The 52,472-nt window shown below is 55.8% G+C and carries 74 protein-coding genes (2 of these 74 running past the window's edge); 55 read left to right on the top strand and 19 right to left on the bottom strand.

All coding sequences use genetic code 11. From position 1 onward, the window contains the following. A protein-coding gene (locus Q0835_RS03575) for a M81 family metallopeptidase (RefSeq protein ID WP_298958467.1) crosses the window boundary here: on the top strand, positions 1-83 show its 3' portion. Its footprint begins 1,456 nt before the window's first position; 83 of the gene's 1,539 nt are visible here — the last part of the coding sequence; its start codon lies beyond the left edge, outside the window; it ends in the stop codon at positions 81-83. On the opposite strand, the gene Q0835_RS03570 is transcribed toward Q0835_RS03575, so the two are convergent. Continuing rightward, positions 80-991 carry a LysR family transcriptional regulator gene (locus Q0835_RS03570; RefSeq protein WP_298958465.1) on the bottom strand — a complete coding sequence of 304 codons (912 nt, stop codon included), beginning with the start codon at positions 989-991 and terminating at the stop codon, positions 80-82. The genes Q0835_RS03575 and Q0835_RS03570 overlap by 4 nt on opposite strands. 171 nt (positions 992-1,162) lie before the next feature. Here Q0835_RS03570 and Q0835_RS03565 point away from each other — a divergent pair, with 171 nt between their 5' ends. From Q0835_RS03565 to Q0835_RS03535, 7 genes are all read left to right on the top strand, one after another. After that, a complete protein-coding gene (locus Q0835_RS03565; protein ID WP_298815813.1) occupies positions 1,163-2,746 on the top strand; it encodes an ABC transporter substrate-binding protein in 1,584 nt (527 codons plus the stop codon). A gap of 60 nt (positions 2,747-2,806) precedes the next feature. Then, complete coding sequence (locus tag Q0835_RS03560) at positions 2,807-3,784, top strand: ABC transporter permease (RefSeq protein WP_298815815.1); 978 nt, start codon at positions 2,807-2,809, stop codon at positions 3,782-3,784. Next, positions 3,781-4,698, top strand: coding sequence for an ABC transporter permease (locus Q0835_RS03555; protein ID WP_298815817.1), 918 nt, complete (start codon positions 3,781-3,783; stop codon positions 4,696-4,698). The genes Q0835_RS03560 and Q0835_RS03555 overlap by 4 nt, the downstream gene beginning before the upstream one ends. Further along, positions 4,695-5,669 (top strand): ABC transporter ATP-binding protein, encoded by a 975-nt coding sequence (locus tag Q0835_RS03550; RefSeq protein WP_298958463.1) that lies wholly within the window; start codon positions 4,695-4,697, stop codon positions 5,667-5,669. Before Q0835_RS03555 ends, Q0835_RS03550 begins: the two co-directional genes overlap by 4 nt. After that, positions 5,666-6,664, top strand: coding sequence for an oligopeptide/dipeptide ABC transporter ATP-binding protein (locus Q0835_RS03545; protein WP_298815821.1), 999 nt, complete (start codon positions 5,666-5,668; stop codon positions 6,662-6,664). The genes Q0835_RS03550 and Q0835_RS03545 overlap by 4 nt, the downstream gene beginning before the upstream one ends. A gap of 170 nt (positions 6,665-6,834) precedes the next feature. Next, positions 6,835-8,259, top strand: coding sequence for a M20 family metallopeptidase (locus Q0835_RS03540; RefSeq protein ID WP_298958461.1), 1,425 nt, complete (start codon positions 6,835-6,837; stop codon positions 8,257-8,259). A 213-nt stretch (positions 8,260-8,472) separates the two neighbouring features. Continuing rightward, positions 8,473-8,862 carry a VOC family protein gene (locus Q0835_RS03535; protein WP_298958459.1) on the top strand — a complete coding sequence of 130 codons (390 nt, stop codon included), beginning with the start codon at positions 8,473-8,475 and terminating at the stop codon, positions 8,860-8,862. Positions 8,863-8,963: 101 nt separating this feature from the next. Here Q0835_RS03535 and Q0835_RS03530 read toward each other — a convergent pair whose 3' ends face one another. Beyond that, the gene (locus Q0835_RS03530; protein ID WP_298958457.1) at positions 8,964-9,335 is read right to left on the bottom strand and encodes a VOC family protein; all 372 of its coding nucleotides are present in this window, start codon (positions 9,333-9,335) and stop codon (positions 8,964-8,966) included. 487 nt (positions 9,336-9,822) lie between these two features. Here Q0835_RS03530 and Q0835_RS03525 point away from each other — a divergent pair, with 487 nt between their 5' ends. Continuing rightward, a complete protein-coding gene (locus Q0835_RS03525; protein WP_298815829.1) occupies positions 9,823-10,221 on the top strand; it encodes a hypothetical protein in 399 nt (132 codons plus the stop codon). Beyond that, positions 10,221-10,415: a helix-turn-helix transcriptional regulator gene (locus Q0835_RS03520; RefSeq protein ID WP_298815831.1), complete on the top strand. Its 195-nt coding sequence runs from the start codon at positions 10,221-10,223 to the stop codon at positions 10,413-10,415. The genes Q0835_RS03525 and Q0835_RS03520 overlap by 1 nt, the downstream gene beginning before the upstream one ends. 30 nt (positions 10,416-10,445) lie before the next feature. On the opposite strand, the gene Q0835_RS03515 is transcribed toward Q0835_RS03520, so the two are convergent. Together Q0835_RS03515 and Q0835_RS03510 are read right to left on the bottom strand one after the other, a co-directional pair. After that, entirely contained in the window at positions 10,446-11,423 is a 978-nt protein-coding gene (locus tag Q0835_RS03515; RefSeq protein ID WP_298958455.1) for a DMT family transporter, read from the bottom strand. Between the two features lie 58 nt (positions 11,424-11,481). Beyond that, the gene (locus Q0835_RS03510) at positions 11,482-12,642 is read right to left on the bottom strand and encodes an aminotransferase class I/II-fold pyridoxal phosphate-dependent enzyme (RefSeq protein WP_298958453.1); all 1,161 of its coding nucleotides are present in this window, start codon (positions 12,640-12,642) and stop codon (positions 11,482-11,484) included. A 107-nt stretch (positions 12,643-12,749) separates the two neighbouring features. Here Q0835_RS03510 and Q0835_RS03505 point away from each other — a divergent pair, with 107 nt between their 5' ends. Continuing rightward, positions 12,750-13,637 (top strand): LysR substrate-binding domain-containing protein, encoded by an 888-nt coding sequence (locus Q0835_RS03505; RefSeq protein WP_298958451.1) that lies wholly within the window; start codon positions 12,750-12,752, stop codon positions 13,635-13,637. A gap of 72 nt (positions 13,638-13,709) precedes the next feature. On the opposite strand, the gene Q0835_RS03500 is transcribed toward Q0835_RS03505, so the two are convergent. The 5 genes from Q0835_RS03500 to Q0835_RS03480 all read right to left on the bottom strand — a co-directional run bounded on the left by Q0835_RS03500 (position 13,710) and on the right by Q0835_RS03480 (position 16,891). Then, positions 13,710-14,159 carry a hypothetical protein gene (locus Q0835_RS03500; protein ID WP_298958449.1) on the bottom strand — a complete coding sequence of 150 codons (450 nt, stop codon included), beginning with the start codon at positions 14,157-14,159 and terminating at the stop codon, positions 13,710-13,712. A gap of 274 nt (positions 14,160-14,433) precedes the next feature. Next, a complete protein-coding gene (locus Q0835_RS03495; protein ID WP_298958446.1) occupies positions 14,434-15,186 on the bottom strand; it encodes a site-specific integrase in 753 nt (250 codons plus the stop codon). Between the two features lie 215 nt (positions 15,187-15,401). After that, the gene (locus tag Q0835_RS03490; RefSeq protein WP_298958445.1) at positions 15,402-15,788 is read right to left on the bottom strand and encodes a helix-turn-helix domain-containing protein; all 387 of its coding nucleotides are present in this window, start codon (positions 15,786-15,788) and stop codon (positions 15,402-15,404) included. A gap of 1 nt (position 15,789) precedes the next feature. Further along, a complete protein-coding gene (locus Q0835_RS03485) occupies positions 15,790-16,425 on the bottom strand; it encodes a hypothetical protein (RefSeq protein ID WP_298958444.1) in 636 nt (211 codons plus the stop codon). Beyond that, on the bottom strand, positions 16,409-16,891 hold the full coding sequence (locus Q0835_RS03480; RefSeq protein WP_298958443.1) for a hypothetical protein: 483 nt from the start codon (positions 16,889-16,891) through the stop codon (positions 16,409-16,411). Before Q0835_RS03480 ends, Q0835_RS03485 begins: the two co-directional genes overlap by 17 nt. Positions 16,892-17,128: 237 nt before the next feature. On the opposite strand from Q0835_RS03480, the gene Q0835_RS03475 reads away from it, so the two are divergent. After that, on the top strand, positions 17,129-17,419 hold the full coding sequence (locus Q0835_RS03475; RefSeq protein WP_298958442.1) for a hypothetical protein: 291 nt from the start codon (positions 17,129-17,131) through the stop codon (positions 17,417-17,419). A gap of 7 nt (positions 17,420-17,426) precedes the next feature. Here the strand turns inward: Q0835_RS03475 and Q0835_RS03470 are convergent, their stop codons facing one another. From Q0835_RS03470 to Q0835_RS03455, 4 genes are all read right to left on the bottom strand, one after another. Further along, positions 17,427-17,876, bottom strand: a complete 450-nt coding sequence (locus Q0835_RS03470) for a hypothetical protein (RefSeq protein ID WP_298958440.1) — start codon at positions 17,874-17,876, stop codon at positions 17,427-17,429. A 773-nt stretch (positions 17,877-18,649) separates the two neighbouring features. Next, on the bottom strand, positions 18,650-19,222 hold the full coding sequence (locus Q0835_RS03465; RefSeq protein ID WP_298958438.1) for a hypothetical protein: 573 nt from the start codon (positions 19,220-19,222) through the stop codon (positions 18,650-18,652). Continuing rightward, positions 19,219-19,491 (bottom strand): hypothetical protein, encoded by a 273-nt coding sequence (locus Q0835_RS03460; RefSeq protein WP_298958436.1) that lies wholly within the window; start codon positions 19,489-19,491, stop codon positions 19,219-19,221. The genes Q0835_RS03465 and Q0835_RS03460 overlap by 4 nt, the downstream gene beginning before the upstream one ends. A 170-nt stretch (positions 19,492-19,661) precedes the next feature. Further along, the gene (locus Q0835_RS03455; RefSeq protein WP_298958434.1) at positions 19,662-20,537 is read right to left on the bottom strand and encodes a hypothetical protein; all 876 of its coding nucleotides are present in this window, start codon (positions 20,535-20,537) and stop codon (positions 19,662-19,664) included. Between the two features lie 128 nt (positions 20,538-20,665). Here Q0835_RS03455 and Q0835_RS03450 point away from each other — a divergent pair, with 128 nt between their 5' ends. Then, positions 20,666-21,043, top strand: coding sequence for a hypothetical protein (locus Q0835_RS03450; protein WP_298958432.1), 378 nt, complete (start codon positions 20,666-20,668; stop codon positions 21,041-21,043). A gap of 2 nt (positions 21,044-21,045) precedes the next feature. Here Q0835_RS03450 and Q0835_RS03445 read toward each other — a convergent pair whose 3' ends face one another. Next, complete coding sequence (locus Q0835_RS03445; protein ID WP_298958430.1) at positions 21,046-21,663, bottom strand: type VI secretion system-associated protein TagO; 618 nt, start codon at positions 21,661-21,663, stop codon at positions 21,046-21,048. Between the two features lie 71 nt (positions 21,664-21,734). Between Q0835_RS03445 and Q0835_RS03440 the strand changes: the two genes are divergently transcribed. From Q0835_RS03440 to Q0835_RS03395, 10 genes are read left to right on the top strand one after another with little or no spacing between them, the layout of a single operon-like run. After that, a complete protein-coding gene (locus Q0835_RS03440; protein ID WP_298958428.1) occupies positions 21,735-21,983 on the top strand; it encodes a hypothetical protein in 249 nt (82 codons plus the stop codon). Continuing rightward, complete coding sequence (locus tag Q0835_RS03435; RefSeq protein WP_298958426.1) at positions 21,980-22,549, top strand: hypothetical protein; 570 nt, start codon at positions 21,980-21,982, stop codon at positions 22,547-22,549. The genes Q0835_RS03440 and Q0835_RS03435 overlap by 4 nt, the downstream gene beginning before the upstream one ends. Beyond that, a complete protein-coding gene (locus tag Q0835_RS03430; protein ID WP_298958424.1) occupies positions 22,533-22,748 on the top strand; it encodes a hypothetical protein in 216 nt (71 codons plus the stop codon). The genes Q0835_RS03435 and Q0835_RS03430 overlap by 17 nt, the downstream gene beginning before the upstream one ends. Next, a complete protein-coding gene (locus tag Q0835_RS03425; RefSeq protein ID WP_298958422.1) occupies positions 22,745-23,110 on the top strand; it encodes a hypothetical protein in 366 nt (121 codons plus the stop codon). Before Q0835_RS03430 ends, Q0835_RS03425 begins: the two co-directional genes overlap by 4 nt. Further along, positions 23,107-23,496, top strand: coding sequence for a hypothetical protein (locus Q0835_RS03420; protein WP_298958419.1), 390 nt, complete (start codon positions 23,107-23,109; stop codon positions 23,494-23,496). Before Q0835_RS03425 ends, Q0835_RS03420 begins: the two co-directional genes overlap by 4 nt. Continuing rightward, complete coding sequence (locus tag Q0835_RS03415) at positions 23,489-24,031, top strand: hypothetical protein (protein WP_298958416.1); 543 nt, start codon at positions 23,489-23,491, stop codon at positions 24,029-24,031. The genes Q0835_RS03420 and Q0835_RS03415 overlap by 8 nt, the downstream gene beginning before the upstream one ends. After that, a complete protein-coding gene (locus Q0835_RS03410; protein ID WP_298958415.1) occupies positions 24,028-24,240 on the top strand; it encodes a hypothetical protein in 213 nt (70 codons plus the stop codon). The genes Q0835_RS03415 and Q0835_RS03410 overlap by 4 nt, the downstream gene beginning before the upstream one ends. Then, positions 24,237-24,500 carry a GapR family DNA-binding domain-containing protein gene (locus Q0835_RS03405; protein ID WP_298958414.1) on the top strand — a complete coding sequence of 88 codons (264 nt, stop codon included), beginning with the start codon at positions 24,237-24,239 and terminating at the stop codon, positions 24,498-24,500. The genes Q0835_RS03410 and Q0835_RS03405 overlap by 4 nt, the downstream gene beginning before the upstream one ends. Next, on the top strand, positions 24,500-25,528 hold the full coding sequence (locus Q0835_RS03400) for a phage Gp37/Gp68 family protein (protein WP_298958413.1): 1,029 nt from the start codon (positions 24,500-24,502) through the stop codon (positions 25,526-25,528). Before Q0835_RS03405 ends, Q0835_RS03400 begins: the two co-directional genes overlap by 1 nt. Further along, positions 25,525-25,848 (top strand): DUF4326 domain-containing protein, encoded by a 324-nt coding sequence (locus Q0835_RS03395; protein ID WP_298958411.1) that lies wholly within the window; start codon positions 25,525-25,527, stop codon positions 25,846-25,848. The genes Q0835_RS03400 and Q0835_RS03395 overlap by 4 nt, the downstream gene beginning before the upstream one ends. A 2-nt stretch (positions 25,849-25,850) precedes the next feature. Here the strand turns inward: Q0835_RS03395 and Q0835_RS03390 are convergent, their stop codons facing one another. Beyond that, on the bottom strand, positions 25,851-26,534 hold the full coding sequence (locus tag Q0835_RS03390) for a hypothetical protein (protein ID WP_298958409.1): 684 nt from the start codon (positions 26,532-26,534) through the stop codon (positions 25,851-25,853). 312 nt (positions 26,535-26,846) lie between these two features. Between Q0835_RS03390 and Q0835_RS03385 the strand changes: the two genes are divergently transcribed. Continuing rightward, a complete protein-coding gene (locus tag Q0835_RS03385) occupies positions 26,847-27,146 on the top strand; it encodes a hypothetical protein (RefSeq protein WP_298958407.1) in 300 nt (99 codons plus the stop codon). 2 nt (positions 27,147-27,148) lie between these two features. Here the strand turns inward: Q0835_RS03385 and Q0835_RS03380 are convergent, their stop codons facing one another. Beyond that, on the bottom strand, positions 27,149-27,991 hold the full coding sequence (locus tag Q0835_RS03380; RefSeq protein ID WP_298958405.1) for a pentapeptide repeat-containing protein: 843 nt from the start codon (positions 27,989-27,991) through the stop codon (positions 27,149-27,151). A gap of 308 nt (positions 27,992-28,299) precedes the next feature. Between Q0835_RS03380 and Q0835_RS03375 the strand changes: the two genes are divergently transcribed. The 29 genes from Q0835_RS03375 to Q0835_RS03240 all read left to right on the top strand — a co-directional run bounded on the left by Q0835_RS03375 (position 28,300) and on the right by Q0835_RS03240 (position 51,022). Further along, complete coding sequence (locus Q0835_RS03375) at positions 28,300-28,569, top strand: hypothetical protein (protein ID WP_298958404.1); 270 nt, start codon at positions 28,300-28,302, stop codon at positions 28,567-28,569. Next, positions 28,566-29,513, top strand: a complete 948-nt coding sequence (locus Q0835_RS03370) for a helix-turn-helix domain-containing protein (RefSeq protein WP_298958403.1) — start codon at positions 28,566-28,568, stop codon at positions 29,511-29,513. Before Q0835_RS03375 ends, Q0835_RS03370 begins: the two co-directional genes overlap by 4 nt. Continuing rightward, positions 29,510-30,112: a hypothetical protein gene (locus Q0835_RS03365; protein WP_298958401.1), complete on the top strand. Its 603-nt coding sequence runs from the start codon at positions 29,510-29,512 to the stop codon at positions 30,110-30,112. The genes Q0835_RS03370 and Q0835_RS03365 overlap by 4 nt, the downstream gene beginning before the upstream one ends. Before the next feature lie 37 nt (positions 30,113-30,149). Beyond that, the gene (locus tag Q0835_RS03360) at positions 30,150-30,725 is read left to right on the top strand and encodes a transcription termination/antitermination NusG family protein (RefSeq protein WP_298958399.1); all 576 of its coding nucleotides are present in this window, start codon (positions 30,150-30,152) and stop codon (positions 30,723-30,725) included. A 317-nt stretch (positions 30,726-31,042) separates the two neighbouring features. Further along, positions 31,043-31,549 carry a hypothetical protein gene (locus Q0835_RS03355; protein ID WP_298958397.1) on the top strand — a complete coding sequence of 169 codons (507 nt, stop codon included), beginning with the start codon at positions 31,043-31,045 and terminating at the stop codon, positions 31,547-31,549. A 77-nt stretch (positions 31,550-31,626) separates the two neighbouring features. Next, positions 31,627-32,097 carry a hypothetical protein gene (locus tag Q0835_RS03350; protein ID WP_298958395.1) on the top strand — a complete coding sequence of 157 codons (471 nt, stop codon included), beginning with the start codon at positions 31,627-31,629 and terminating at the stop codon, positions 32,095-32,097. Positions 32,098-32,203: 106 nt separating this feature from the next. Further along, positions 32,204-32,533 carry an HNH endonuclease signature motif containing protein gene (locus Q0835_RS30330; protein WP_366142319.1) on the top strand — a complete coding sequence of 110 codons (330 nt, stop codon included), beginning with the start codon at positions 32,204-32,206 and terminating at the stop codon, positions 32,531-32,533. 49 nt (positions 32,534-32,582) lie between these two features. Next, positions 32,583-33,050 (top strand): helix-turn-helix domain-containing protein, encoded by a 468-nt coding sequence (locus Q0835_RS03340; protein WP_298958392.1) that lies wholly within the window; start codon positions 32,583-32,585, stop codon positions 33,048-33,050. Continuing rightward, positions 33,047-34,768, top strand: a complete 1,722-nt coding sequence (locus tag Q0835_RS03335; protein WP_298958390.1) for a terminase large subunit — start codon at positions 33,047-33,049, stop codon at positions 34,766-34,768. Before Q0835_RS03340 ends, Q0835_RS03335 begins: the two co-directional genes overlap by 4 nt. A gap of 77 nt (positions 34,769-34,845) precedes the next feature. Further along, positions 34,846-36,054, top strand: a complete 1,209-nt coding sequence (locus Q0835_RS03330; RefSeq protein WP_298958387.1) for a phage portal protein — start codon at positions 34,846-34,848, stop codon at positions 36,052-36,054. Further along, positions 36,041-36,895, top strand: coding sequence for a head maturation protease, ClpP-related (locus Q0835_RS03325; protein ID WP_298958385.1), 855 nt, complete (start codon positions 36,041-36,043; stop codon positions 36,893-36,895). Before Q0835_RS03330 ends, Q0835_RS03325 begins: the two co-directional genes overlap by 14 nt. Positions 36,896-36,908: 13 nt before the next feature. Further along, positions 36,909-38,147 (top strand): phage major capsid protein, encoded by a 1,239-nt coding sequence (locus tag Q0835_RS03320; protein WP_298958383.1) that lies wholly within the window; start codon positions 36,909-36,911, stop codon positions 38,145-38,147. Between the two features lie 59 nt (positions 38,148-38,206). After that, a complete protein-coding gene (locus Q0835_RS03315) occupies positions 38,207-38,359 on the top strand; it encodes a hypothetical protein (RefSeq protein WP_298958381.1) in 153 nt (50 codons plus the stop codon). Between the two features lie 9 nt (positions 38,360-38,368). Continuing rightward, complete coding sequence (locus tag Q0835_RS03310) at positions 38,369-38,959, top strand: head-tail connector protein (protein WP_298958379.1); 591 nt, start codon at positions 38,369-38,371, stop codon at positions 38,957-38,959. Continuing rightward, positions 38,959-39,291, top strand: coding sequence for a phage head closure protein (locus Q0835_RS03305; protein ID WP_298958377.1), 333 nt, complete (start codon positions 38,959-38,961; stop codon positions 39,289-39,291). The genes Q0835_RS03310 and Q0835_RS03305 overlap by 1 nt, the downstream gene beginning before the upstream one ends. After that, positions 39,291-39,770: an HK97-gp10 family putative phage morphogenesis protein gene (locus Q0835_RS30325; RefSeq protein WP_366142318.1), complete on the top strand. Its 480-nt coding sequence runs from the start codon at positions 39,291-39,293 to the stop codon at positions 39,768-39,770. The genes Q0835_RS03305 and Q0835_RS30325 overlap by 1 nt, the downstream gene beginning before the upstream one ends. Further along, positions 39,767-40,174, top strand: a complete 408-nt coding sequence (locus Q0835_RS03300) for a DUF3168 domain-containing protein (protein WP_298958375.1) — start codon at positions 39,767-39,769, stop codon at positions 40,172-40,174. The genes Q0835_RS30325 and Q0835_RS03300 overlap by 4 nt, the downstream gene beginning before the upstream one ends. A 3-nt stretch (positions 40,175-40,177) precedes the next feature. After that, positions 40,178-40,603, top strand: a complete 426-nt coding sequence (locus Q0835_RS03295; protein ID WP_298958373.1) for a phage tail tube protein — start codon at positions 40,178-40,180, stop codon at positions 40,601-40,603. Next, positions 40,600-40,926, top strand: coding sequence for a hypothetical protein (locus Q0835_RS03290; protein ID WP_298958371.1), 327 nt, complete (start codon positions 40,600-40,602; stop codon positions 40,924-40,926). The genes Q0835_RS03295 and Q0835_RS03290 overlap by 4 nt, the downstream gene beginning before the upstream one ends. A 59-nt stretch (positions 40,927-40,985) precedes the next feature. Next, on the top strand, positions 40,986-41,123 hold the full coding sequence (locus Q0835_RS03285) for a hypothetical protein (protein WP_298958369.1): 138 nt from the start codon (positions 40,986-40,988) through the stop codon (positions 41,121-41,123). Then, on the top strand, positions 41,116-42,747 hold the full coding sequence (locus Q0835_RS03280) for a hypothetical protein (RefSeq protein ID WP_298958367.1): 1,632 nt from the start codon (positions 41,116-41,118) through the stop codon (positions 42,745-42,747). The genes Q0835_RS03285 and Q0835_RS03280 overlap by 8 nt, the downstream gene beginning before the upstream one ends. Continuing rightward, positions 42,747-43,439, top strand: coding sequence for a hypothetical protein (locus Q0835_RS03275; RefSeq protein WP_298958365.1), 693 nt, complete (start codon positions 42,747-42,749; stop codon positions 43,437-43,439). Before Q0835_RS03280 ends, Q0835_RS03275 begins: the two co-directional genes overlap by 1 nt. An 11-nt stretch (positions 43,440-43,450) precedes the next feature. Next, on the top strand, positions 43,451-44,041 hold the full coding sequence (locus Q0835_RS03270; RefSeq protein WP_298958363.1) for a hypothetical protein: 591 nt from the start codon (positions 43,451-43,453) through the stop codon (positions 44,039-44,041). Next, entirely contained in the window at positions 44,041-44,421 is a 381-nt protein-coding gene (locus tag Q0835_RS03265) for a hypothetical protein (protein ID WP_298958361.1), read from the top strand. The genes Q0835_RS03270 and Q0835_RS03265 overlap by 1 nt, the downstream gene beginning before the upstream one ends. A gap of 1 nt (position 44,422) precedes the next feature. Beyond that, a complete protein-coding gene (locus Q0835_RS03260; protein ID WP_298958359.1) occupies positions 44,423-46,312 on the top strand; it encodes a hypothetical protein in 1,890 nt (629 codons plus the stop codon). 57 nt (positions 46,313-46,369) lie between these two features. Then, the gene (locus Q0835_RS03255) at positions 46,370-49,213 is read left to right on the top strand and encodes a hypothetical protein (RefSeq protein ID WP_298958357.1); all 2,844 of its coding nucleotides are present in this window, start codon (positions 46,370-46,372) and stop codon (positions 49,211-49,213) included. Between the two features lie 253 nt (positions 49,214-49,466). Beyond that, positions 49,467-50,294, top strand: a complete 828-nt coding sequence (locus Q0835_RS03250) for a lysozyme (RefSeq protein WP_298958355.1) — start codon at positions 49,467-49,469, stop codon at positions 50,292-50,294. Beyond that, positions 50,294-50,536, top strand: a complete 243-nt coding sequence (locus Q0835_RS03245) for a hypothetical protein (RefSeq protein ID WP_298958353.1) — start codon at positions 50,294-50,296, stop codon at positions 50,534-50,536. The genes Q0835_RS03250 and Q0835_RS03245 overlap by 1 nt, the downstream gene beginning before the upstream one ends. A gap of 126 nt (positions 50,537-50,662) precedes the next feature. Then, the gene (locus Q0835_RS03240; RefSeq protein WP_152501465.1) at positions 50,663-51,022 is read left to right on the top strand and encodes a hypothetical protein; all 360 of its coding nucleotides are present in this window, start codon (positions 50,663-50,665) and stop codon (positions 51,020-51,022) included. An 18-nt stretch (positions 51,023-51,040) separates the two neighbouring features. On the opposite strand, the gene Q0835_RS03235 is transcribed toward Q0835_RS03240, so the two are convergent. The 3 genes from Q0835_RS03235 to Q0835_RS03225 are packed head-to-tail and all read right to left on the bottom strand — an operon-like array spanning position 51,041 to position 51,794. Continuing rightward, positions 51,041-51,289 carry a hypothetical protein gene (locus tag Q0835_RS03235; protein ID WP_298958349.1) on the bottom strand — a complete coding sequence of 83 codons (249 nt, stop codon included), beginning with the start codon at positions 51,287-51,289 and terminating at the stop codon, positions 51,041-51,043. A gap of 15 nt (positions 51,290-51,304) precedes the next feature. Continuing rightward, entirely contained in the window at positions 51,305-51,502 is a 198-nt protein-coding gene (locus Q0835_RS03230) for a hypothetical protein (protein WP_298958347.1), read from the bottom strand. A 13-nt stretch (positions 51,503-51,515) separates the two neighbouring features. Then, positions 51,516-51,794 (bottom strand): hypothetical protein, encoded by a 279-nt coding sequence (locus Q0835_RS03225; RefSeq protein WP_298958345.1) that lies wholly within the window; start codon positions 51,792-51,794, stop codon positions 51,516-51,518. A 175-nt stretch (positions 51,795-51,969) separates the two neighbouring features. Here Q0835_RS03225 and Q0835_RS03220 point away from each other — a divergent pair, with 175 nt between their 5' ends. Together Q0835_RS03220 and Q0835_RS03215 are read left to right on the top strand one after the other, a co-directional pair. Further along, positions 51,970-52,107 (top strand): hypothetical protein, encoded by a 138-nt coding sequence (locus Q0835_RS03220; protein ID WP_298958344.1) that lies wholly within the window; start codon positions 51,970-51,972, stop codon positions 52,105-52,107. A gap of 64 nt (positions 52,108-52,171) precedes the next feature. Next, positions 52,172-52,472 carry the beginning of a recombinase family protein gene (locus tag Q0835_RS03215; protein ID WP_298958342.1) on the top strand. The gene runs 341 nt beyond the window's last position, so 301 of the gene's 642 nt are visible here — the first part of the coding sequence; it begins with the start codon at positions 52,172-52,174; its stop codon lies off the right edge, out of view.

Below are 52,472 nucleotides of genomic sequence, written 5' to 3'. Positions count from 1 at the left end.
AGCGCTGGCCCTTTGAGTTTCTTCCACGTCCGAGTTTCCCATTGGACCCTGACACAAATTGGGAGAATGCCGGCCAAAACTAAACGATCTCCGAGTATTCGTCCGCCGGAGTGGTGACCTTGACGTACTCCATGAATTGCTGCGCGAGTTCGGAAGGCTGCCGACCGGTCGGCAAGACGAAGCTGGTGTTGTAGGTGATCGGCGCGTCGAACGGCCTGACCGTGATATCCGCCATTCCCCCGGACAATACCGGAAAGGGATTGAGCAGCGTGACGCCAAGACCTTCCCGAACCAGCTCAAGCGCTGCCATGTTTGTTGCGGTTTCAGCAACGGTGCGCGGGCGAACGCCTGCCCGGGCGAAGACCTGTTCGGTGATTGCCCGTGTTCCAAGCCGCCGTAAGAACTCGATGAGTTCAACATCTTCAAGGTCGGACGGTGTGATGATCTCTTTCTGCTCTAGTGGATGGCCGGTCGGCATGGCGCACACCACCTGCGACCGCCGCCAGGGCACCAGCGTGACGCCGGAACGCTGGATCATGGCGCTGGTCAGGCCAAGGTCATAACGTAGGTCCAGGATGCCGGAGACAAGCACATCTGTCGCCTGAATATCCAGTTGAAGGCTCTTGCCCGGGTTCTGCTTTAAAAAGGCCGCAACCTGCTTGATGACAAAATTATGCGCCAGGGTGGGCGGCACGATAAGGCGCAAGGGCTCTTCGTCTGCCGCCGCCCATTCTGCTCCTTCGATCTGGGCGAGTGTTTCAAAGAGTGGATCGAGCTGTTCATTCAGCCTGAGTGCAGCAGCCGTCGGTTCGATCTTGCCGGAGCTGCGCAAAAAGAGATTGCGTCCAACGCGCTGTTCCAGCTGCCCCAGTGCCCGGCTTATGGAAGACTGCGACACACCAAGTCGTCGTGCGGCTCCGATGGTTGTCCCAGTCGTCACCAGTGCTCTGAGCGCTTCCATTTCTCGCAGTCTGTGGCGGTGTTCTGCCATGTAAGTGGTGCTTCCAGCGTGAAGAGGGCGGTTGGTTATGTTGAATTGGCCTATGCAAAAATGCATTAACTTTACTGTTGGCAATGAATTTTCTGCAAGCTAACATCCTTTTCATCGTGCGGCAAAAAGTCCGGAAAAGGACACCGCACCTTCCGAGGGAGTTACACAGTCATGATAAAACTTACAGCCGCAGCAGCGGCTACAGTAAGCGCTCTGGCGTTGTTTACCGGAGCGGCTTTTGCAGAGAAGCTCACTATTGGCCTGGCGTCCGAACCAACGTCGATGGATCCTCATTTTCATAATCTGGGACCGAACAACGCAATGTCGGTTCACCTGTTCGATCGCCTGATCGCACAGGACGAGAAGCAACGCCTTTCTCCGGGCCTCGCCGTCTCCTGGAAACCGATTGACGATCTGACCTGGGAATTCAAACTGCGCGAAGGCGTCAAGTTCCACGACGGCAGCGACTTCAACGCTGACGATGTCATTTGCACCATGGAACGAGCACCGGATGTGCCGAACTCGCCATCCGGTTATGGGACCTACTTGAAAGGCAAGACCTTCAAGAAGATTGACGATTACACGGTGCATGCCGTCACTGAAGCGCCTTACCCGCTGATGGCAAACGATATTTCGACCATTCCGGTCATTTCCGACAGCGCCGGATGCGGGGCCGCAACGGAAGATTTCAACGCTGGTACCGCAGCGGTCGGAACGGGTCCTTTCAAGTTCTCGAACTATAAGCCCGGTGAGAGCATCACGCTCGTTCGCAATGACGACTATTGGGGCGATGCTCCTGTGTGGAGCGAAGTGGAATTCCGTCCGATCAAGTCCGGGCCGAGCCGTGTCGCGGCGTTGTTGGCCGGGGACGTGGACATGATCGCGGGCGTTCCGACAACGGACATCAAAACGCTTGAGTCAAAAGACGACATTCAGCTGAGCCAGGGCGTTTCAAACCGCGTTATCTACCTGCATATGGATCAGTTCCGCGAAGATTCTCCCTTTGTGAAGAGCAATGATGGCGGCGCTATCAAGAACCCGCTCATGGATCAGCGCGTTCGGCTGGCAATCTCGAAGGCCATCAACCGTGACGCTATCGTGGAACGCGTGATGGAAGGTGTGGCGCTGCCTGCTGGACAGCTGCTGCCGGAAGGCTTTTTCGGTGTCTCTGACAAACTGCAACCTGTTGCCTATGACCCGGAAGGGGCAAAGGCTTTGCTGGCAGAAGCCGGTTATGGCGACGGTTTTCAGATGACCATTCATGGCCCGAATGATCGCTACATCAACGATGCCAAGATCGCCGAGGCAATTGGCCAGATGCTGACAAGAATCGGCATCAAGACAGCAGTCGAGACAATGCCGCGTTCCGTGTACTTCGGGCGTGCTTCTCGTGGCAGCCCGGACGGACTGCCTGAGTTCAGCTTCATTCTCGTCGGATGGGGTGCAGGATCGGGCGAAGCGTCTTCACCTCTGAAGTCACTCATCCACACCTACGACAAGGACAAGGGTTTCGGTTCTTCAAATCGCGGACGGCATTCCAATGCGGAGATCGATGCGCTGATCGAGGAAGCTCTGAGCACCGTGGACGACGAGAAGCGTCAGGACCTGTTGGCCAAATCCACCGAAATGGCCATTGAGGATGTCGCTATCATCCCGACGCACTTCCAGGTCAATACCTGGGCAGCCAAGAAGGGCTTGAAGTACATTCCGCGGACCGACGAATACACCCTCGCAACGGGTGTCGTGAAGGAATAGTCAATCCTTCCGGGCCGCCGCCAATGGCGGCCCGGGCCTTCCTAAAGTCGGGAATCCCCCATGACTGTTTTCGTCATCCGTCGGTTGATGCAGGCGTTCTTTGTCGTCTTTCTCATGTCCGTCATCGTTTTTTTCGGCGTGAATATCGTCGGCGACCCGGTCTATATGTTCGTCAGTCCCGATGCAGATCAGGCAGACATTGAAGCGGCAATTCGCCGATTGGGGCTCGACCGCCCTATTTGGGAGCAATACTTCCTATTTCTGAAAGGCGCAGCTCAGGGCAATCTCGGAGACTCATTCGTCTTCGGTGAGCCAGCCCTGAAACTGATCCTTCATCACATGCCGGCAACGTTGGAACTGGCATTCAGTGCGCTGTTTCTATCCATCGTAATCGGCATTCCGTTGGGACTTTTCTCCGGGCTCTATCCGGACAACCCGGTGTCAAAAGGCGTCATGGCCGGGTCCATTCTCGGCTTTTCCCTACCGACCTTCTGGGTTGGTCTGATGCTCATACTCTTGTTTGCGGTCGAACTTGGATGGCTGCCATCAACGGGCCGCGGTGACACGGCATCAATCTTCGGAATTCAGACGAGCCTGGCCACATGGGACGGGATCCGGCACATCTTCCTGCCGGCTCTCAATCTGTCGCTCCTGAAGATTTCCCTGGCAATTCGGCTGACGCGCGCCGGGGTCCGCGAGGCGATGGGCCAGGACTACGTCAAATATGCCCGCGCCAAGGGCGTTTCGACCAGTCGCATTATTTTTGTGCATGTCATGAAAAACATCATGATCCCGGTGGTGACCGTGATGGGGCTGGAATTCGGCAGTCTGATCGGGTTCTCGGTTGTGACGGAGACGATTTTCGCCTGGCCAGGCATGGGCAAGTTGCTGATTGACGCAATCCTGCAGCTCGATCGCCCTGTGGTCGTGGCCTATTTGATGATCATGGTTCTGTTCTTTGTCTTGATCAATCTGGTCGTCGACATTCTCTATTCCATTCTGGACCCGAGGGTCCGCCTACAGGATCAGGGTGCATGACCGATACAACGATCCAGACTTCAGGACAGGTTGCGGCCAAAGTCGAAACGCCGTTTCAGCGGTTCAGGGCCGAGTTCTTCGAAAGCCGCATTGCGGCTACGGCGTTCGTAGTCCTGATGGTCATTATTCTGCTTGCGGTGCTGGCGCCCTGGATAACACCTCAAAACCCCTATGACCTGGGGCAGGTCGATGTCATGGACGGCCGATTGCCGCCAGGGTCTGAAGCCTTTGCCGGTTATACCATGTGGCTTGGGTCGGATGGCGCGGGAAGAGATCTCTATTCGGCGATCCTTTACGGCTTGCGGATCTCGATCTCGGTTGGTTTGGCTTCAGGCGTTATCGCTCTTTTCATTGGCATGGTCGTTGGACTGATTGCGGCCTATTCAGGTGGCCGGACGGAAGCGGTCATCATGAGGGTGGTGGATTTGCAACTGTCCTTCCCCGCGTCCCTTGTTGCCCTGATGCTGGTTGCCGCGCTCGGCAAAGGCGTCGACAAGATCATCCTCGCGCTCGTGGTTGCACAATGGGCCTATTATGCCCGGACCGTCCGTGCGACAGCACTGGTGGAACGCGGCAAGGAATATGTGGAAGCGGCGCAATGCCTTGGCCTTTCCAGGGTGCGCGTTGTTTTCAGGCACATATTGCCCAATTGCCTTGCTCCGCTGATCGTGGTTGGCACGGTGCAGACCGCGCATGCCGTATCTCTTGAAGCCACCCTGTCTTTCCTTGGCGTTGGACTGCCGCAAACCGAGCCATCGCTTGGCGTTCTGATCGCCAATGGCTTTGAGTACATGCTGTCGGGTCGGTATTGGATTTCAGTCTTTCCCGGCATCGCACTGCTTTTAACCGTTGCATCGATCAACCTTGTCGGCGACCAGTTGCGCGACGTTCTCAATCCGAGGATGAAGAAATGACTGCTGTCCTGGAAGTGAGCGGTCTAAAGACGCATTTCTTCACCCATGCCGGTGTCGTCAAGGCCGTCGATGGGGTCGATTTTTCGGTGAACAAAGGCGAGGTCATGGGGCTCGTTGGCGAATCGGGCTCTGGCAAATCGATTACAGGTTTTTCCATCATCGGCCTGATTGACCAGCCTGGCCGGATCGTCGAAGGCGCCATCAGGTTCAATGGCGACGACATTGCCGGGGCTCCCGAGGAAACACTCAAATCCATACGCGGGAATCGGATTTCGATGATCTTTCAGGATCCGATGATGACGCTCAACCCGGTACTGCGCATCGATACGCAAATGATGGAAGCGATCCTGGCGCATGAAGCTATGCCGAAAAGGCAAGCCTGGGAACGTTGCCGCGACGCGCTGGGACTGGTCGGTATTCCCTCGCCGGAGGAGCGTCTCCGGGCCTATCCGCATCAACTGTCAGGCGGCATGCGCCAACGTGTGTCTATCGCCATTGCCTTCTTGAACAAGCCGGATCTGATCATCGCCGATGAACCGACCACAGCACTCGACGTGACCATTCAGGCACAGATTATCTATGAGGCCCAGAAACTGACGAAACAAACCGGGACGGCAATGATCTGGATTACGCACGACCTTGCGGTTGTGGCCGGTCTCGCCGACAGGATTTCGGTCATGTATGCCGGCAAGATTGTCGAGCAGGGAGAGACTGACGACGTTATCGACCGGCCGCTTCACCCCTATACGGTTGGCTTGCTTGGATCGGTCCCAACTGCGAACAACCGGGGGGAACGCTTGTTCCAGATCGAGGGTATGACCCCGAATATGCTGGCGCTTCCAAAAGGATGCGCCTTTTCACCCCGTTGCGGGTTCGCCAGCGAAGCCTGTCAGGTGCCGCCTCCGGTAGAGCAGGTGGCAAGCCGTGAGCTGCGCTGTTACCATCCCCAGTCACAGGTAGCCGCAGAATGACGGCCCCGCTGGTAGAGATCAAAGACGTCTCCAAACGCTTCGCAAAGCGGCTCGACGTTGCCGGAAAGATCGCGCAAAAACTCGGTGCCGACATTCACGAGGAAGTCGTTCACGCCGTGGACGAGGTCAATCTTGAGATCCGTGAAGGAGAGGTCCTGGGACTGGTCGGGGAATCCGGCTGCGGCAAATCGACCCTTGGCCGTGTCGTAGCCGGCATTCACGCACCAAGTGCTGGACAGCTTCTCTTTCAGGGCAACGATGTCGCAACCATGTCGAGTGCCGACAAACGGGCGGCGACGCTTGCCGTTCAGATGATCTTTCAGGACCCGTTTGCCAGCCTGAACCCGAGAATGCGCGTTGAGGATATCATTGGCGAAGCGCCACGGGTCCACGGCATTGTCTCCCGTGCCGAAGCGTCTGACTATGTTGACGATATCATGCGGAAAGTGGGGCTCGACCCCTCCTTGAAAAAGCGCTACGCCCACCAGTTTTCCGGCGGGCAGCGACAGCGCATCGGTATCGCCAGGGCGCTTGCAGTCAAACCAAAATTTCTCGTGTGTGACGAGGCGATCGCCGCGCTGGATGTTTCCATCCAGGCTCAGGTGATCAACCTTTTCATGGATCTGCGCGAAGAGTTCGGACTGACTTATCTGTTCATCAGTCACGACCTTAGCGTCGTTGAGCATATCGCCGACCGTGTTGCCATCATGTATCTCGGCCGGATCGTGGAAAGCGCTTCAACGGAAGACATTTTCAGTGCACCCAAGCACCCCTATACGCGGGCGCTTCTTGCCGAAGCTCCGCGCCTGGATCAGCGCAAACGCGACTTCGCTCCGATTGAAGGTGAAATTCCATCCCCATTGGCGCCGCCGGACGGATGTTATTTCAACCCTCGCTGTCCGCACGCAAAGGACCTTTGTCGCCAGGCGCAACCTGGTCTTGAGAGTTTCGGAAACGCGCGCTCGGTCGCCTGCCACTATTGGAAAGACACATGATCCCGGATACCGGAAGTCCGGGCCGTTTGTCCCGCATCTGACCGAAGACGGCGAGCGAACACGTCCGCATTGTTCGGCCGGTCAGACGGGCGACGACAGAACCTATCGAATTGATGCTCGACCGCGTCATTGCGGCGGCACAGATCTATTGCCAAGTCTTGGAGGAAAACATGAAAAACACTGATCGGGTCTGGGATTTGGTGGATGCACGCCGTGAAGACTATATCGGCCTGTCAGACCGCGTTTTCGACCTTCCTGAGATCGCCTATACCGAATTCAAATCGGTCGTCGAACACAAGAAAATGCTTGAAAAGGAAGGCTTCCGGATCAGCGAAGGCGTCGCCGGAATACCGACCGCGATTGTCGGTGAGGCGGGCGAAGAAGGTCCGGTGATCGCCATTCTTGGGGAATTCGATGCTCTTCCCGAGCTTGGACAGGTCGCAGGGGTTGCCGAGCATGAGCCGATCCAAGCAGGTGGTCCGGGTCATGGCTGCGGGCACAATCTATTGGGATCAGCCGCACTCCTGGCAGCCTCCGCCGTCAAGGACTACCTTGCCGAACGCGGGCTCAAGGGACGCGTGCGCTACTATGGCTGTCCGGCAGAAGAGGGAGGTGCCGCCAAGACCTTCATGGTGCGTGAAGGCATTTTCGACGACGTGGATGCCGCAATTTCCTGGCACCCGGCAACCTTCACGGCGGTCAACGAAGCGCGCTCTCTCGCCAACACCCGGATCGATTTTACCTTCCACGGACGCGCGGCGCATGCCGCCGGAGCGCCGGAACTTGGCCGCAGCGCACTTGATGCGATCGAACTGATGAACGTCGGTGTCAACTACATGCGCGAGCACATGCCCGATGATGCCAGGGTGCACTACGCCTATCTGGACGCCGGAGGCATTGCACCAAATGTCGTACAGTCCAAGGCAACTGTGCGCCAGCTTGTCCGGGCCCGCAATCTGAAGGAGCTGCGCGGTCTGATAGAGCGTGTGCGCAAAATCGGCGAAGGCGCTGCGCTCATGACGGAAACACGGGTTGAAACCAGTGTGGTCAGCGGTGTCTCGAACCTCCTCGGCAATCGCCCGTTGGAAGAAACCATGCAACGCAATATGGAACGGCTCGGTGCACCGGACTTCGACGACAGCGATCGGGAGTTTGCCGAAAAGATCCGTGCGACACTCAGCGAGGACAATATCACCGTCTCCTTCCGCCGGATTGGAGCGGAAGTCGACCCGGATCTGTCGCTTTGCGATTTTATTGCTCCGCTCGACCGGCAAAGCGAAGGCGGGGAGGGCTCAACCGACGTCGGCGATGTCAGTTGGGCGGTCCCGACGGTTCAGGCACGTGTCGCAACCTGTGCCGTTGGAACCCCCTTCCACACCTGGCAATTGACCGCGCAAGGCAAGGCACCGGCGGCACACAAGGGCATGACGCAAGCGGCAAAGATCATGGCCGGAACCGCAATCGACCTGTTTGAAGACACCCAGGTTCTTCAAAACGCAATCGAAGCTCACAAGAACACTCTGGAGCAAGACCCTTATGTCTGCCCGATCCCTGATGACGTCTCGCCGCCACTGAAGGCGATGAGCAACCAGTAACCTCTGGTGATTGCAATAGGAACTCATCGAGCCGTGCCGTTGCGTTTCTAGGCTCCACCCGTGTCGAGACCTATTTAGCTGTATACGGATTTTGACGTTGCTGCAAAACGGTCAAAGCGATCGTCTGCTTGTTTTCCATTTAAGGTGTTTGGAGGATGCTTTGGGGACGATAAGTGCTAAACATTGCGCGACGCAGGGGGCGGGAGATGCATCGTGATAGACCACGTAACCTTTGGTGTGACTGACTTCGACCGGTCGGTGGAGTTCTATGATCAGGCATTCGCGCCGCTTGGGGTGAAGCGGTTGTTTGAAGTGCCGTTGGAACACACAGGCGGAGTGAAGGTCGCTGGTTACGGCGATGACAGACCCTGGTTCTGGCTTGCAGAAGAGAACGCGACAAGAGGAATGCTTCACATAGCGTTAGGGTCGATTGACCGTGCGGGTGTTGACGGGTTTTACGCCGCGGCGCTTCGGGCCGGAGGTACGGACAATGGTGCGCCTGGATTGAGGCCCCACTACCATATTGACTATTATGGAGCTTTTGTTCTCGATCCTGACGGGCACAATATCGAGGCCGTTTGTCATCTCCCGGAAGCACCCTAGCGGCCGAGGGCTGCCGATCTTCCAAAATAGCATCCAACGATTGGCATGGATTGTGACCGGATACGAGAAGGATGCGAATTCTTCCACTCAGCTCACGGCGGTCAGTCGGCAGAGCCCATGTGCTGCCCAAATCGAATATTGTACCCATTCAAATCGACTGCGTTGAATTCGCGCATGCCCCAGGGATAGATCTCCGGAGCGCGGGTAATTTCCACCTGATTGGCCATTGCCCGGTCGTAAACAACATCCAGGTCATTCACGTCAAAATAGAGCCAGTTCGCACCGAGCTGAGGCTCACCTTGCCAGAAGTGCACGCAGGCTGCGTCAAGCAGAATAGCACCGTGCGTTGGCGGCTCTCCCCAGACGAACCTGATGGAAAAGCCGAGATTGTCGACATACCAGTTACACGTGTCCAAAACACTCGGCACGGCAAGTGTCGGGTAAACGGCTGAGCATCGAAATGACTTTAACATAGGCACCTTCATAAGCAGTACTTTTGACGTCTTCGTCAAAACGGACATCAAGAGGGCGAGGCGACGTGACCAACCAGGTTGCCATTCAGTGTATATCGCGTTTCAACTGCCCACCCATATTCGGCCAGCGTATTCTGCACGCTCTCACGGTTTAAGAACTTGCCGGTCGATGTCTTGTTGCATGTAACGATCATGACCCTTTGATGTTGGTCAGGGCCTTTGCCGAGCCAATTTCTCAGTTCTTGAACAGACGAGACCTTGACGCGTTTTAGATTTGGAATGTGCATGTCCTGCCGTGCTTTAAGCTGATTGCCTTCAAAGTCTAGGCCAGAACAATAACGCCTCATAGAGGCAATTCCTCAAATGCATCGGAAAAACGCTTCGCGACAAAAGCGTCGACCGCATCGAAGAGATGTAAAGCAAGCTTTACAATTGGTTGCGATACGTTTATGTAAAGGAAGCTTTCCATTTCTTTGGAGTACTCAACATGACGACGGAACTCGCAACGTCCCGCTTTTTTAAGATCTTTATCCCCGCGATGATCGTCTACATTGCCGGATCGGCTGGGATCCGGTGGTCCACAGACAGCGGCACTCTTCCTGCCTACGCGCTCTACGCACTGGTCCTGATCCCGATAGTGGCAATTTTCGTAGCTTTTTGGGCGCAATGGCGATTTGCGATGGAACTCGATGAGTTTCTTCGCCTGATACAAATCAAGGGCACCCTCGTTGGAATAGCCTGCGTGATGATGATCGCATCGGGATGGGGCCAGATGGAAAGATTGGCCGACGTCCCGAGACTGCCGGTGTTTTGGCTGCTGCCGATCTTTTGGGCAGCACAAGGATTGGCAACCACGCTGATATCGAAACGTGAAGGCGTTTTTTAATGAAAAACCGCCTGAAGGCGCTGCGGGCTGAACGAGGCTGGTCCCAGGCAGTCCTTGGGGAATATCTGAGTGTTTCCCGGCAAACGATAAACGCCATCGAGGCGGGGCGCTATGATCCGTCGCTGCCCCTGGCATTCAAGATTGCTCGCCTGTTTGAAAGAAGAATTGAAGACATCTTTGAAGCAGACGAATGACCGGTCACCCGGATCTGAAGCCGGAAGTCTTCAGTCTTGACGGGAACGCCGGGCAGAACTTGAACCTCGCTTGGATGTCGAACTCAACAAGGCACCGGCAATAGCCAAAAGCGCCCCTACAATGGTGTTGAGGGTGACATTGCCAAGTCCAAATGTCGCCAACAGGCCCATGGCGACAAGTGGGGTCAGAAAGGCGAAGCTGGAGATTGCCGCTGCCGAGCCCGATCGCGTGGCTTTGTCCCACAGCATATTTGCGACCGTAAACGGGCCGATCCCCATGAAAATGATCGCGAGCCATTCCGGGGTAGACGGCCAGTAGGCAGGTTCGAGGATGAAATGTGCGCAGAGTGCGGCAAGCCCGGCAAGCCCGAGCGATGGACCGACGACATTTGTTTCGACCCTGGCAATAGAGCGGCCGACAGAATAGACCGCGAAAGTCATCGCTCCACAGGCACCAAGCAGAACCCCAACGCCATCAAGACTTCCTGCCATCTGAGGATAGAGGGCGACGGCCACGCCCAGAAACCCGCAAGCAATGCCAAGCGCCTGAAACAAAGAAGGCAAGCGTCGATGCAGCATGGATGCGAGCAGTACAAGAAAGACCGGCCAGAGATAGTGCACGACATTGGCCTCGGCCGGACCGATCCTCGCTATCGCGGCAATGTAGAATGCGTTGTTGCCCATCAGCCCAAGGGAAACGAAAACCATCGTCCTCAACGGCAAGGACAGAAAGGTGCGGGAAGCACCCTTTCGAGCAGCCAGCGAAAGAGAGAACAGAAAGCCGATCAGCGCTGATGCGCCCAGGGTCAGAAATGGAGGCGCAGGACCGACCGCTGTTGCAAGTGCTGGCCAACTCGCCCACAAAACAACGGCTCCGGCGACAAGACCCATTGTTTTTGCTTTCGGGCCATCTGAAGTACCGGACAGCCTCGTTCCGCCAAACCGCTCCCACCACCGAATGTGAACGATAGCGGGTTGTCCTGTGGGAGTGGTCACTAACAGGGTCATTCAGGCCCAATCCTTACCTTCAAAATTTTCGGTTTGCCCGAGAAAGTGGATGATCAGCTTACTTTGAAAGAATGTCGAACAGATTGTTCAGATCCGTACGCAGGTCCTCCTGGTCCTCCAGGCCAACATTGATCCGCAGAAAGATGCGCTGATGCTCTGCTTGCTCGAACGTTCTTGCGTTTTTGACCGACATGGGAACGATCAGACTGCGCGTCCCGCCCCAGCTCGCGCCAATCGCCATGACTTTAAGCTGATCAAGCCCTTCATCCAGTCGGTGTTCCTGACGTTCATTCAGGACAACACTGAAAACTCCGCTCGCACCGGAAAAGTCTCGTTTCCAAAGCGCGTGCTGCGGAAAATCCGGGAGTGCAGGATGCAGCACCTTTTCAACGTCAAGACGGGAAGCCAGCTCTTCAGCAAGGCTCAGCGCGACTTTTCCCACATGCGCAAGCCGCACGGACATTGTCTCAATACCCCGCAAGGCAAGCGACACCTCATCGGGTGAGACGCCGATGCCGAGCATTCTCATGGTGTCGCGCAGCTTTTTGCGCAGCTCCAGATCGTTGACGCAAATGGACCCGAGCAGAATGTCTGAATGCCCGCCCACATATTTGGACAGCGCCTGCATGGAAAAGTCGATGCCGAGATCCAACGGCTTCAAAAGCAACGGGGTTGACCAGGTATTGTCGGCTCCGGTCAGAACTCCATGCTTCTTGCCAAAGGCGGCAATCATCCGCAAGTCCTGCAGTTCCATGGTTGTCGACCCGGGCGATTCCGCCCAGATCAGTTTGACTGAAGGATCGATCAGATCTTCCATCCCTTCGCCATCGGGCCGATAGATCTTGTGGTGAATGCCGCGTGGTTCCAGATAGTTGACGCAGAAATCCAGAACGGGTGGGTAAACGTTGTCGGGAACAAGAACCGTATCTCCCGGGTGCAGAACGCTTAAGAAGACGATCGTTGCCCCGGCCTGGCCAGAAGGCACGATGACGGATCGAAGGCCGTTCTCCAATTTAGTGATCTGCGCTTCGAGCGTGCGCGTCGTTGGTGTTCCGTACAAGCCATATAAATAGCTGTCGAGATCTCTCTGGGAACGCGTTGTATAGGCTTGGGCATTTTCAAACACGATTGTGGATGCGCGGTAGGTCGGCACCGCCAAACTTGTAAATTCCGAAAGGTCAACGGCGGGATGGATCGTGCAGTTTGTCGCGTCGCGCATGTGAACTCCTCTGAAGTTTTTCCAACTACAGCAAAATCCAGACTGGCAAACAATTAATAGTTCGGCATAGTTCTATGCACAAAAATTATATCAAGTGAGTGCAGATCATGAAGTTCAGGCAGCTTGAAGCCTTTCACACCCTGATGATCTCGGGTTCGACAGTCCGTGCTGCCGAACTCATGCAGATCACGCAACCGGCTGTCAGCAGAAGCATTGCTGAACTGGAAGCGTCTCTCGGTTTCATACTTTTTGACCGGGTGCGCGGGCGCATGGTGCCAACCACAGAAGGACAGTTGTTCTTTCGCGAGGTATCAGAAAGTTTCAAAGGCATGGACCGATTGCGCTCTGCAGCGGCCGCAATCCGGGACTTCGGTTCTGGGCACCTGAAAATTGCCTCGCTTTCCGCCCTCGGCGCGGAAGTGGTGCCAAAGGCAATTCAGGATTTCAGAAAGAGCAATCCTCGCGTCAGGATAACGCTCCAGATCTTGCCTTCAGCCCAGGTGCGCAATCAGGTCGTCGATGGAAACTTTGACATTGGCCTTGCCGCCGATGAGATTGACCGCTCAGGCGTCGATACGACCCATTTCGGCGGCTATTCCGGTGTCATCGCGATGTCCTCCCACCATCCACTGGCCACGCGAGACAGTCTTGGACCAAAGGATCTGGTCGGCCAGCCGATGATCGGCCTTGCCCCGGAAGATCGCGCACGCCACAGGTTTGACGCCATTTTGTCCGAGGCAGGCGTGTCACCGGAATATGTGGTGGAGACACCTTCCTCAACGACGACATGTGCCTTGGCGCTTGCCGGGGACGCAGTTGGACTGGTCAATCCGCTTGTCGTGGAAGGTTTTGTTGCAAGAGGGCTGGTAATTCGCCCGTTTGCCCCTGCGGTAAACTTTCGCTCGTTCCTCTTGTTTCGTCCGGACATACAAAGGTCGAAACTGGTCAGAGCCTTCACCAAGTGCCTGTATGACTTGAGAAATTCGATTGTCTGATACCAGGATCATGCAGGACGGAAACGCGTTTGGCGCGGTTGAAATGCAACTGGTTTGCATGACTGACTTTGCTCACTGTGCATCAGACCGCAAACCCAAGGCAGCGTCGCAAGCGCCTGTGTGTTCGGCAACTGCCTCTGAAAACCTGTCCTTCCACTGCCGGCTTTCAGCCAACTCAAACGACAGTTCGGTCAGAGTATTTGCAAGCCACAGACAGGGCGAAAATGAATTCAGTTCGCTTAGTCTGGGCGGTGTGGCACTGCTTGCTGCCAACGTGTCGGCTGACCATTTCGATTGAAACTTCAAACTGGCGTCAAGCAGTACAAGAATGCCCGCGCGATAGGTGTCTCTTTGTTGATTTGGCGGCGCGCCACTTGCCTGGGCAATCATCCCGGCAACGACCGCGTTTTTTGCATGAAGGGCCCCGGCAGCTTCCAGCGCTTCCTGAAGGCTTAGCGTTTCTGCAGCGTTAGAGAGCGAAATTGGAAAAAGAAGAAAAACCACGGAAAGAACAAGCTTCATGATCGTTGCCCAAGTTCGAAATCGGCCCAAGTATGCAACTGCAACGGAATGAAGTCGATGATTGCGATCGTGAATTCGACCTAGAATAGTCTCAACTTTCTCCCGGTTTCAGAATTCCGAAAAGCCTGTTCCGCTGAGAAACTGAATACCAAAGTAGATCAACGCTGTGGAAGAAAGAAAAATGGTCGGAGTGAGAGGATTCGAACCTCCGACCCCCTCGTCCCGAACACTGTTGTGGCGAAAAGGGGTCGCAGGTTTCTGCGGCTTTCGCCTGTTATTTCAGGTCTTTTTGGTGTTGTTTGGTATCGTTTCTGTCGGGTAAAAGTCGGGCGGGGGCTTTTGCCGTGATGTTGTTCCGGGCTTGTTCTTGAAAGCCGGGGCAATGGTGGCGATAGACGCGATCAAAGGTTTCAACCGACATGCCGATATAGTCGGCCGCTTCGGACAGTGGCACGCCGTTGCGCGCCAGCCAGGTTGCTGCCGTGTGGCGAAGCGTGTGTGGTATGACGTCGTCGTCAAATCCGGCTGCTTCGCGCACGGCGCGAAACGCCTTATTGATCTTCGTGACCGGCTTGCCGTTCCATTCCACCACATGATTTTTCGATAGTTCGAGCCTTTCCCAGCGGCGCAGGTGAGCTAGAAGCCTGTCAGGCAGCGCGACCGGTGGCGCGCGTTTCTTGGTCTGCTTTGCACCTGGCGGCTTGCGGTAGAACAGCCCGGCGTCGAGATCGATATAGGCGGAATGCAGGGTGGGGCGGATGGCGGCGCCGCAAACCGGCCCGGCGCGGCTGCCGGTATAAAGGGCAACAAGTATGAACCGCGCAACATGCTGAGCCGTCCGTCGTTCGGTGTCCTGGCCTTTGTATTTTTGACGCAAGCGCCAAGCCGCCCAGATCAGCCTGGCCGCTTCGCTCCGTTCCAGCCAGCGTTCGCGCGATGGTCCTCTTTGCGGAAGTGTTACAGGGATCGGTCTGTCTACCATCCCTTCCTTGTGAGCATGCTTCAGCGCCGCGCGCAGGTCTTCCAATTCGCGGCGAGCGCTAGACGGTGCGCCGCGCGCCTCGGCATATTCCCGACAGGTCTTGCCCTTGATATCTGACAGCATCATTGTTCCGAAATGGTCGAGCAAGCGGCCGAGCCGGGTTGCTGTTTCGGCTGGGCGTGCGTGGGTTGGGGCTACGTCTTCGGAGTAGAGGGATATGGCGTCAGCAACGGGGATCTGATCCGGTCGGCACTGTCTTGCTAGCGACGGGTCGTGTTTTTCCGCGATGTAGTGCGCGAGTCTTCTTTCAGCTTCTGCAAGCTGATCCGCGCCGCAGCCAGTGGAATGTTTACGACTTCCGTCCCGGATGATCCAGACTGCCGCTTCGGCGGTGCGGCCTTCACGGCCGGCCCTTGCGGGTTGCAGCCAAAGCCTTGGTCCTTTGCGTTTACGCGACATCTTTCGCGCCACTCCCTGATATCGGCACGGGTGACACAATAGCCGCGCCCTATGCGTTCGGCGCTCAGCTTGCCCGCCTTGATCGCCTCGCGCAAGGTGTCGGGCTGAACAACGCCGCGCAAAAACAGCGTGCATGCCTCTTTCAGCGTGACGGGATCGTCATCGGCAAGGCGGGCGGCGTCTGTCATCTTAGCCGCGATCCTTCAGGCGCAGGTCGGCGCAGTTTTTGGTGGCGTTGATGACGGCGCGGATGTCTTTTGCCTTGTCAGGCATTCCGACATTCGTTGCATGTTCAGCGGCGCCGTTCATTCGAGAGACGTAATTGGCGGTGATCTGCGCCGGATCGAGCGGTGGTGTGCTTGTCCAAAAGTATCCAAGCGGCCATTCGTTTATGTTCTTGGGATTCTGCCACTTGCGGCCGACATAGACGCGCGTGCGGTACTCATATTGAGTCCACAAAAAGCCGAGAAACTTTCGCTCGCGGCCGGTGTAGCCGACTGCTGGATCCACGGATTTCATCAAAACCCCCTCGGGAAAAGCCAGAAAAGGGCCTCGCCGACAGGGATGCTGGCGGCGAGGCCGAGTGACACCCGCGATGCGGCGCCGGCCAAGAGGCGCTGCACTGTTGAACCTGCGGGTGTTGGGGAGGTTCTGGGTTTTTTTGAAAGGGGCTTTGTCCGGCCAGTTGCCGAATTCGTTGTCGGCGGCTTTCAGGGCCGCGGCGCGGGCAAGCATCATGTTGACCACAAGGACAATCAGGCAGAGGCCGATCAGGATCGGCAGCCAGGGCGCGATGGCGCGGATGATCTCAATTAGCGTTTCCATGGGCCTTGTCCTTGTCTTTGCCCCTATCCGGGGGATCAATGCTTGCAACGGCGGCTTCGGCCACCTGCGCTGAAAGATCGTGAATGTTCGCCGGGCCGGTGACGGTGTGGCCGTTTGCGGCCAGGGCCGCGCGGATAGCTTTCAGGGCTTCGGGCTTGCCGTAAATGACGACGTCTTCCGCCTTGTCCGGCTGCGCCAGAACCAGCGTTTGAACCTGCTGGCCGTGCACATATTCCTGGCGGCCGTCCTCATGGGTGACGATCAGCGCACGGGTCGGGCTTTTGGCGGACTGGTAGAACCGGATCTGCGCGGACAGGCTGACAAGGCATTTGTGAAAGCTGTCGGTCAGCGGCCAGAGCATTTCGAAACGGTCTTCAACGGGCAGGTGCGTCGCGTTTCGGAAGGCTTTCAGCCCGGCAAGCAGAACCTTGAAGGATGACCATGTGTTTTGAATGCTGGCGGTCATGGCTGCGTCTCCTGATTGTGTTTTCCGGGGAAACGCTAGCAAGTCCCTTTCACCATGACCCGCACTCAGGGATTGCAATTCTTTGACAGCAGAAACTAGGGGCTGTTGCGGGATCATGCGCCCGCTCCCGCAAAGTTAGCGGGGAAAACGCGCCGCATTGCTTTCTCAGGTCTACTGAACCTGAGATTGTAGGAGTTGCGCACCGGGTTGTGGGACCCGGTGCGCGGCATTCCACTCATGACCGAGAAAGGCAAAGACATGAACAGAATGAGCCAAGAGGCTTTGGAAAAGCGCTTAATTGACGCTGAAGTGCGCATCAACCAAATGGACATACCGCTTTTGCGGGCAAATATTGACCGCATCGTTATTTGCGAAGTCTTAAAGCGCATCATGCCAGCCAGCATCAGTCGCGAAGACGTTGCTAAGGCCGCAACAGAGGCGTGTGAGGATCTCAGGACCACGAAACAGCGCGGAACCACGGTCGATGGGGTGCTGGAAGAGGCTCTCGACACCTTTTTCAAAGGCTGACACATCTCTAAAGTCCCAGCCACGCACCTGTCGCCTTTTGGCGGCGGGTAGTTGTGTAGTCGGCAATGGCGGAATTCAGGTCTGCGGCCAGTCTGGTGAGTGCCTTTGTGCGTTTTTGCAGGACTTTGACATTTGGTCCAAGGCTTTCGCTGTGTGCAGTGGCGACAGCATCAAACCGTTCGTCTTCACGCAGCTTATTTGAGGCTTCCCCGTATTGGGTGAAGGCTTTGTCGAGCGCAGTCAAAACCGCCAAAACGGTCTCAAGTTTGTCGGCGCTGTCCTTGCATTGCTCAGCAACGTCCCAATGCGCCTTCTGAATCCGTTCCTGCGCCTGATCGGCGTAACCCTGGTTTCTTCCGACCTGCTCAAGTTTGCGTTCCAGGTCGGTAATGCGTTTTTCGAGCGCGGCGATGCTGGCTGCTTCCGGCTTGGCGGTCTTGCGGGTGTTTTTGGGCATCGGGCGCTCCTGAAAATCGAAAGTGCGTGCAATTCACATGATATTTGCACGCATAAGCGTTCAAATCAAGTAAATGAACGTAAAAAAGTTGAAGCCAATGTTGCTAAGGGCTTAAATTTGCCGCGCAATATTGGTGAAACTAGCTAGATTGGTGTTGAAAATGTTCGACAGGGGCGTTGTTTTGGCGGGCGTGCAATTTTCAATTCTTGATTTGATGAGGGCTGGCGCTGAGCTAGAGGCGAAACTGCGCTCCTATGGAGTTGCGCACATCGAGTTGCATGACGAGGTGCGCAAGTACCACGAGAGCGTTGACCTTTCCGACAAGGGTTACGTCGGCGAATACTTCCATCGCTCAATAAACACCCTGCCACCCTCTATGTTTCAGGGGGTCACGTGCCGTTCCGAAGCTGGGGAGGTAATTGCAACTTCGGCTATTCGGTGTGATGAAATTGCTGGTTGGGATCTGGACCGATACATTCGGGAGTTTTGGGAGCGGGCGTATAGGACGGAGGCCGGAGAGCCAGTTGTTCTGGCGGACGACGCGGTTGCGTTCGCAAAAGGGATAACAGGCCAGATAGCATATGTTGGCGATACATATGTCGCAGAAGCTTGGCGCAAAAACAATCTTGCAGCGTACTTGGTTCGCTTGTGCCTAGTAATCGCCAACACCAAGTGGGCGCCAGTCTATACATATGGCTGGATGGCAAGGCACCATGCTTATCAGAGAGCGCTTTTCCTTCGGTGGGGCTACCCGGCTTGTTATGGTGGCGGGCTTAAATGGAAGTTGCCACCGGCAAATAAGGCTTATGAAGATTTGTGTTTCTTAGGATGCGATCCTGCCGGTGTCGTTCAGCTTCTTCAAAGGCCGTTGGATATCGGGCCAGACGAGAATTGAATGAATAGACGCCAATGAACCAAGCGCCTTGACCGTTTGTAATCGGAAAAACTGCCCGCGAATATGAGACTGGCCGGTCGTCCGTTGCCATGGCGTCGCGGCATTCAATGTGTTCAACAACCACTTGCGTATAGTTGATGCAGTCTTTGTACCCTTCAGCCGTGAGCCTTCTGTAAGTGTCACTGAACACCGAACCTGGAGAAACGGGCGTTTTCGGCCAATCGAATCCAAATTCAGTAGAGGCAAGGGTCTCGCTGCCACCGAACAAAATTCTTGGAGAGTCTAAGGTGAGAGGATTGCCATCAAGGAGCACAAGGCGCTCGGAGTAGCGGCCTAACTTCTCGTCAATCAAATAGTCCCTTCGGATGCAATCGGAAATGAGATGCTTCGCGATTGGATCATCGGCGGTGGCCAAGAAGTCTAGGTCAAGGCGAGTTGCGTGATTCTTCATGGCTTCATGCTCTGTTGAAGCATTGCAGTCTGAAGAAAGAAATCAGCATGCTTCATGAAAAGTTCAACATCTTTACCGGTCAAAGTATCAGGCTGGCTGTGTCCAAAAAGGTCGTGACATACAAATGAGCCTAAGAAGACGGTTAGATTGTAGTCGGCGCAATCATCCAGGAACACCTGCAAACTTTCGTGCTCTGTCATAGGCTCAAGTTCCGAGTAAAGTTCCTTGGCGAACCTAACAAGTTTCTCACGGTCTTTGGAATTCGCCATGTATCGCCCCAAGGTGCACAAACGTTTATTTGTTTTTGCAGCATGTGAACTGCCGTTCAGTCATTTAAAGGATAAAGTTAATGAGCTGTAAAGATCAATTTGCGGTTGAAGCGCAGAATACATAATTTACAACCCTTGATATCGTAAAGGTTGTAGTTGTATAGGTCTTTTTAACTATCCGAAGCGTCGGCTAACTTTAGCGCGTAAATCTTTTTCACAAGTTTTGCACGGGTGCTCGCTGGCCCGAGCTTCCCATACACTTGACGTTCTATCTCGTATGCCTCTTCGAGCGACGCCATTAAGAGGTCGGTGTCCAATTCATTGCCGTTCGCAATTGAGGCTAGTTCGTCAAAGGCCGCAACACTGTCAGGTGTTGTGCCGCCGTTAGATCCGCCAAGAATCCAATTCTGTAATGTTTCGAAAGAAACGCGTGCGTCAGTCGCCAGGTGCTTCATTTCGTCAATGCTAAGCTGTTCGCCCTGAGACAACGACTTTAAAAACGTTCGTTTTTCATCAAAGGAGAGTGCATCTGTAATCGCAAGTATCTCGTCGATTCTAGGATTTGCCGGTTTTCCGGTCAGGACCCAACCAGCGTCAATGGCGAGAGCATCGCACAATTGCGCTAGCCCTTTTTGTCCCGGCATGCGTTCCAGTGTAAACAGCTGAGAAACGGCATTCACGCCGAGTTTCGCGGACTTGGAGATGCTTCGGTTGCTCTTACCACTCAGCAGAATGGCAGCGGCAATTCTATCTATCGGGCGTGCACTCATGTAGGATTTATAGTGTTCTTCGTGCGTGATAGCACGTACGTAAAAGCGTTCATCATGATTGACATGAACGCATAAGCGTGCATTATCCGATGCATGCCCCATGAGTTGATCCAACCTATCGAAACTTTCTTGGCGCTCAAGCAGCGATGCGGCGAGCGCATGTCGCCCCATCATTTCGGGCGAGTGGCTGTTCAGGATGGGAGATTGCACGAACGTCTTGTCGGCGGTGGCGACATCGTCACCAAGAAGGCGAGGGCTATTCGGAAGTTCATCCATCAAGAAACCTTGCGGTTAGTAAAACAATACGGCGTCGATGATGTTGCGCCGTGCCTTTTGATTTCATCATCTTTGGCGGAAACCGATCTGTCATCCCCAAAAAACCGTGAAAATTTGGGGGTAGGGTCGTGAGCATCGGACGGGCGACCAATTCAGAGCAACGGCGGGCTTTGAAGATTGCCACGCAGCGCACCGCGCAAATGTGTGGCGGGTATGACTGCGCAGCGGCCGTGACACGCGTGCACCTGAAAACACTTTCCGACTATGGCAACACCGGCAACGACCGGCACGAAGACACGTTCATACCCGCCGACGTGCTGGCCGATTTGATCGTCGATTGCGCAGAGCGCGGCGAAGTGGCGCCGATCCTTGAGCGTCTGTGTGAATTGGCCGGTGGGCGCTTCGTGCGCGTGCACGGGGATGGGCTTTTGGCGCTTGTTGATGACCTTCAACGCAATGTTGAAACGCTTCGCGACCGTGTCAGCAACGGGGAGGCGGTGGAATGAGCCTACCAGTTGCAAGCTTCACGCAAGGGTTTGATGGCTTCCTCAAGACCGCTGATCTGAAAATGACCGGTGACGGCGCTTTCGATGTGGGGCGTGGCGCGGATCAGCAGTGTTTCAGATCCGAACAAGGACTTGATAAAGGGGATTGCGCTCGCGCCACTCCAAAGCCCGAGCGCCTCATGATTGTTGGACTCGCGAAAGCGCCTGGAAGCAGGTTTCTGCTTGTCTATCCGATATTCAATCTTGCTGTGGTTCAGGTCGGACATGAACAGGCCGCCGAAATTGAACCACAAGTTGGTTTTGTTTTCGCGGCAGGCGATTATCAGCGTGATGTAGTTGCTTTTGAAGCGGCTCTCGTACTTCTGCTTGGACCTGGCTCGCAAGAACACATTCGTGGTGTCGTTGAATTCAGATTTATCGATGCTTCTGATCCAGCTGTTTCGCCAGGCAATGTCCGTCTTTTCAGATTTCTTGGTGGGCGTGTGGCCCATGACACGGTCGTAGCAGGCCAACCGGTATTTGTCGGTCGGTATTTGAGCGCATGTTTCGAGGTCATCGGCGGCTATCGCGGGTCCGGTAAGCGCGCACACAGCGCTGAGCAGCGCAATTCTCAGTTTCATCAATCGCAGTCTCCGTCACGTGGATGCACTAGAGCAAATCCACCCGCAAAAGTCGAGTGGAGGGTTGCGGCATGAGCCTTCTGGATAAATGCAGCGGTGAGCAACTGGTGCTTTTGGCGGGCCGCCTGCGTGGCATTGCGGCGCAAAAGACCAGTGCGGCCAAGGCGAGTGTGACGCTTGGTCAAATGTCGGACGATGTCTTTGACACCAAGTCCGCGCTTCAGACCGCCCGATCCTTCATTGACGACAGCAACGACGTGACCCTGGCCGCCGACCTTTTGGTGGAACTGGCCGAAGCGAAAAGGGCAGAAACCTCATGAGCAACCTGACCCCAACCCGGCGGCCCGGCGAAGAGCTGCTGTTTGCCTGTTTGCGCACGCCGCGCAACCCTGAACGGCGTCAAAGGCTGGCCGCGCGCGTGCACGTGCGAGAGCCGCGCCCGGTGAAAAAACCCTCCCGTTTCTTCTTCGACCCGGAAAACCAGCCGCGCGGCCTGGTGGGGCGCATGCCGGAAACACCGGAAGGCACGCCGAACGCGGTGCCGGCACCCGACCGGCCTGCGGGCTATGAGCCAACCCCTGCTAGCGAAGGGCTGAGCCTCGATGTCTACGCGGTGCTGTTTGAAATATGTGCCGTTTACGGGCTTTCGCCGATTGAATTGATGAGTGGGCCGGGGCGCTATTGCGCGGAGGCGCGGCAGGAAACCTATTACGTCCTGATTACGGCATGCGGCCTGACCGGCGTTGACGTCGGCCGTTTGATGCGACGCAAGCATCCCGCCGTTATGGCCGGTGCACGCCGCCATGCCGAGCGCCATCAACTGCCGATCACCTGGCGCCGTGGCCGCAAGAAAGCTTCGGGAGGTGCCGATGCCGGTGACGAGTGAAGAGGTTCCCGCTTACCGCCAGGCCGTGAAGGCGGCCGACACGATCCGCCGGTTCTGGATGGCGCGGCAGATGATCGTTTCAACGGAAGTGATTGAAGCCGCGCCGCGCGATCCAGGCTTTGCGATTGAATACGGCGTGCGCTCCGACATGGTCAACGGCCTGCCGGTGGTGCGGGTGCAGCGGGGCGCGATCCGATGAGCGCCGACATCCGCCAGCGGTTGCGCCTGTTCAGTTGGGCGCGGGGGCAGCACCGGCTGCGCTGTGAGGACGCACCGGTTTCCTTTGCCGCGATTGCCGAAATGATCAGCGCTGACACGGGCTTGCCGGTGAGAACAGCAGCGGCGGCGCTGGCAGGCGGGTTTTCCAGCAAGGACATGCAGGCACGGCTTGCCGCCTGGAACGGACTGAAGCTGGCCCAAAAGCACGGGCAGCCCGTGCTGGTGTTGGACCCCCGTTCTGGTTTCGAAATTGGGACGGGGGCAGGGCCGGGCGCGGGTGCTGCGCCGATCTCAATTGAAGAGGCGCTGCGGCGCGTGAATGGCAGGAGCAAAGCGGCATGAACCCTGACTATGCGCATTTGCTCAACGGGGCTGAGCTTGACTATACCCGGCTTGGTCTGGCTTTGAAAGCCGTGATCGAGGCGCGGGGCTGCACGCTTTATCAGGTGCAGCAGCAAACCCGGATTTCGCGCGCGTCCGTCAGCCGCGCAACGGCAGGCATCGAGATTTCAACCGGGCCGCTTTTGCTGCTGTGTATTTGGGCCGACCTGAACCCGTTTGAGCTTCTGCGCCCAATGGAGCCAAGTTCAATCGCGGCGACATCGTGCGGCGATACGGGCGACTACAGGGTGTTTCACAGTCTACAGGGTGTGAAACCATCTGAAAAATCACGGCAATTACGGGCGAAGCGCCGAAGCGTCAGACTGGCGAGGGCGAAAAATGGGTAAACGCTCCGACTTTCCCCGGATGAAAAACGAGTATTACCGCACCTTTGACCCGCGTGCGGGGGCGGCGCTCAAGCCGTTGCTGCAGCACTATGGCGTGAAAAGCTACTGCGAGCCGTGTGTGGGCCTGAAAGACCTTGTCGGGCAGTTGAAAGCCTTCGGCCTGATTTGCAGTGCGCTTTACGACATCAACCCGCGACGGCCGGGGATCCCCTATGCCGATGCGCGGTTGTTGCAGGCGGCGGATCTGAATGGCGCCAGCGACATCATTACCAATCCGCCGTGGCTGCGGATGATCCTGCATTCGCTGATTGATGTTTTGGCGGGCCTTGCGCCGACCTTTCTGCTGTTTGAGGCCGACTGGAAGCACACCAAGCAATCCGCGCCTTTCATGGACTATTGCACCGATGTCGTCAGCGTCGGCCGTCTCAAATTCATGCCCTGCACCACGCAGGACGCAAAGGAAAACTGCGCCTGGTACCGCTTCGACAAGCGGCGGGCCGGGTGCAGCACGATTTTTCACGGGAGGGTGGCGTGAACGGAAGCAGCTTTGAAGACAAGGTTGCGGCTCTGATCTTGGCTGCGCGTTGCGTGACCGATGCGGACGATCAGGAGGCCGCCGGCATGTTGCTTTGTGCTGCGGCCATCGCTGCCGAAGATTCCGGATTGACGCTGGAAGCCTCTGTTGAGCGTTTGAGATCCGATTACATGGGGTCCGCTGCGGCGGGCCATGGGAGTTTGCAATGAGCGATCCAGGCGGCGTTGCGGCCGATCAGTTGTGCGCGTTTGTCGAGCGCATCGAGCGTGTTGAGGAAGAAAAGAAGGCCCTCAACGATGACTTGAAAGACATTTATGCCGAAGTGAAATCGGCGGGCTTCGACAAGCAGATTTTGAAACGCGTTGTCTCCTGGCGGCGGAAAGAACCGCATAAACGCGAAGAGGAAGACGCCGTCTTTGACCTTTACGTGCACGCGCTCGGCATGGCGCCGGACAAGGGGGATTCGTGATGGCTGATCATTCCAAGATTGAATGGACGGATGCGACTTGGAACCCGATCACCGGGTGTTCGTTGATGTCGGAAGGGTGCCGCTTTTGCTATGCGGCCGAGCTGGCGGCGACGCGGCTGAAAAACCATCCCTCACGGGTGGGCCTGACGAAGAAAAGCGCGGCCGGGGTGGTGCAGTTCAACGGCAAGGTTCGGTTCAATGATGACTGGCTTGACCAGCCGCTCAGGTGGCGCAAGCCGCGCATGATCTTTGTCTGTGCGCATGCGGACCTTTTTCATGAAAACGTGGCGGATGACTGGATCGACAAGATTTTCGCCGTCATGGCACTGTGCCCGCAGCATACGTTTCAGGTGCTGACCAAGCGGCCGGAGCGGATGAAAAAGTACATGCAGCGGCGGAATGACAACGCGCATCATCCGGCCATGGACTACGCGGCTTTGATGGCCGTGACCGGGTGTTGGGATACGCCTGCGCTTGACCTGCTCGCCTGGCCATTGGCAAATGTCTGGCTTGGTGTCTCTGTTGAAGATCAGGTGACTGCCGACACGCGGATTCCGTATCTGCTGGATACGCCTGCGGCGGTGCGGTTCCTGTCGGCTGAGCCGCTGTTGGGGCCGGTTCAAATCCCCGAGTACATGCCCAACCCCCTTTGGAATGACCTACCTTCTTGGAAAGAGCCTGAAATAGATTGGGTGATTGCCGGTGGCGAGAGCGGACGCAATGCGCGCCCCATGCACCCGCAATGGGTGCGGGACCTGCGCGACCAATGCGCGGCGGCTGAGGTGCCTTTTTTGTTCAAACAGTGGGGGTCTTGGCAGGTTGTCTATGACCGTGACCGCGATGACCCGGATTGGCGGGAATGCGGAACGATTGATCGCAAGACGCCAAACGGCCAATGGCTGAACCTGTCTGGCGGCCAGGGCTTCCACGGTGAGAGTGTGGTTCGCGTGGCGCGCACGCACAAGAAAACATCTGGCCGGGTGCTCGACGGCGTCACCCATGACGGGTTCCCGGAGGTGCGGTCATGACCCCGAAACGCATTCAAATGACGCGAAACAAGCCCTGGCGGTGTGATGCGCCAGAGGCAGTGAAGGTGGACCGGTCCACCAAGTGGGGCAATCCATTCAGGATCGGCGATAATATGCCGGGTGTGCCTGGTGTGCCGATGGGCGCGGAGGACGCGTGTCAGTGTTTCGAGCTGTTCACTATTCCCACACTGCCGGTGCATGAGCTGACCGGCAAAGACCTTGCCTGCTGGTGCGCACCCGGTGCGCCCTGCCACGCAGATGTGCTTTTGAAATACGCGAGCCGCTGCGCGGGTCAGTCGTCAGACGTGGAGGTGGGGTGATGTTACTCCATGTAGTCGGTGAGTTCCGCTATCCGAGTTTGCCGCGGAAGAATAAACGTCTCATAGACGTTTTTCGACGCGGTGAAGCAAGTCGAATACAGGTTAAGAAACTTGGGCGCTTCTGTGCCTGGCAAAACCTGAGCAGCGCGGCGGCTTTTGGCGGTGTCACTGAAATTGGGCTCCCTACAATATTCCGACACCTCATTCCAACAAGACTCGACCTCTCGGAAGCAATCGAAGTCCATTTCTTCGTCGATGTTTTTTCCAGTAATTCTTACGGACCAAAGGTCTGCGAACGTCTGCGGTTTCTCGCTTTCTCCGGGATTGGCAAACTGTCTCAACTCCGCTCCGCATCTAAGCAGGTCTTCAGATACCAAATAGCCAAGCCTTATTTCTCTGCTCAGCCTGTCAAGTTCCGGCGTGACAAGTGCCTCACGCTGCAGCTTGTTTGCTTGCCTCATGAAGATAATTGCACCCGCTGCTGCACAGGCGGCGGCCCAGCCACTGAGCGCTCCGATCCAACTTCGAACACATTGCGTGCAGGTCTCGCCTGCGGGCAGAGGGACAGCCGAGCCGCACAACGCAGTCAAAGACGCAGTGACTACTGCTATCAAGGTAACGAGTGCAATAGAGGTGCTGATCACGGATTCGCGATTCCTAGCTACCCAATCCAGAATGACATTCATCCAGTTGTCCCCCGTTCCGGGCACAACTTGACGAAATTCCCGAACAAGCGCAAGATGATGGGGTTCACGCAAAAACAGCGTGGATCGGGGGTGGAAGCCCGACTGTCCAAAGGCGCTCGACGCGCCACGGTCCTTTCGGGGCGCGTTTTTTCGTGCGCGTTCCCATATAGGAGCGTGTGCGCTCCTATGGTCGGGCGTATAGGGGCACCTTCGGGTGCGCCGGTTACCTTTGGGCCGGTCTTCCAACCCCGTGCGTCCGGCCACCAGGGTGGAAGCTGTTGGCCGGGTCTAAGAACCCAAAGGAGACCGGCCATGTCCACGACAGGCGAGGGGAGACGTGCACCAGCACAACCCCGCGACACCCCCGAAAAATCCGATGATCCCTTTTCGCTCGTTTTAAAACTGCAGAGCGAGCACTACACCGCCGAGGGGTTGACCTTTGCCCTCTCAAGCGTCATCGACATTTTAAGCGACACCCCCGGCATCAGCCCGCACCCGGCCTTGCTCGCCGCCGACGCCCTGATCGACGCTCTCAGAACCGCCAACACACGGCACAGGGCCACCCTGGAACAGCTCGAAATGTGCCGCTTCGGCACGGGGAGGGCGGCGTGATGTTAGTCAGAAGCCGATGGCAGCGTTTCTGGTACAAGCGAGTGAACCGTGACGCCCGGAGGGGTCGAAGGCCAGCGCAAGTCCGGTCGATCTCGATAGACCCTTTTGTGAAAAGTGTCCCAGAGTTCGTCTCTTTCTCGCGTGGCAACCAATCTGACAATCTCATGTGTTTCAGCTGTTGGAGGTTGGTCCCTAAACGCCCAAATTCTGAATATTGTGTTTTCGTCAAATTTGGTTTGAGAAAGACTTGCGTCGGAGAGATTTACGTACTGGAGGTGCGCGCCGGAAAGATTTGCGAACCAGAGCGACACAGAAAACAGATCGGCACTAATAAGTTTTGCCTGGCTCAAGTTGGCGGAGGACAAGTCCGAAAACGCCAGCTTGGTATGTGCAAGCGTCGCACCCCTAAGGTTTGCAGACCTGAGGTGTGCCCAGGTGATCGTAGCTCTGGAAAGATCTGCGCCGGACAAATTGGCATTGTTTGCGTTGGATTTGGAGAGGTCTGCACTCACAAGGTTCGCACCGGACAAATTGGCGCCTTCAAGGTTTGCACCAGACAAGTTGACCCCCTGCAAAAAAACCTGACCACCGTTGGCACTTGCAGACATGTCGATACCTTGCAGCGGAGTGCGCTCCTTCCAACACCTCAGGCCAAACAAATAGACAATAGCGTCAGGAAAGCAGCCATACTGGCTATTCAGATATTCGAGCGCTTCGCGTTTGCCGCTGTTACCGGGTGCGGGGGTTGTTGCCAGTTGCCAGGAGCGGGCAATGCGCTCCTCCTGACGTTCACGAAGTTCGTATATGAACAAACCAGCGGCAAAAATGAGACTAATCAGTCCCACGGTTTCCAGTCCGACAACAAACCAAGAAAATCGAAGTCGTTTAACACCACGGCGAAGAGGTCCAATTTTCTTTTCTTCTTGACGGCGATCTTCCTGCAAAGCCTCGACAAAGGCATCTTTAAAAGAAGTTTCTGGCGGCAATTTGGGCACGGGGCGCCGTGCGAGGCGTTGGCGGATCGGTGGGTGGCTTACACTCGGGCGCATCAACTCAAAATCCCAAAAATATCAAACAACAGAGAAATAAAACCAGAGCGTGCGGCGACGTTCAACCGGTATGCAGGTGCGCAATGGGCGAAGGGGAGGGCTGCATGAGCGATTTTGCCTTGGATTGGGCCATCCTTCAGAACATCAAAAGCGGCCGTGCGCGCGACGTCCTGTTGACGCTGGCCGAGGCGCATTCGGACGGCGGTTTGTGCCTGCCGACAGCCGAAGTCGGCCGCAGGGCAGGGATGAACCACTATGCGACCGTTACCGCCCTCTGGGACTTGCGCGATGCCGGGCTGATCCACGCGGAAGGCATCGGCGGGCTGATGTCCGTCGAGCTGGGCTGCGATTTCCAGTTGGAGGGCGTTGAATGAGCTTTGGACGGCAACGCTTTTCCATCATTCCGGCGCAGGCGGTGACAGACCGCCGCCTGCAGCCGCGTGACCTGCAGGTGCTGTGCCTGCTTGGCCGGCACACAGATAACAACGGCTGGTGCTGCCGCAGCCAGGTGAAGATGGCTAAAGAGCTGATCTGCGACCGGCGAACGGTGCAGAGGTCATTGGAGCGGCTATATGAGTCCGGCTATCTGGAATACCGGGTCAATGAGCGCTCGTCCGGTGCTTCTGCGGCGCATGATTACCGCGTGGTGATCGACCCGGCAGAGCCGGACTGCCAGCGCGGTTTTGAGGACGACATGGAGGCCGAAAATGAGGCTGAAAATGCACCTTCCGAGCCTGTGGATATCCGTGAAACGCCCCTGCGCAAAGATGCGCACCCCTGCGGCACCCATGCCGCACCCCCTGCGGCACCCATGCCGCAGGCCCTGCGCACCCATGGATGCGCACCAATGTTAACGACCCAAGATAAACGATATGATGATGATGATGACTTGCGTGCAGGCGCGCGAGAGGGTGTTTCACGGAAAAACGATCCATCGATAAAACCCGTTGCAAGACCCAATCTGCTGGAACGTGGAAAGCGTGTTTGCGAAGCGATGGGAATCGCCTTTGACGATCCCGGATGGAAAGGCGATTTCACGGTTCTGGTGACCTGGGATGCGCAAGGCTTCGATTTTGAGCTGGATGTGTTGCCCGTTATTGCCGACATCAGCCGACGGCGCAACCAGCTTTCGCAAGGGCCGGTTTCTTCGCTGAACTACTTCACCGGCGAAATCCGCAAGGCGCAAAAGCGCCGGTTGGCACCACCGCCCGACCTGGCAACCGACACGCAGCTGACGCGGCCTTCGAACTTCTACCTTGAGCAAAAGCTGAACATTGAAGCTGCCATCGACAAGGCTTTCCCGGAGGATGATGCATGACCATTTCGCCCGTGAAATCGCAGTTTATCAAGCCGCTTTTGGCGGTGTTCCGAAATACGCCCGGCGCTGATGACAACGGGTATTTCAAGCTGCTTGCCGAGAAGCTGGCCCGTTACGACCCGGTTGACCTGGCTGCGGCCTCGGACAAGTTGGCCACTACTGCGACCAAGCAAACCTGGCCGCTGCTCAAGGACTGTATCGCAGCCTGTGAGGAAGCGCGCGCCAAACGGCTGGCAGAGGAAACCGGCAAAACCAACATACCCGTGCCGACTGAAGCAGGGCGCATGCCCGAAGCAGCGGCACTGCGGGTGTTGGCGGCCAACGCACCGGAAGTGGCGCTGAGTGCCTGCGATGGTGACTGGATCGTGTGTCTCCTGGAATTCGTGCAAGAGCACAAGCGTGTTCCGGCAGGGCGCGAGATTGACGATTGCAGAGCGCAGAAATCCAGAACCGATACCAACATTGAGGACCATTGCGCCCGTGCCGGTGGTGGCTCTGTTGATGCGCTGTTGTCCCGCATGATCGACGGTATCCACGCCAAGCGCGAACGCATCAAGGCCGAAATGAAAGCGCTGCTCAGCCAGCCAACCGATCACTGACGAACGCACGAAACCCCATCACGGAAAGGCAGGCGGAATGAGCGCTGAGAAGAAAAAGCTGAATACGGAAGTCGAGCTTTTGAAGGCGCTGGTGCGCAGTTATCCACTGCTGTGGTGTGTCGTCTTTGCCAATCCGAAGTGTGAGCGGCGGGCTTTCATGGGGTTGATGGAAGCAGGCGTGATTGCGCATTTGCCGGAAGAAAGCTTTGAGCGCAAGCAGCCGAGATCCAAAAAGAAGTTCACTGTTCGCAAGCCGATATTCACCCGGTATTTGTTCGCCGGCATTGATCCGGCCAACGGTCAGGATTGGTCAAAAGTACAGGCGTGTGACGGCGTGGAAGGTATTGTTTCCCTTGATGGAACAGGGCGTCCTTACCTGATCGATCGTCTCGACATGGTGTCGTTGATTGACCGGCTCAACACAGGTGAGCGTATTGCCGACGGTTCGTTCATTCAGGTCGGTAAGGTGCTGCAATTGGTGAAGGGGCCGTTCTCTGGTTTTGATGTGCGCGTGACGGCCTATGAGGCGGCATCAGAAACGTTTCGTGGTGAAGTTTCAGTCTTTGGAAGGTCAACACCTCTGACGGCCTCTGTTGACGATCTGGGCCGCTAAGCGTATCTCTGTTTGCAGGACGATTCGTCGAAGCTTTCGGACCTGATGCTGGCGCAAGGCCAGACGCGAATAGGCGACCGAAGCGATGGACCCAGCCAACTGAAACACCGGATAGGTGGCGTTGGTGCGATGGGTTTCTATGGCGCAAGCGCCGATATCAATTCAAATGCGGCTCGCAGTGATGCGGGCCTTTTTCGTGTCTGGATGGATGGGCACTCAACCTCTTGTTCAACCCAAACGGGATTTTGCTTTACTTTACGTCAAATAGGTTTTTACATGAGTGTGTAGCTTAGAAAATGCACTTATGGGGGGTGATGATGATTAGGCTGTTGTCTACATTAGTTGCTGCGTCGTTTTGTTCATCGGCGCTGGCGCAACCTGAAGATCCTCGAGATGAAAAAATCAAGGAGCTGGAAAAGCGCGTTGAGGCACTGGAACAACGGCCGGAAGCGGTGCCTGGAAGTGGTCATCATTCAGCGATGGTACAGTTCGAGCAGGATATAAGAGTCGTGTGCGGAGATGCTCCCGCGGCATTGTGGTCAGCAAAGAACGGTGAGGGCGAGATCAGGTTTGCGAATATCCTCACAAGTACCATCGATCCCGGTCAAGGTAGTCGCGGTACCTATCGAGTTTGCAATTGGTCCGCAACAGAGCATGCGGTAATTGTGCAGGATCCGGGAAACAGCAAGTTAGAGTTCGATCTTAGAATAAGGTCTTGTGTAGATGTAGCTAACACAATTCATATTTTAGCTCGGGCCAGGGCAACAGACCAGGTCAATGGCAAAGAACGCACGGCCTACGGCTTCTATTGCCGGATCGATTGAAATGGCAAAAATTGCTGGACCTATTTCTTGTATTCCGAAAAATTGGAGACATAGAAGGTGTTTGGCGGAGTATAACTATGTTTAAAGTTCTTTTCGTTGTCTTCATGACTGTAACCTTGCAAGCAGCTTTGGCTCAAGAGACGCACACATTGAGAGACGTTGACGATTGCACAGCGATTGCTGAGCAATACGTAGATAAGCCATCGAATGAAAGCAAAAGGGATCTTTTTGAATGCATAACGAACGGTCCTAATGCCAAATGGGCGCATTTTCCAGTTGGTGTTGAAGACAATAGTGGTTCGGCGTCTGAAACCGAATTGATGGCCAAAGACAATTCCTCTCGTTCGCAAGAGAGCACCGAGAACGAAACAGTTCATGTCAAAACAAACGACGCACCTAAGAAGGCGGAAGTACAGTACATTCTGAGCTGCTATGATGCCGTCAATGATAGAAATCTTGATGTTCTAACAAAGGATTGGGTTACATTTGCACCTTCACTGGTTGAAGGAAATACACTACCCGGCGTTCCATCATCGCCTGCAGACTGACAGAGCTGACACCTCAAACGCTAGTCCGTCTTACAGTTTATTGTTGCAAGGTTCTACTTTTTGTCCAGCCCGCAGAGATGCGGGCCTTTTTCGTGTCTGGATCTCAATGCCGCTTAAGATGATAAAGCCGCAAACGAAGGCGATCAGAGGACGGATCAAGCCGCCAATCAAGCTGGTAGATCCATTCTACCAATCGCCAGACTGGCGGTCCTTTGCATCGGACATCAAGCGACAGCGTGGTTTCAAGTGTGAGAAGTGTGGCGGCCAGTTCAGTCGTCGTCGTGACAAGCTCATCGCTGACCACATTATTGAACGCAAAGACGGCGGCTCTGATTTCGATCCGCTGAACATCCGGTGTCTTTGCATCTACTGCCACAATCGCAAGACCGCCAAAGCCCGCGCCGAGCGTGAGGGGGTGGGGGTATCAAAAGTCTGACAGGACGCCGAGCCGGGACCGGTGAGGTATCTCATTCGGAGATTTTTTTTTGGCGAGCTTTGAATTTGATCTGCTTGGCGACCCGATCCCGGAAGGGCGAGGGAAGCGCGGGCGGCCAGAGCATATACCGACTGAGGAAAAGCGTAGGCTTATCATAGTCTTGTTGGCGTTTGACTGGTCTATGGAGAAGATCGCGGCTGCATTGAACTGCACGCCGCCGACTTTGCGCAAACATTATTTTCGGGAACTGAAGCACAGGGAAGAAGCCCGCGCAAGGGTGGAGGCCAAGCTTTTGGGCAAGCTCATGGCGGGTGCTGAAGAAGGCAAGGACGGGGCAATCGAAAAATTGTTCAAGCGTCTGGAAAAAGGTGATCAAAAGCAGTTGGCCGACCGGGTTGCAAATCGTGGTTCAGTCTCTTCAGCGCCGAAGCTGGGCAAGAAGGAAGCCCGGAAAAAGGCAGCTGGTGAAGTGACCGGTAAGTTCGCGCCACCGGCTGCGCCGGAGTTGCTGAATTGATCGCCTGGTCGACAGCCTGCACTGATTGGGAACAACGGATTGTTGAAGGCCGCTCCCTGATCGCCTTTGACCCGTTGTTTCCGTCCGAAGCAGAATCGGCTCTGGAAGTTTTCAAGTCGCTCGTTGTTGCGGACATTCCCTGGATTCGAGATCAGGACGGTGAGTTGCGTCCGCAGACTTTTGCCGACTGCTGCGATCAGTGGGTGTTCGATTTCGTCACCGCCATATTCGGGGCGTACGACGCCAAGAATGCGAAACGGCTGATCACTGAGTTCTTCCTGCTGATCTCGAAAAAGAATGCCAAGTCCACCATAGCAGCCGGAATTATGGTAACGGCCCTGATCCGCAATTGGCGGCATTCCAATGAACTGCTTTTGCTGGCGCCAACGATCGAGGTGGCGAACAACTCGTTCATTCCTGCTCGCGACATGGTGAAAAACGACCCGGAGCTTGAGGCCATCCTCAAGGTGCAGGAGCATAGCCGGACCATTACCCACGAAGTCACGGGCGCGGTGCTTAAGATCGTCGCCGCTGACAGTGAAACGGTTTCCGGCAAGAAAGCCGGGTTCATTCTGGTTGATGAGGTGTGGCTCTTCGGCAAGAAGGCGAACGCCGCGAAGATGCTTCAGGAAGCGCTCGGCGGAATGTCGGCCAGGCCGGAAGGATTCGCGGTCTTCCTGACGACGCATTCGGACGAACCGCCAGCCGGGGTGATGAAAACCAAGCTCGACTATTTTCGAGACGTTCGCGACGGGGAAATCGTCGATCCGCGCCGCTTGGGTGTTCTCTATGAATTCCCGCCGAAAATGCTTGAGGCGAAAGCTTTCCTTGATCCCGAAAACTTCTACATCACCAATCCGAACATCGACCGTTCCGTCCAGCGCGACTGGCTTGAAGACAAATTGCAGGAAGCGCAGCGCGGCGGCGAGGGGGAGGATCTGCAAACCTTCCTTGCCAAGCATCTGAACGTTGAAATCGGCACACGCTTGCGTCGTGATCGTTGGGCGGGCGCCGATGCGTGGGACAGCGCTGCGGACCCGATCCTTGCCGATCTTGATGAGATGCTGACCCGTGCGGAAGTGGTTACAGCCGGGATTGACGGCGGCGGTCTGGACGATCTTTTGGGCCTCGGCCTGATCGGCCGCGAGAGGGAAACCAAGCGCTGGATGCTCTGGATCATGGGCTGCTGTCATGAAAAGGCATTGGAACGGCGCAAGGAAATCGCGCCCGCCCTTCTCGGGTTTCAGGAGCGGGAAGAGCTGATCATCTGCAAGTCGGGTGAAGAGGACATCATTGCTGTTGCCGACGTGATCGAGAAGGTTTGGGGGCTTGGGCTTTTCCCTGAAAAGAACGCGATCGGACTGGACCCGGTTGGCGTCGCAGCGATCATGGATGAACTGATGTCGCGCGACCTACCTGACGACATGCTGGTTGGCGTGCCGCAAGGTTACAAGCTTTCAGGGGTGACCAAGGGGATGGCCCGCAAGGTCGATGATGGGTCGTTCGTGCATGGCGGTACCGGTCTGATGGCCTGGTGTGTTGGAAACGCAAAGACCGAAAAGCGCGGAAACGCAGATTACGTCACCAAGCAGGCGTCCGGCTCGATGAAAATCGATCCGCTCATTGCGGCCTTCAACGCCTTTGACCTTATGAGCCGTCACCCGGAAGCGGCCGGAGGTCCTTCTGTCTATGAAGAACGCGGGATTTTGCTGGCTTAATGGCTTCCATACTCGATCTTTTTCGGTCTGCGCCCACACAGACGCGGACAGAACCTTCTCTTGTCTCCGGCGAGGACGTGGCACTCTCCCAAGTGGCTGCCATGGCCGGAGAGGTTGCCGAGTTCTATGATCTCAAAGACCCGCGCTTTCTTGAATTCGTTCGCAGTGGAGGCGGTGGTCTGACGGAGTCCGGTGTTACAGTCACTGTGGATCAGGCGCTCAAGAACACGACGGTTTTCCGGTGTGTATGCCTGATCAGTTTTGCGATTGGCATGCTGCCGTTGCACCTTCGGCTCAAGGACAGCAAAGAAAAGGCGACTGAGCACTCAGCGTTTCAGGTTCTCCACCGTCGGCCAAATGCCTGGCAGACCGCCTTCGAGTTTCGGAGCCTCATGCAGCAACGAGCGCTGACGCATGGCAATTCCTATGCCCGTATCGTTCGATCAGGAAATCGAATTGTTCAGTTGGTGCCGTTCGATCCGGCCCGAACGACCATCAAGCAGAATTCGGATTGGTCGCTTGAATATCGATACCGTCGACCCGAAGGCGGTGAAACCGTCTTGGCGGCCAAGGACGTTTTTCACCTTCGGTTCGGTTTGTCGGAAAACGGCTATGAAGGGTTGTCGCTTGTTAACAAAGCGGCCGAGGCAATCGGCCTCGCGATCCAGACAGAGAAAGCAGCCGCGCGGCTGTTTCGCAACGGTGTGATTGCTGGCGGCGTTCTATCCATGAAAAAGCGCTTGTCTGATGAAGCCTATGACAGGTTGAAAACAAGCCTTGAAGAACGGCGCGGTGCTGCCAATGCGCACCGTGACATGATCCTTGAAGAGGACATGGACTACAAGGATGGCTCACAGTCCGGGCGGGACAACCAGCACCTTGAAACCCGCAAGCATCAGATTGAAGAGGTCGCAAGGCCGTTCGGCGTGCCGCGTCCGCTACTTGCCGTTGACGATACTTCGTGGGGGTCTGGCGTTGATGTGCTCGGGCAGCTGTTTGTCCGCTATGGCTTGAACCCATGGTTCACTGCTTGGGAGCAGGCCATAGAACGCGACATCTTGACGGACGCAGAGGCCGACACGCTTGAGGCCAAATTCAATGCAGGCGCGTTGTTGCGCGGTTCGATGAAGGACCAAGCCGAGTTTTTCGCCAAAGCCCTGGGGTCTGGCGGCCATCAGCCTTGGATGAATTCCGACGAAATCCGGGATCTGAGCGATTTGCCGCCAGGCGTTGATCTTCCACCCGCACCGGGCCAAAGCACAGGAGCACAAAATGAGCCTTCTTGATCTTCCTGACGTCCGGGCTTTTCAGCGGCCAACCTGGCTTGCCTTTGAGGCGCCACAGCAGAGCGTTGAACAGTTTGACCCGTCCATGGTTGCGGCGGAATCCGAAGACGATACGGTTATCGCGCTTTACGGTCAGATTGGCGTCGATCCTTTTTCGTCAGTCGACAATTCGGAGCGCCGTATTTCGAGGGCGCTTCGCGCAATTGGCAATAAGGACATTTCAGTTAACATCAATTCGCCAGGGGGAAACTTCTTTTCAGGTTTGGCGATTTACAACCTGCTTCGCATGCATCCGGCGAAAGTCACCGTCAATGTGATCGGTATGGCGGGATCGGCGGCGTCCGTTGTTGCAATGGCCGGGGATGAAATCCTAATGGCAGATGGTGCGCAGATCATGGTGCACAATGGCTCAGGCGTCATTGTTGGCAACAAGTTCGATACGGCCGAGGCCACCGAAATCCTGACCGAAATTGACGCCGGAATGGCAGAAATCTATGCAGCCCGTGCCGGGGTGGAAGTTTCCGAGGCGGCAGCTTGGATGGATCGCGGCAAGGGGTCGGGAACCTTTTTCAATGTCAGCCGCGCGCTCGAAAAAGGTCTGGCGACGGGCAAGATGGATAGAGCCGCCGTTGTTGCCTGCGCTGAAGAACCCAAGCCCGCGCCAGCGGAACGCGTTCTTGAAAACGCTCTGATCACCGGGTGCAACATGTCACCCAAAGAGGCGAAAGCCTACGTTTCCAATTTTAAGGCCGGTACGCGAGATGCTTCGGCTGACGTCACGCGAGATGCTGACACCATACGCGAAGCCATTCAGGCGCTCCGCGAGACCATAGCCTCCTAGAAGGAAGACGAACATGAAACACATTGTACCGGCGCGGCTTTCCGCGCGGGGCCTCATTGCTGTGCGCGCTGATGCGACTGGTGATGTTGCCAAACTGATCACAGCGCTCAATCAGGACTTTTCCGATTTCAAGGCAACGCTTGAAGAAAAAGACAAAGAGCTTGCGAAGAAATTTGACGACGTCGTCACAACGGAAAAGCTTGACCGGATCAATGCCAGCGTTGGCGATCTTCAGTCCGCTGTCGACAAGGTCAATGCTCAGATTGCCGCCTTTGAAATGGGTGGTCTTGGCGGCGCAACGAAGCCTGTCGATGCTGAGTACACCGATGCGTTTTCCGCGCATTTCCGGTCTGGTGACATTCAGGCTTCGTTGAACAAAGGAACGGCTTCTGAAGGTGGATACCTTGCTCCGGTCGAATGGGACCGGACGATTACTGACAAGCTCGTTGAAGTTTCGCCGATGCGCCAAGTCGCAACCGTTCAACGGATTTCCGGCACGACTTTTAGCAAGCTTTTCAACCTGCGCGGGACCGCTTCAGGCTGGGTCGGTGAAACGACGGCACGAGGCGAGACAGCCGGACCGACCTTCGGTGAAATGCAGTTCCCGACCGGTGAGATCTATGCCAATCCGGCAGCAACTCAGCAGATCCTTGACGATGGGGAAGTCAATGTTGAGGCTTGGCTTGCTGGTGAAGTTGAAACAGAGTTCGCTGTTCAGGAAGGCGCAGCCTTCATTGCGGGTGATGGGACAAACAAACCTTACGGCTTCCTGACCTTTGCAACCGGTGCAGCGAACGCGGCAAGAAACCCATTAGGATCAATCGAAGTCCAGGCTCTGGCCGGACTTGCGGCGATTACGTCCGACGAAATTGTCGAGCTGGTTTATCTGCTGCCATCTGCCTATACGCAAAACGCACGTTTTGCGATGAACCGGACCACGCAAGGCGAAGTGCGGAAGCTTAAGGATGGTCAAGGCAATTACCTCTGGCAGCCGACCTTTGTGGCTGGTCAGCCAGCGACACTTGCCGGTTATCCGGTCAGTGAAATGGCCGATATGCCGGACATGGCAACGGGAGCGATACCAATTGCATTCGGAGACTTCCGTCGCGGTTATCTGATCGTCGATCGTGCCGGCATCCGTGTTCTGCGCGATCCCTACACCAACAAGCCATACGTGATGTTCTACACAACCAAGCGTGTTGGCGGCGGTGTCGTTGATCCGCAGGCGATCAAGGTTGCGCGCAACGCGTAAGCCTTACTGGGCAAACTGTGGAAGCGCGTCACTGCGCTTCCATTCATTGGAGAAAGATCATGACAGCAGCAACGAAAACCAATCAACCGGCGAAATCAGGAAACGCACCTGAAACGAAGGCGGAAAAGAAGCCGGATCGTAAACCCCGCTACACCGAAAAAGAACTTAAGCAGCGCGGCATGGATGTGACCGTGTTCGGTTACAAAAAGTAATAAGTTCTCATGCTGAAACCAAAACGGATAACGGCGCCTGCTGAGGCGCCGGTTTCGGTTGCGGAGGCGAAGGCCCATCTTCGTGTCGATTCCAGTGATGAGGATGTCTTAATCCTCTCATTGCTGAACGCAGCGGTCGAAAAATTCGACGGGCGGACAGGTCTGCTTGGGCGCTGCCTGGTGACGCAGACCTGGTCAGTCAAGCAATCTTCGTTTCAAGGACATCGCGCAATCCGGTTGCCGTTTCCAGATGTCGACGCCGCCAGTGTCGTGCTCAAATATTTCGACGTGGACAATGTTGAACAAACATACGCCTCTGCAAATTATTCAGTGCATGAAGATGAGGTCGGCGGGTTCGTTCTTAGGAACTCTGATGTCATTTGGCCAACTGTTTATGACCGGCCCGACGCAGTTTCGGTCGAGTTCGCGGCGGGCTTTGGAGCTGCCGATGATGTGCCTTCCGGGATTAAGGCCGCCATTCTTTTGACTGTCGGTCATCTCTATGAGCATCGCGAAGATGTCACGATGTCCGGGAAGGGCGGCATGCTACCTGCTGGCGCGCAAAGCCTGATTGCGCCCTATCAGATGATGAGGATCTGATGCGGATCGGCCAGCGCAGAAAACGCGTGACGTTTCAGGCGGCGGTGGAAGTGTCGGACGGTGGCGGTGGGTTTGAGGTGACCTGGGGCGATGATGTGACTGTCTGGGGTGCGTTCTTTCCTGAATTTGGGCGTGAAAAGGTGCAAGGCGGGCGGATTGAGGCACCGGTCGGAGGTACTTTGAATGTGCGCTATTCGTCCGATGTCACCGGTTTTGCGTCTGATGCGCGGGTGCTGATTGACGGTGAGCCTTACAACATCCGGTCGGTCACAAATCCCGATCAGCGGAAAAAAGATCTTGAATTCGTGATCGAGCGCGGGGTCGCAACCTGATGGCTGACGGTGTCGAGATCAAGATCCGAAACCTAGATCTAATGCTTAGAAAGTTGAAGCGGGTAGCGCCGAATGCAGATCAGGAGCTTGATGCTGCTCTTGAGAAATCTGCAAATGAGTACGTCGGGTTGGTTAAGCCAGCTCTCCCTTTCAAATCAGGTCAGCTTCGTGACTCTGTCCGCGCTGAACGCGTTTCAGGTTTCGCGCGCTTCGACAACGTAAAAACCAAAGGCGGAAAGTCAGCAAAATCTGTTCGTCGATATGGGCAAAGGCGAACGGTTACGGAAACAAGGTTGGTGTCCGCTGAGGTCTCGTATGGGATCTGGGCGGCTTTCCATTGGACTTTCCAGGAATTTGGAACAATTCATCAAGCAGCTAGACCGGTCTTCTTTCCGATCTATCGTCTGTTGAGGAAGCGAATAAAGGGGCGCGCTAACCGTGCGCTTCGCAAGGCGGTCAAGGACGCTTTGAAGTCGTGACAAGTTACGTCTGGCCGCTGCAGCAGGCGGTATATGCCGCGCTTGTGGCCGCTGCGCTTCCTCATGTGGTGCGGATTGTCGATCATCGGATCGAGCGACCGAAGTCAAACGATTTCCCGTATGTGCAGATCGGTGAAGACGGACAGTCGCTTCAAGATGACGTCAGCTGCGCGGATGGTTCGCAGGAAATCCTGAACCTGCACACGTGGTCGCGGTCGCGTGGGCAGAAGCAAATCAAAGAGATTATGGGCGCTATTCACGACGCTCTCCACAATACGGCGCTGACCGTTCCCGGTCTGGTGTCGTGTCACGTGTTCGTTGAAAGCGGACGCATTCTGGACGATCCGGACGGGAAAACCCGGCACGGCGTCACAACCCTTCGGATCTATTGTCGAGAGGCTTGAACAATGGCTAGCAAAGGTCGTTTGCTGCTCCTGAAAATCGGAGATGGTGCGACGCCAACGGAAGCGTTCACCAATGGCTGCGGGTTCCGTGCCCGCAATTTCACGATCAACAACAACGTCGTGGACACCACGAAGCCGGACTGTGCATCTCCCGGAGATACGGTCAGGTATTCAGGCGAATACGGTATTCAAACCCTGACGTTTTCGGGTTCCGGTGAAAGCTCGGATGACACGCAGAACAAACGGTTGATGAATGCCGCCCGAGAGCAAACCGACCTGAACCAGCAGGTGGTCGTTCCCGGCTGGGGCACGTTTGAAGGTGCGACGTTGATCGGTAGCTTTGAATTCTCAGGTGAAGCCGAAGGCACAATGGAGTTTTCCTGCGACATCACCATGACTGGCGCCATTACGTTCACGGCTGAAACATGAGGAAGCCGAACAAATCACGCGGTGAAGTCGGCGTGACGGTGGCGGGTGAGAAACTGATCTTGTGCGCCACCATGGAAAACCTTGATCGGCTTGAGCAAGAAACAGACGGCCTAAGCCTGGTGGAGTTGTCGCGGGCGCTTCAGCTCATGAAATTGTCTGTCGTCAAGGCCGGACTAATTGCGCTTTGCGTTGAAGGTGACGCCGAGGCGGCCTGGTACAAGCAGGTTGGTGTGAAGGATCACTACCCAGTCCGTGATGCGATTTCTCAAGCCTTGTTGCCTGACCCGGAGGGAAACGCCGAACCCGGGGCGGAGAGCCGCTAAAGCGGTTTCCGCTCCGGGATTGGTTGGAGCGTTGCCCGGCGATCGGTTGGACGCCGGACGTGTTCTGGAAAGCCTCGCTCGTTGATTTCCTGAGATGTGTTGAAGGCTTCAACAAGATGCACGACACCGAATTGCGACGCGGGTTCTCTGACGAAGAACGTCAAGAGGTCGAAAAGTTGAAAGCGAAGTATGGCTGACAACACTGAAAAGCTGGTTCTCTTGTTGGAGGCGCAGAACAAGGATGTTTTGCGCAAGCTCAATCAAATGGAGCGCCAGTCCAGAAAGAGCTTCGGTTCGCTTGAAAAGCACGCGAAGGGGTTTCGCGGCGAAATGCATAAAGCGACCGGAGCCGTGAAAGGCTTCGTTTCGGCCTTTGCTGGCGGCCTTTTGGCAGGCGGCTTTGCCGGTCTTGCAGCTGGCGCTGCACAAGCTGCCGAGAGCATTGCCTCTATCGGTGACGCCGCACAGAGGGCAGGGTTGGATGTCAGGTCCTTTCAGGAGCTGGGTTATGTGGCCGAGCAGAACCGGATACCGGTTGATGCGCTTACCGACGGCATGAAAGAGCTCAACCTTCGGGCTGATGAGTTCGTTGTTACGGGAAAGGGTCCTGCTGCAGAGGCGTTTCAGCGTCTCGGGTTCACGGCCAATGAACTCAAAGAAGCATTGAAAAACCCTTCTGAACTGCTGATCGACATCATTGCGCGGCTGCAAGAACTGGACACTGCGGCTCAGATCCGTGTTGCTGATGAGTTGTTCGGCGGCACAGCAGGAGAACGATTTGTCGAATTGCTTGATCTAGGTGCGGATGGCATCCGTGACATGATCAGCGAGGCGCATGAATTTGGCTTCGTCATGGACGAAGAAATGATCCAAAAGGCCGCCGACGTTGACCGTGAATTCAAAGCGCTTGCCAAAACTATTTCAACAAATGTCAAAGGCGCGCTTGTCTCTGCGGCAGATGAGCTTTCCTATATGCTGAAGCTGCTCGACAGTGTCGAAAATCGCCAGGAAGGTGCGATCAGGAGGCAGATTGCTGAGAAGCAACAAGCACTGATCGACGCAGAGGGCAAAACGCTTTTTGGATTTGGTTCGGAAACGTTTCAGGCAAATATTCAAGCGGACATAGACCGACTGCAAAAAGAGCTGTTGCGTCGTCAAATCGATCGCGGGCCAACCGTTGTCCCAACTCGGGATACTTTCTTGAGATCAAATCGCAGTGGGGGCGGTGGCGATGGTGGCGGCTCTGGTGAGGATTCGACCCGAACCAAGCAGGTGCGTGATTATACCCGTAGCCTCGAAGATGCCAACAAGACACAACGAGATCTGAATAGCACGACAAGTAGCTTTCAGAGCGTTGCTTCGAGCGCTTTCGGCGTGATCACCAGTCAGATTAACACCGGCAATGCTGCCCTTGACCGTTTTCTTTCAACGCTGATCGAAACCGGTGCGCAGGCCGCCTTTTTGGGCCAGGGTCCGCTTGCTGGCCTGTTCGGCGGTGGGGGCGGGGGTCTGCTAGGTGGTGTTGGAAAGCTGTTTGGCGGGTTCTTTGCCGATGGTGGTCATCTGGGCGCGGGCAAATACGGGATTGCCGGTGAAGCCGGGCCGGAGCTAATCAAAGGGCCGGCTAATGTCGTGCCGATGTCAAAGGCTGGCGGGTCGACAACAACCATCGTCAAGGTGGTGCCGTCCGACATGTTTGACGTCATCGTCGACGGCAAGGCTCAGCAAGCGGCGGCAACCGGGTACGCCATGGCTGCGAATGACATGTCGCGAAACTTCTCTTCCTACCAGCAGCGCAATCAAGTGAACAAGGGTACCTGATGACGCTGACGACGTATCTTGATTGGCCGCGTTGTCTTCTGCCAGCGCGGCATTTCGATCGTGGTCTGACGCCGCAATCGGCAGGCGGCAATCAGCTGTCCCTTTCAGGCCGGTTGAACAATGGCGGCGTTCCGGGATTCGGAATCTGGAAGCCGCGGTTCCTGGAAACGCCGGTGCACCGGTACCGTGACAGTTTCATTGCCATTGAAGGCCAGGTGCTTGGCCGGGCGCTGCCGATCATGGTGCCGTACTATCACAACGGGTTCTATCCCAAGGCGTCGGAGCCGGAAGACGTCCCGTTTTCTGATGATGCGACGTTTTCCGACGGCTCGGAGTGGCTGTCATCCGGTACGCATGTGGTTGTCAAAACCTTTGCTGCTGCCGGAACTGCACAGTTGACGGTTACCAAAATTGCGTGCGGGACAATCCAGACCGGTCACGTGTTTTCCATTGGCCTGCATCAGTATCAGGTTCGATCGGTTGTCGATGACCAGACAGACAGTGAAGCCACGTTCCTGATTGCGCCGGAGTTGCGCACCGATGTTTTGCCGCGTGATGAAGTCGATTTCGTCTTTCCGGCCGTGAAGTGCCGGTTGATTGACCCGTCTGTCTTGTCGGTGTCTTGGCAGTTCAATCAATGGGCTTTCCCTACAATCGAATTCATTGAAGACACGTCCCCAACGATCAGCTGACGGCAAGTCTCATGGGTATCTACAACGAAGATCAGATTGCAGTCTTGGCCACGCAGAAAGCACGTGCAGCGCGTGCCTGGGAGGTCAGGTTTGCCAGTGAAACGCTCTTCATCTGGAACGGCAATGTCGATCGCAAACTGCATGACAGCAACACCTATCAGGGTTTGCGTGGCCAGTTGACAGCGCCGGATTTCTCATTCTCGGGCAAGGCGGAAAACGAAACCGGATTGTTTCAGATCCGGGGCCTGCCCGGCGAGATCGAGGAAATGATCTGGGATGAAAAGGCGGAAGTGTTCGGGCGCTATATCATCGAGCATTTCATGTTGCTGACTGCTGATGACCTGACCCTGGTTGGTCCGGCCGTGCTTTCACAGATTTACGTGATGCGCGGCGTTCAGTCCGATCAAGAGGGCGCAACGGCAAGTGGTCAGCCGAACTACACGTTGAACCTGATGGTGGAAAGCCTCTTCAGCCAGCGATCGGAGGCCGGGTTCGGACGTTATACGCAGGCTGACCAAAATGGCCGTTATCCGTCATCGAATGACAAGATGTTCAACTATGTGCCAATCCTGGCGCGCGGCAAGACAATTCAGCTGGTGTGATGACAGCGCTTGACGATTATTTCGCGCAAGCAGCCCCTTGCGACTATGTCCGTAATGACTGCTGCGCTTTTCCGGGTGGCTGGGTTTGGGCGCAAACGGGAATTGATCCCGTTGCGGAATGGCGCGGGCGGTACCAGTCCGAATCCGAAGCGCTGGCCTTTGTCGAAGACTGCGGCGGGGTTCCGCAAATCATGGACAAGGGATTGAAGCGCGCAGGCATGAAACGCACGCGTGCGCCGCGCGAGGGCGATGTCGGGTGTGTCGCAATTGATGGTGTTGCCGTCGGCGCGATCATGAAAAGCGGTCTTTGGTGGGTGCTCGGACCGCAAGGTAAATTCCCTGTGCGCAGCGCGCGCCTTTTGAGAGCCTGGACTTTCTAGAATGCCTCCTGTTGTTGCTGCTGTCGGCGCCTTTGTCGGGGGTCTTTCTGCTGCGGCCGGTGTCGGCGGTGCGCTGTCGCTTGCCGGGTTGGCGGCAGGCGGGGCTTATGCGACCGGTGCCTCGATCGGCTTTGCTATTGGCGGGTTCATTACGGCGATTGGTGGTGTCGGCACCTTGGTGTCGCTCGGGTTGGGTGTTGCCTCCCTGGCCTTCGGGCGTACGTCTCAGCCAAGTGTTGCGCCTGCGGCGCTGCCGTCATCCCAGACACAGATTTCGCGCGCTGCCGTTGGATACCGGCGCAAGGGCTGGGGCAAGTTGCGCGGTGGCGGTCATCTGTTGGCGCAGCTTGTGAAAGCCAATACGACAGTCTTTCCAGGGCAGAGTGGCAACAACATGTCGATGGTTGTTGCTGTTGCAGATGGGCCGATCAACGCCATAACCAACTGGTACATTGACGGATCGGAAGTCGAAGTTGACGGCAGCCTGAATGTCACCACGGCGCAATTCTCCGGCAAGGCGCAGTTTGCTTTTAGACTTGGTACAGACAGCCAGGCGGCGTTTTCAGAGCTGACAAGTGAGTTTCCAGACGAAATAGACACCGACTGGCGGGGGCTGGGGACCGCGATGATTTTGGCGCGGTTTCTGTGCGATAACAACACGTTCAACATGATCCCGAACGGCATTCGGACTGAAATCAGTGCGGTGGCCGAATATTCAACAGTCTATGATCCGCGCGATGCCTCAACCGCTTATTCGGCCAACGCGGCGCTGGTGATCCGCGATCAGTTAACCGCAGGGCCGCTAGAGAACGGGCACAACATCCCTGTCGAGTTCATCGACGACGACCACGAAACCTATGGGTTCAAGGCGCAGGCAAACCTTGCGGATGTTCAGGTCGATGGACCAGAAGCGACGATGCGAGCGCAGTGGGAACTGCACGGCTGGAACAATTACGGCGAGACGCCAGCGGCCGCGCTGCAGCGCATGTTTGAAAGCTGCGACGCGCGCCTGGTCCTGACGTCAAACGGGAAGATCGGCCTTGCGCTTGGCGGCTGGATCGAGCCGACAGTTACGTTGACCGGCGACCACATCACCAAACTCAAACGCACCGAAGGCAAGTACGAGGCCGATCAGGCCACGGTGATCAAAAGCCGGTACCTGTCGCCAGCGCATGGTTACATCGAGCAAGACGCGATCGAGTATGAGCACGCAAATTTTGCGGAGTTGGGCCGAAAGGTTAAGTCGCTCGATTTCATCATGGCCGCAGATCACGGCCAGTGCCGGCACCTGCAAAAGATCGGTGCGGGCCGGATCAACACGCCGACCAGCCTGGAAGTGCGTACGAATATTTACGGTCTTGCGATCCTCGGTGAACGCTACATCAACGTGCGCTATGGCGACATAGACAGCAGTTTTGAAATTGTTGGCGATCCTGTCATGACCTTCGATCAGGAAGGGGTTGTTAATGGTGTTGAGTTCGCCGCAATCGCTCTGACGCAGGCCGAAGTCACCTATGACGAAACGACGGAAGGTGTAGCGCCGCCTGAAGTACAGCCTGACCCGGACAATGATTTGACGCCGGACGCGCCGACGCTTGCGGTCACTGTTGTTGAGCCGCCTGGGGGATCAAGTGGTGTACCTATTGCAACATGTTCGATCTCAGGTCAGTCGAACGCAAATTATCACGTCGTTCGCTATCGGGTGGACAATGAAGATACTCCGCAAACCTACGGGAACTATGCCTATGCGACCCTGGAGCCTGGTGTTTCAGCGATTGATATCACGCTTGTTGAAGCAACAAAGTATCAGTTTCAGGCCAAAGCCGTGACGGCCTCAGGGTTGCAATCGCCGTATGAGCCAGACCCGCCGATCGAGCGCACGACCAGCTAGCTAATATTCAAACGACCAGTCAGCCGTCCGTACGGCGGCTTTTTAATGGAGATCCAAATGACATTGGACCCCGACGTCTTCCTGCGTGATCATGTTGTACAGGGTGACCCGAATACGGATGCGCATAAGCCCTTCAAGGCTTCATTGCGTCAAACGCTGAAGGTGCTTGGGCGGCTTAGCGCGGGAAACACCATCAATGTTGCTACGCTTGCAGAACTGACTGCGGTCGCCGGGTCGACAAATGGTCAGGGTGGCGTTGTTTGGGGCGATGCGTCGGCGACGAGCAATGGTGTTTATGCATGGGATGCAGATGGTTCGCCGGCAAAGTGGGTCAAGCTTGCTGGCTTGCCTCATACTGCAGCCGTTCTGACCAACATCGGCGGCACTGCCAATGCGATCACAGCGGATACTGAAACTGGGGTTGATCCTGCTGAAGTGCAGCTGCTGATCCTGCCCGATCCGCCTGGAACTAACACTGCGGCAGCGGTAACTCTACAGCTCAATGGCGGTGCCGTTGAGAGCGTGAAAGCTACGTCGGGGACAGATCTTGCCGTTGGGGATATCGTGGCGGGTGTCGGCGCAGTCTTCTTTCGGTTCGGGTCAGAGTGGCGGCAGCTTGTCTCCTCGCGAACCGGAGCCACATTCGATCATCAGGGAGATTATGCGGCCGGCACAACATACACCGAAGGTCAGGTCGTATCGGGGTCTGATGATGCCTGGTACCAGTTGAAAGTTGCATCTGCGACAGGTGATGACCCTGTTTCGGGCGGGTCTGGCGATTGGCTGAAAGTCTTTGACGGGGTGCCGGATGGGGCCATCACGTTCGATAAACTGTCGAGCACAGCCTATGACTTTCTGGAGGCATTTTCTGTCACGACAGGGACCGCTGCGGCGACCAATGATAGCAATCTAGCATCCCTGGAAAGCGGCCTGCCAAATCGGTTGATCGACGGCGGCAAGAAATCCTATCCGGTTACGGCAGCCCGTACAGCATCCATTTATCGGAACCTGTTTTGGCGCATCGCAGATTATGACGACGGCTTGACCGTTGATGTTCCTGCTCCTGAAACGATCCGCGTCAATACGATCCGATTGACGGCAGACAGGTTCTATTCCTCTTGGCCACAAGACAAGCTTTTCCCGTGGAAACCGAAAGGGCCGACAAACACGAACGCGGCTGAAGTTTTGTTTGCACCTTGGAATGAATCTGGCGGTCACGGTAACGCGGCAACTCATACGGTCCACATGCGCGGTACAGCCATGCGGATGGGGCCGGAGCGGGAGCACCTGTTTCAGCGCACAAGTGCTGGAGGTTCTTCATGGTCTGCTGGTGAAGTGTATGGTCAAGAGCTAATTATCGAGCGTGAAAAGGACAGCTCAAACGTCACGCAAGATCATCACCTCATGGGCAGGCGCATCTGGGAAAACCGTATTTCTCAGGGGCTGCTTATCTCCACGACCGCCGGTAGCGATGTCGTTGATATAGAGTTTACAGGAGCGAATGACGGCGACCGTCACGGCATGAAGGCTGGAGACAAATTCATTATTGCGGGCGCGTCACCGTCATCTGTAGGCGGTCTTTCTTTTTCCGGCACTTACACTGTGGCAAGCGTCATCAATAGTGCAAAGGTGAGGCTGTCTCATCCTGGCGGCAACGCCTCAAGCACTGAAATTGCCGCCGCTGTGACGACGACAAGGTTTCGTTTCGTGGAGGATGAGTTCTCCGAGATCCTCGTTGACGGCGGTGCTGGCGCGGTTTCCCTGGGGGACGCGCTGGCGGATTACGATGCGGTCAATTGGCCTAACCAAGCGACGGAGTTTCATTCCTTCGGCAAGGTTCAGGACAACGATCATATTTATGTCGGCATCCATGGTGGGTCCGGCAATGCATCCGGGGCCTGGCTCGTCAAAATAGAAGATGTGCTTGCTGATGCAATTATCGCGGACCTGATCCAGCTATCCTCTAATGTGGACTATGTTGAGCCAACGATCTTTCACGTCGATGCGAATGGGGACATTTACGGTGCGATACGGCATCAGAGCAATTCAACCGCACTGAAGCTGTTCCACTATGACGCATCCGAGGATGCCGTCACGACGCACGACTTTTCTGATACCGACTTCGCGGTCAAGTGTGTGATGTCCGGTGACTATTATGACGGCAAGCTGGTTGCCTGTGTGAATGGTACGCGTGGGGACACGGATACTGATCCCGCTGGCAATGTGGGTGCCTATATCCTGATCTGGGATACACTGGCCGACTTCATTGCCAATGGATTTACCAACGTTCGTGCGGTTGAGTTTGCGAAACATCATTGGGTCGCGGATACGTTCGCAGGCACGGATACAAGCGCGGTCGGGGTCGGCTCCTGCTGCGTTCTTGGAAACGGTGTCATCGCGGTATTGGCGTCGTCAGAAAACCCTGGAACGCTTTTGGACGAAGATGGTGAGCCGGATATTTACTTGCACCTGATTTATGACCTGCTGGAAAACCACAACGACCCGATTTCGCTTGGTCCTTGGTCGCCGGAGTATGTGAATCCGCCTGAGAAGGAAACGCGGTTCATCGAAGTATCATGGCGCTGCAGCTCTACCGGAACTGTTGTTCCGCGTAATGACGGAGGGTCGCAGAGACATCAGGTTTACACCCCTGTGCAGTCAAAGCAAGGGACCGGCCACTATCGTTACACGTTTCAGGATCAGGATGGAAATACAATAGACTACGGCACGGACGAGCCCGAAATACTGATCACCGTCTGGGAAACGCCGGGGATCGCAAGAACTTCTGCGGTCGAGAACAATGTCTTTGATATTCGGACATACGACCTTGCTGGGGCTGATGCTGACAAACAACACACCGTTGCGATGCGTATACCGGTGGTCTGGTCAACGATCTATTGACCAGACTGATACTTTCAGATCAGCATTCCTGCCCGTCCTGAGACAGAATTTTCGTTGTCTTGCGTCCTGGCGAGGATGCTATGGGGCGTCATTCGCGCCGACTTGCATAAAGAGCTTGAGTATCAAGAAGAGACCAAAAGACCGTTTCAAAGACTAGGCTTTCAATTCCAGCGATCTAATCCCAACCGGCCCGCCATCAAGGCGGGTTTTTTCATGTCCAGAGAACCGGCGCAAATGCCGGAATAGGTGACTTATGCAGATCATTCCCGAATGGCGGCGCGTGGTGTCGCGTTCGCTCAGCTTTTGGATGCCCATCGTCGGGCTGATCGTGATGGTGGCGCCAGAGCTTCGATTTGCGCTGACCGGTATCGACTCTGATCCGTTACTTGTCTGGTGGCTTGGATTTTTCCTGATTGTTGCCGGACTGGCCGGGCGCCTGGTGCGCCAGGATCTTTCCGGGTGGTGGGAATGGTTGCGCTTGGCGGCGGTGGTGATCGTCGTATCGCTTGCCGCGTTCCTGCTTGCGGCAAGCGGACCCGTAGCGCCCTTGGTCGAGCCGGAACCCGCGCCAGTCAAGGAACAATCCCGGGTGTTGCCTCCTGAGATTAAGGTTCCAGAAACAAAGACCGCAGAAGCCAGCACGCTTGAGCTGGCTGTTCCGCTGATTGCGAAATGGGAAGGCAAGCGCAACCATGCTTACCAAGACATCGTCGGCGTCTGGACGATTTGTTATGGACATACGCGGACGGCCAAAAAGGGCATGTTCAAGACTGATGAAGAATGCACCGAATTGTTGCGCGAAGAGGTCGCGGAATACCGGCACGGTTTGCATGGCTATTTCAACGCCGCCACAAAGTCAGCTCGGCTAACGCCTGAGCGCGACACGGCTTATACGTCACTTGCCTTCAATGTCGGTATACGCGGTGCGGGGCGTTCGACGGCAACCCGCCGGTTGAATGCTGGGAATATCGTGGGCGGCTGTGAGGCGCTAGCGTGGTGGAACAAGGCCGGTGGCCGGGTCGTTCGTGGCCTGGTCAACAGGCGAGCGGATGAGCAAGCCTTTTGCATGGTCGGGTTGTGATGTTTGGCTTCAATCTCAAAATCATCGCAATCAGCCTGATATCGCTTTCAATCGTCGCTGGCGGGATCTATTGGGCGGGATACTCCAATGGTGTCGCCAGTGAGCGTAAGAAATCACTTCAAACCACAATAAACCAGCTCACAGAAAGGGCTGAGACAAATGCAGAAATTCGTGAGATGGATAGTTCTGAGCTGTGCGGTTGGCTTGGTGGTAGCATGCGAGACGACGGGGAATGTGAGTGACGGTGCCGGATACTCCAAACTCACGCCGAACGCCTCGACGCGAAAGCATGTCCTGAAAAGCGACTTACCTTTTGCTAGGCAAGTCGCAGCTCACAACAGTCAGTGCGCAAAAGACGCGGGCTGCAAATGAGCGGCGTGGATTCGGGTGACGTTTGGCTCATTGGGATTGCGCTAACAGCGGTTGCGGCTGTCGGCGGAGTTCTGGCCCGAGACAGGGCTCAGGCACGGCAACAGCGGGACGCAGAGAATAAACTTCATGACCGTATCAGCCGTGTCAAAGAAGAGGTATTGCAGGAAGTGAAGGTACTTCGCGCGGACTTCACTGACTACAAGTTATCTGTGGCGCGTGAATATGCATCTGTCGATCATTTGAAGGAAGTTGAAAGCCGCCTGGTCGATGCGATAGAGAAATTGACCGCAAAGTTAGAAACAATGCCGACGCGATTGGCGGCCGAAATCAAGCAGTCGTTGGGTAATGGTCCCTAGATTGAGGGGCCTTCCTGGTTACATCATTGCAGTGACGGCGAGCAGGCCGAGCCAGCCGCCAAAAATGACGATCAGAAGCCCGAACCAACCGCCTGCGAAATAGAGCGCCCAAAGAAGCGGCTCAGGATCAATGGCGAGGTGAGGTGCAAGCAGCCAAGCAAGGCCAGCGCCGATCCACGCGAGTATTGCCGGGATCCCAAACAAGCCCCAGAGAGCTTGGTTTCCTGAGAGGCCATCGCCCCAATGATTGAATGCGCTGCTGTCCATGACGCGCCTTTCCGCTTACTTGTTTTCGGTTGGAATTTTCATCCACCATTTCGGTGTCCATTCGAGCGGCCTTTGAAACAACGGCTCTTCCATGCCGGTGAACCATTCATTGCCTGTTTTCATCATTGCCACACCGCCCGCGATGATAACCGGCACGCCTTTCGGTGGCAGCTCTTCTGCGGTTTGCCTGATCTCTATTGAAACCATCACCATTGGTCAGGGGCCTCTAATTGTTGAGTTTGCGATTGAGGGCGGAAAGCACTTCGGCAGTCTCTTCGCAAAGCGTGCTGTCCCCGTATTCTTGAGAGATATCGACGCGCTCTGTTTTTCCCTCGTGCTCATATTCCATAGTCAGCCCTTCGGCCTCGCACTGCCACTTGTGATGCGTCGCAAGGATGTCGCGTGCCCGTTCAAGCAGCTTGGCATCTTTGATCATCGCATCAATGTCGACCGGCTCTGTGCACCGGCAGGTTGGGCAATCGTGCTTTTTTGCTGCAATGCTCATGATCAACCGGGCCTTCCTCATTGAAATCTGCGGGCAGTTTAGTTGCCACATACCCAGGTGGCTGAGGATAGTGTAACGACACGTTAACAAATGTCAATACATTTATAATCGTGTATTGACATTTGCAGACTCAGCAGGTATGTGCTTAACCATGGAAATGGCACGCAGAAAAAAAATGGTCAGCTTCGCGCTTGATCCTGAGATCTTGAAGAAATTGGACGAGTGGATTGCGGCGCAGCCGGTCCCGCCGTCCAAGACTGCTGTGCTTGAGGCCGCCTTGAAAAAGTTCATCGGAGAGACCGAAAAATCCTGACAGAGTTCCTGACTCAGTTGTAAGCTGAAAAACGCTTTGGAAATTCAGGAAATCGAACAGGGTTATGACTGAGTCAGGCGGCGACTTTCCATATGAGACGCGGGTCTACGGCTATGCTCGAGTGAGCACTGAAGACCAAAACCTTGATATGCAGCTACAGGCTCTTGAAGAGTACGGCTGCACCTTTGTGTTCAAGGAAAAGAAGTCTGCGTATCGGGTGAAACGGAAGCAACTTGAATGGTTGAAAAAGAGTCTTGCGCCGGGAGATACGCTCGTTGTTTGGAAGCTGGATCGGTTAGGCCGTGATGTTGGCGATCTGATCAAATTCATGGGTTTTCTGAAGGATAGAGACATCAATTTCGTAA

Origin of the sequence: uncultured Roseibium sp. (assembly GCF_947499295.1) — a bacterium.
GTDB lineage: Bacteria > Pseudomonadota > Alphaproteobacteria > Rhizobiales > Stappiaceae > Roseibium.
The sequence above is the reverse complement of the archived record's forward strand: the minus strand, read 5'-3'. Positions and strand labels throughout refer to the sequence as shown.

Bases quoted from the DNA above. Each gene is read 5' to 3' on its own strand.
- Q0835_RS03500 (WP_298958449.1), bottom strand. From the start codon at position 14,159: ATGAAGCTTGTTCTTTCCGTGGTTTTTCTTCTTTTTCCAATTTCGCTC.
- Q0835_RS03240 (WP_152501465.1), top strand. From the start codon at position 50,663: ATGAGCGGCGTGGATTCGGGTGACGTTTGGCTCATTGGGATTGCGCTA.
- Q0835_RS03555 (WP_298815817.1), top strand. From the start codon at position 3,781: ATGACCGATACAACGATCCAGACTTCAGGACAGGTTGCGGCCAAAGTC.
- Q0835_RS03460 (WP_298958436.1), bottom strand. From the start codon at position 19,491: ATGGCGAATTCCAAAGACCGTGAGAAACTTGTTAGGTTCGCCAAGGAA.
- Q0835_RS03315 (WP_298958381.1), top strand. From the start codon at position 38,207: ATGACAGCAGCAACGAAAACCAATCAACCGGCGAAATCAGGAAACGCA.
- Q0835_RS03475 (WP_298958442.1), top strand. From the start codon at position 17,129: ATGACCGAGAAAGGCAAAGACATGAACAGAATGAGCCAAGAGGCTTTG.
- Q0835_RS03310 (WP_298958379.1), top strand. From the start codon at position 38,369: ATGCTGAAACCAAAACGGATAACGGCGCCTGCTGAGGCGCCGGTTTCG.
- Q0835_RS03275 (WP_298958365.1), top strand. From the start codon at position 42,747: ATGACGCTGACGACGTATCTTGATTGGCCGCGTTGTCTTCTGCCAGCG.
- Q0835_RS03525 (WP_298815829.1), top strand. From the start codon at position 9,823: ATGACGACGGAACTCGCAACGTCCCGCTTTTTTAAGATCTTTATCCCC.
- Q0835_RS03560 (WP_298815815.1), top strand. From the start codon at position 2,807: ATGACTGTTTTCGTCATCCGTCGGTTGATGCAGGCGTTCTTTGTCGTC.
- Q0835_RS03465 (WP_298958438.1), bottom strand. From the start codon at position 19,222: ATGAAGAATCACGCAACTCGCCTTGACCTAGACTTCTTGGCCACCGCC.
- Q0835_RS03225 (WP_298958345.1), bottom strand. From the start codon at position 51,794: ATGAGCATTGCAGCAAAAAAGCACGATTGCCCAACCTGCCGGTGCACA.
- Q0835_RS03370 (WP_298958403.1), top strand. From the start codon at position 28,566: ATGAGCTTTGGACGGCAACGCTTTTCCATCATTCCGGCGCAGGCGGTG.
- Q0835_RS03470 (WP_298958440.1), bottom strand. From the start codon at position 17,876: ATGCCCAAAAACACCCGCAAGACCGCCAAGCCGGAAGCAGCCAGCATC.
- Q0835_RS03415 (WP_298958416.1), top strand. From the start codon at position 23,489: ATGGGTAAACGCTCCGACTTTCCCCGGATGAAAAACGAGTATTACCGC.
- Q0835_RS03245 (WP_298958353.1), top strand. From the start codon at position 50,294: ATGTTTGGCTTCAATCTCAAAATCATCGCAATCAGCCTGATATCGCTT.
- Q0835_RS03375 (WP_298958404.1), top strand. From the start codon at position 28,300: ATGAGCGATTTTGCCTTGGATTGGGCCATCCTTCAGAACATCAAAAGC.
- Q0835_RS03290 (WP_298958371.1), top strand. From the start codon at position 40,600: ATGAGGAAGCCGAACAAATCACGCGGTGAAGTCGGCGTGACGGTGGCG.
- Q0835_RS03305 (WP_298958377.1), top strand. From the start codon at position 38,959: ATGCGGATCGGCCAGCGCAGAAAACGCGTGACGTTTCAGGCGGCGGTG.
- Q0835_RS03545 (WP_298815821.1), top strand. From the start codon at position 5,666: ATGACGGCCCCGCTGGTAGAGATCAAAGACGTCTCCAAACGCTTCGCA.
- Q0835_RS03485 (WP_298958444.1), bottom strand. From the start codon at position 16,425: ATGGAAACGCTAATTGAGATCATCCGCGCCATCGCGCCCTGGCTGCCG.
- Q0835_RS03565 (WP_298815813.1), top strand. From the start codon at position 1,163: ATGATAAAACTTACAGCCGCAGCAGCGGCTACAGTAAGCGCTCTGGCG.
- Q0835_RS03530 (WP_298958457.1), bottom strand. From the start codon at position 9,335: ATGTTAAAGTCATTTCGATGCTCAGCCGTTTACCCGACACTTGCCGTG.
- Q0835_RS03235 (WP_298958349.1), bottom strand. From the start codon at position 51,289: ATGGACAGCAGCGCATTCAATCATTGGGGCGATGGCCTCTCAGGAAAC.
- Q0835_RS03440 (WP_298958428.1), top strand. From the start codon at position 21,735: ATGAGCCTTCTGGATAAATGCAGCGGTGAGCAACTGGTGCTTTTGGCG.
- Q0835_RS03365 (WP_298958401.1), top strand. From the start codon at position 29,510: ATGACCATTTCGCCCGTGAAATCGCAGTTTATCAAGCCGCTTTTGGCG.
- Q0835_RS03480 (WP_298958443.1), bottom strand. From the start codon at position 16,891: ATGACCGCCAGCATTCAAAACACATGGTCATCCTTCAAGGTTCTGCTT.
- Q0835_RS03220 (WP_298958344.1), top strand. From the start codon at position 51,970: ATGGTCAGCTTCGCGCTTGATCCTGAGATCTTGAAGAAATTGGACGAG.
- Q0835_RS03255 (WP_298958357.1), top strand. From the start codon at position 46,370: ATGACATTGGACCCCGACGTCTTCCTGCGTGATCATGTTGTACAGGGT.
- Q0835_RS03260 (WP_298958359.1), top strand. From the start codon at position 44,423: ATGCCTCCTGTTGTTGCTGCTGTCGGCGCCTTTGTCGGGGGTCTTTCT.
- Q0835_RS03385 (WP_298958407.1), top strand. From the start codon at position 26,847: ATGTCCACGACAGGCGAGGGGAGACGTGCACCAGCACAACCCCGCGAC.
- Q0835_RS03520 (WP_298815831.1), top strand. From the start codon at position 10,221: ATGAAAAACCGCCTGAAGGCGCTGCGGGCTGAACGAGGCTGGTCCCAG.
- Q0835_RS03320 (WP_298958383.1), top strand. From the start codon at position 36,909: ATGAAACACATTGTACCGGCGCGGCTTTCCGCGCGGGGCCTCATTGCT.
- Q0835_RS03490 (WP_298958445.1), bottom strand. From the start codon at position 15,788: ATGACAGACGCCGCCCGCCTTGCCGATGACGATCCCGTCACGCTGAAA.
- Q0835_RS03355 (WP_298958397.1), top strand. From the start codon at position 31,043: ATGATTAGGCTGTTGTCTACATTAGTTGCTGCGTCGTTTTGTTCATCG.
- Q0835_RS03265 (WP_298958361.1), top strand. From the start codon at position 44,041: ATGACAGCGCTTGACGATTATTTCGCGCAAGCAGCCCCTTGCGACTAT.
- Q0835_RS30330 (WP_366142319.1), top strand. From the start codon at position 32,204: ATGCCGCTTAAGATGATAAAGCCGCAAACGAAGGCGATCAGAGGACGG.
- Q0835_RS03455 (WP_298958434.1), bottom strand. From the start codon at position 20,537: ATGGATGAACTTCCGAATAGCCCTCGCCTTCTTGGTGACGATGTCGCC.
- Q0835_RS03405 (WP_298958414.1), top strand. From the start codon at position 24,237: ATGAGCGATCCAGGCGGCGTTGCGGCCGATCAGTTGTGCGCGTTTGTC.
- Q0835_RS03570 (WP_298958465.1), bottom strand. From the start codon at position 991: ATGGCAGAACACCGCCACAGACTGCGAGAAATGGAAGCGCTCAGAGCA.
- Q0835_RS03505 (WP_298958451.1), top strand. From the start codon at position 12,750: ATGAAGTTCAGGCAGCTTGAAGCCTTTCACACCCTGATGATCTCGGGT.
- Q0835_RS03295 (WP_298958373.1), top strand. From the start codon at position 40,178: ATGGCTAGCAAAGGTCGTTTGCTGCTCCTGAAAATCGGAGATGGTGCG.
- Q0835_RS03230 (WP_298958347.1), bottom strand. From the start codon at position 51,502: ATGGTGATGGTTTCAATAGAGATCAGGCAAACCGCAGAAGAGCTGCCA.
- Q0835_RS03325 (WP_298958385.1), top strand. From the start codon at position 36,041: ATGAGCCTTCTTGATCTTCCTGACGTCCGGGCTTTTCAGCGGCCAACC.
- Q0835_RS03420 (WP_298958419.1), top strand. From the start codon at position 23,107: ATGAACCCTGACTATGCGCATTTGCTCAACGGGGCTGAGCTTGACTAT.
- Q0835_RS03280 (WP_298958367.1), top strand. From the start codon at position 41,116: ATGGCTGACAACACTGAAAAGCTGGTTCTCTTGTTGGAGGCGCAGAAC.
- Q0835_RS03390 (WP_298958409.1), bottom strand. From the start codon at position 26,534: ATGAATGTCATTCTGGATTGGGTAGCTAGGAATCGCGAATCCGTGATC.
- Q0835_RS03515 (WP_298958455.1), bottom strand. From the start codon at position 11,423: ATGACCCTGTTAGTGACCACTCCCACAGGACAACCCGCTATCGTTCAC.
- Q0835_RS03250 (WP_298958355.1), top strand. From the start codon at position 49,467: ATGCAGATCATTCCCGAATGGCGGCGCGTGGTGTCGCGTTCGCTCAGC.
- Q0835_RS03430 (WP_298958424.1), top strand. From the start codon at position 22,533: ATGCCGGTGACGAGTGAAGAGGTTCCCGCTTACCGCCAGGCCGTGAAG.
- Q0835_RS03550 (WP_298958463.1), top strand. From the start codon at position 4,695: ATGACTGCTGTCCTGGAAGTGAGCGGTCTAAAGACGCATTTCTTCACC.
- Q0835_RS03445 (WP_298958430.1), bottom strand. From the start codon at position 21,663: ATGAAACTGAGAATTGCGCTGCTCAGCGCTGTGTGCGCGCTTACCGGA.
- Q0835_RS03540 (WP_298958461.1), top strand. From the start codon at position 6,835: ATGAAAAACACTGATCGGGTCTGGGATTTGGTGGATGCACGCCGTGAA.
- Q0835_RS03425 (WP_298958422.1), top strand. From the start codon at position 22,745: ATGAGCGCCGACATCCGCCAGCGGTTGCGCCTGTTCAGTTGGGCGCGG.
- Q0835_RS03395 (WP_298958411.1), top strand. From the start codon at position 25,525: ATGACCCCGAAACGCATTCAAATGACGCGAAACAAGCCCTGGCGGTGT.
- Q0835_RS03350 (WP_298958395.1), top strand. From the start codon at position 31,627: ATGTTTAAAGTTCTTTTCGTTGTCTTCATGACTGTAACCTTGCAAGCA.
- Q0835_RS03270 (WP_298958363.1), top strand. From the start codon at position 43,451: ATGGGTATCTACAACGAAGATCAGATTGCAGTCTTGGCCACGCAGAAA.
- Q0835_RS03510 (WP_298958453.1), bottom strand. From the start codon at position 12,642: ATGCGCGACGCGACAAACTGCACGATCCATCCCGCCGTTGACCTTTCG.
- Q0835_RS03435 (WP_298958426.1), top strand. From the start codon at position 21,980: ATGAGCAACCTGACCCCAACCCGGCGGCCCGGCGAAGAGCTGCTGTTT.
- Q0835_RS30325 (WP_366142318.1), top strand. From the start codon at position 39,291: ATGGCTGACGGTGTCGAGATCAAGATCCGAAACCTAGATCTAATGCTT.
- Q0835_RS03400 (WP_298958413.1), top strand. From the start codon at position 24,500: ATGGCTGATCATTCCAAGATTGAATGGACGGATGCGACTTGGAACCCG.
- Q0835_RS03360 (WP_298958399.1), top strand. From the start codon at position 30,150: ATGAGCGCTGAGAAGAAAAAGCTGAATACGGAAGTCGAGCTTTTGAAG.